This is a genomic window from Microbacterium sp. NPDC090014 (assembly GCF_044748285.1).
GTDB lineage: Bacteria > Actinomycetota > Actinomycetes > Actinomycetales > Microbacteriaceae > Microbacterium.
Genome location: NZ_JBIVFS010000001.1, coordinates 2,586,684 through 2,643,544, shown reverse-complemented (window position 1 = coordinate 2,643,544; position 56,861 = coordinate 2,586,684). Strand labels below are relative to the sequence as shown.

50 protein-coding genes and 1 tRNA gene (2 of these 51 cut by a window edge) are annotated in these 56,861 nt (G+C 68.0%); 34 read left to right on the top strand and 17 right to left on the bottom strand.

Translation table 11 applies throughout. The features are described from left to right. Positions 1–2,248, bottom strand: the 5' portion of a protein-coding gene (gene valS / locus ACIPV5_RS12655; protein ID WP_400341142.1) for a valine--tRNA ligase. 347 nt of this gene lie to the left of the window's left edge; the window shows 2,248 of its 2,595 coding nt (coding positions 1–2,248); its start codon is at positions 2,246–2,248; its stop codon lies off the left edge, out of view. A 201-nt stretch (positions 2,249–2,449) separates the two neighbouring features. Here valS and ACIPV5_RS12650 point away from each other — a divergent pair, with 201 nt between their 5' ends. From ACIPV5_RS12650 to ACIPV5_RS12635, 4 genes are all read left to right on the top strand, one after another. Beyond that, complete coding sequence (locus tag ACIPV5_RS12650; RefSeq protein WP_400341141.1) at positions 2,450–4,060, top strand: ABC transporter substrate-binding protein; 1,611 nt, start codon at positions 2,450–2,452, stop codon at positions 4,058–4,060. A 103-nt stretch (positions 4,061–4,163) separates the two neighbouring features. Then, positions 4,164–5,105: an ABC transporter permease gene (locus ACIPV5_RS12645; protein WP_056278920.1), complete on the top strand. Its 942-nt coding sequence runs from the start codon at positions 4,164–4,166 to the stop codon at positions 5,103–5,105. Then, positions 5,102–5,914 carry an ABC transporter permease gene (locus tag ACIPV5_RS12640; protein WP_400341140.1) on the top strand — a complete coding sequence of 271 codons (813 nt, stop codon included), beginning with the start codon at positions 5,102–5,104 and terminating at the stop codon, positions 5,912–5,914. The genes ACIPV5_RS12645 and ACIPV5_RS12640 overlap by 4 nt, the downstream gene beginning before the upstream one ends. Further along, positions 5,911–7,419 (top strand): ABC transporter ATP-binding protein, encoded by a 1,509-nt coding sequence (locus tag ACIPV5_RS12635; RefSeq protein ID WP_295104330.1) that lies wholly within the window; start codon positions 5,911–5,913, stop codon positions 7,417–7,419. The genes ACIPV5_RS12640 and ACIPV5_RS12635 overlap by 4 nt, the downstream gene beginning before the upstream one ends. Here ACIPV5_RS12635 and ACIPV5_RS12630 read toward each other — a convergent pair. Then, positions 7,409–8,059, bottom strand: coding sequence for a pentapeptide repeat-containing protein (locus ACIPV5_RS12630; protein WP_285363322.1), 651 nt, complete (start codon positions 8,057–8,059; stop codon positions 7,409–7,411). The genes ACIPV5_RS12635 and ACIPV5_RS12630 overlap by 11 nt on opposite strands. A 315-nt stretch (positions 8,060–8,374) precedes the next feature. Between ACIPV5_RS12630 and ACIPV5_RS12625 the strand changes: the two genes are divergently transcribed. From ACIPV5_RS12625 to ndk, 5 genes are all read left to right on the top strand, one after another. Beyond that, positions 8,375–9,184, top strand: coding sequence for an endonuclease domain-containing protein (locus ACIPV5_RS12625; protein ID WP_056278916.1), 810 nt, complete (start codon positions 8,375–8,377; stop codon positions 9,182–9,184). Between the two features lie 420 nt (positions 9,185–9,604). Next, positions 9,605–12,970 (top strand): isoleucine--tRNA ligase, encoded by a 3,366-nt coding sequence (ileS, locus tag ACIPV5_RS12620; RefSeq protein WP_400341139.1) that lies wholly within the window; start codon positions 9,605–9,607, stop codon positions 12,968–12,970. Beyond that, entirely contained in the window at positions 12,967–14,319 is a 1,353-nt protein-coding gene (locus tag ACIPV5_RS12615; protein ID WP_400341138.1) for a bifunctional folylpolyglutamate synthase/dihydrofolate synthase, read from the top strand. The genes ileS and ACIPV5_RS12615 overlap by 4 nt, the downstream gene beginning before the upstream one ends. Next, the gene (locus tag ACIPV5_RS12610) at positions 14,307–14,729 is read left to right on the top strand and encodes a DUF4233 domain-containing protein (protein WP_053096593.1); all 423 of its coding nucleotides are present in this window, start codon (positions 14,307–14,309) and stop codon (positions 14,727–14,729) included. Before ACIPV5_RS12615 ends, ACIPV5_RS12610 begins: the two co-directional genes overlap by 13 nt. Position 14,730: 1 nt before the next feature. Continuing rightward, positions 14,731–15,147, top strand: coding sequence for a nucleoside-diphosphate kinase (gene ndk, locus ACIPV5_RS12605; protein WP_029261664.1), 417 nt, complete (start codon positions 14,731–14,733; stop codon positions 15,145–15,147). Positions 15,148–15,214: 67 nt separating this feature from the next. On the opposite strand, the gene ACIPV5_RS12600 is transcribed toward ndk, so the two are convergent. Further along, positions 15,215–15,832 carry a vitamin K epoxide reductase family protein gene (locus ACIPV5_RS12600; protein ID WP_053096588.1) on the bottom strand — a complete coding sequence of 206 codons (618 nt, stop codon included), beginning with the start codon at positions 15,830–15,832 and terminating at the stop codon, positions 15,215–15,217. Between the two features lie 281 nt (positions 15,833–16,113). Here ACIPV5_RS12600 and ACIPV5_RS12595 point away from each other — a divergent pair, with 281 nt between their 5' ends. Further along, complete coding sequence (locus ACIPV5_RS12595) at positions 16,114–18,672, top strand: Rne/Rng family ribonuclease (RefSeq protein WP_400341137.1); 2,559 nt, start codon at positions 16,114–16,116, stop codon at positions 18,670–18,672. On the opposite strand, the gene ACIPV5_RS12590 is transcribed toward ACIPV5_RS12595, so the two are convergent. Further along, the gene (locus tag ACIPV5_RS12590; protein WP_053096584.1) at positions 18,637–18,903 is read right to left on the bottom strand and encodes a DUF4031 domain-containing protein; all 267 of its coding nucleotides are present in this window, start codon (positions 18,901–18,903) and stop codon (positions 18,637–18,639) included. The two genes, ACIPV5_RS12595 and ACIPV5_RS12590, sit on opposite strands and share 36 nt — an antisense overlap. A gap of 211 nt (positions 18,904–19,114) precedes the next feature. Between ACIPV5_RS12590 and rplU the strand changes: the two genes are divergently transcribed. The 11 genes from rplU (at position 19,115) to ACIPV5_RS12535 (ending at position 26,910) form a co-directional block, all read left to right on the top strand. Continuing rightward, entirely contained in the window at positions 19,115–19,423 is a 309-nt protein-coding gene (gene rplU / locus ACIPV5_RS12585; protein WP_072591411.1) for a 50S ribosomal protein L21, read from the top strand. A gap of 19 nt (positions 19,424–19,442) precedes the next feature. Then, positions 19,443–19,700, top strand: coding sequence for a 50S ribosomal protein L27 (gene rpmA, locus ACIPV5_RS12580; RefSeq protein WP_028501603.1), 258 nt, complete (start codon positions 19,443–19,445; stop codon positions 19,698–19,700). 107 nt (positions 19,701–19,807) lie between these two features. Next, positions 19,808–21,310: a GTPase ObgE gene (obgE, locus tag ACIPV5_RS12575; protein WP_053096582.1), complete on the top strand. Its 1,503-nt coding sequence runs from the start codon at positions 19,808–19,810 to the stop codon at positions 21,308–21,310. Beyond that, positions 21,307–22,092, top strand: coding sequence for a glutamate 5-kinase (proB, locus tag ACIPV5_RS12570; RefSeq protein WP_053096581.1), 786 nt, complete (start codon positions 21,307–21,309; stop codon positions 22,090–22,092). Before obgE ends, proB begins: the two co-directional genes overlap by 4 nt. A 9-nt stretch (positions 22,093–22,101) precedes the next feature. Continuing rightward, complete coding sequence (locus tag ACIPV5_RS12565) at positions 22,102–23,355, top strand: glutamate-5-semialdehyde dehydrogenase (RefSeq protein WP_400341136.1); 1,254 nt, start codon at positions 22,102–22,104, stop codon at positions 23,353–23,355. Positions 23,356–23,421: 66 nt separating this feature from the next. After that, a complete protein-coding gene (locus ACIPV5_RS12560) occupies positions 23,422–23,646 on the top strand; it encodes a hypothetical protein (RefSeq protein ID WP_053096577.1) in 225 nt (74 codons plus the stop codon). Positions 23,647–23,652: 6 nt separating this feature from the next. Beyond that, on the top strand, positions 23,653–24,255 hold the full coding sequence (nadD, locus tag ACIPV5_RS12555) for a nicotinate-nucleotide adenylyltransferase (protein ID WP_053096575.1): 603 nt from the start codon (positions 23,653–23,655) through the stop codon (positions 24,253–24,255). Next, a complete protein-coding gene (locus ACIPV5_RS12550) occupies positions 24,252–25,454 on the top strand; it encodes a hypothetical protein (protein WP_400341135.1) in 1,203 nt (400 codons plus the stop codon). Before nadD ends, ACIPV5_RS12550 begins: the two co-directional genes overlap by 4 nt. Then, on the top strand, positions 25,454–25,837 hold the full coding sequence (gene rsfS / locus ACIPV5_RS12545) for a ribosome silencing factor (protein WP_042537705.1): 384 nt from the start codon (positions 25,454–25,456) through the stop codon (positions 25,835–25,837). The genes ACIPV5_RS12550 and rsfS overlap by 1 nt, the downstream gene beginning before the upstream one ends. 1 nt (position 25,838) lies before the next feature. After that, the gene (locus ACIPV5_RS12540) at positions 25,839–26,528 is read left to right on the top strand and encodes an SDR family oxidoreductase (protein WP_400341134.1); all 690 of its coding nucleotides are present in this window, start codon (positions 25,839–25,841) and stop codon (positions 26,526–26,528) included. Positions 26,529–26,625: 97 nt separating this feature from the next. Continuing rightward, entirely contained in the window at positions 26,626–26,910 is a 285-nt protein-coding gene (locus ACIPV5_RS12535) for a hypothetical protein (RefSeq protein WP_053096570.1), read from the top strand. A 61-nt stretch (positions 26,911–26,971) separates the two neighbouring features. On the opposite strand, the gene ACIPV5_RS12530 is transcribed toward ACIPV5_RS12535, so the two are convergent. The 3 genes from ACIPV5_RS12530 to ACIPV5_RS12520 form a co-directional block, all read right to left on the bottom strand. After that, positions 26,972–27,154 carry a hypothetical protein gene (locus ACIPV5_RS12530; RefSeq protein ID WP_053099155.1) on the bottom strand — a complete coding sequence of 61 codons (183 nt, stop codon included), beginning with the start codon at positions 27,152–27,154 and terminating at the stop codon, positions 26,972–26,974. A gap of 133 nt (positions 27,155–27,287) precedes the next feature. Continuing rightward, positions 27,288–28,370 carry an AI-2E family transporter gene (locus ACIPV5_RS12525; protein WP_400341133.1) on the bottom strand — a complete coding sequence of 361 codons (1,083 nt, stop codon included), beginning with the start codon at positions 28,368–28,370 and terminating at the stop codon, positions 27,288–27,290. A gap of 261 nt (positions 28,371–28,631) precedes the next feature. Beyond that, positions 28,632–28,704 (bottom strand) — tRNA-Ala (locus ACIPV5_RS12520). Positions 28,705–28,862: 158 nt separating this feature from the next. On the opposite strand from ACIPV5_RS12520, the gene ACIPV5_RS12515 reads away from it, so the two are divergent. The 4 genes from ACIPV5_RS12515 to ACIPV5_RS12500 are packed head-to-tail and all read left to right on the top strand — an operon-like array spanning position 28,863 to position 32,264. Then, positions 28,863–29,252: a GNAT family N-acetyltransferase gene (locus ACIPV5_RS12515; RefSeq protein WP_400341275.1), complete on the top strand. Its 390-nt coding sequence runs from the start codon at positions 28,863–28,865 to the stop codon at positions 29,250–29,252. A gap of 41 nt (positions 29,253–29,293) precedes the next feature. Next, on the top strand, positions 29,294–30,358 hold the full coding sequence (locus ACIPV5_RS12510) for an NAD(P)-binding domain-containing protein (RefSeq protein WP_295105685.1): 1,065 nt from the start codon (positions 29,294–29,296) through the stop codon (positions 30,356–30,358). Between the two features lie 57 nt (positions 30,359–30,415). Further along, positions 30,416–31,072 carry an SDR family oxidoreductase gene (locus ACIPV5_RS12505; RefSeq protein WP_053096566.1) on the top strand — a complete coding sequence of 219 codons (657 nt, stop codon included), beginning with the start codon at positions 30,416–30,418 and terminating at the stop codon, positions 31,070–31,072. Positions 31,073–31,076: 4 nt separating this feature from the next. Next, on the top strand, positions 31,077–32,264 hold the full coding sequence (locus ACIPV5_RS12500) for a glycoside hydrolase family 3 N-terminal domain-containing protein (protein ID WP_400341132.1): 1,188 nt from the start codon (positions 31,077–31,079) through the stop codon (positions 32,262–32,264). A gap of 22 nt (positions 32,265–32,286) precedes the next feature. Here the strand turns inward: ACIPV5_RS12500 and ACIPV5_RS12495 are convergent, their stop codons facing one another. The 3 genes from ACIPV5_RS12495 to ACIPV5_RS12485 are packed head-to-tail and all read right to left on the bottom strand — an operon-like array spanning position 32,287 to position 34,865. Next, a complete protein-coding gene (locus tag ACIPV5_RS12495) occupies positions 32,287–33,156 on the bottom strand; it encodes a 3-methyladenine DNA glycosylase (protein WP_400341273.1) in 870 nt (289 codons plus the stop codon). A gap of 7 nt (positions 33,157–33,163) precedes the next feature. After that, positions 33,164–34,189 carry an App1 family protein gene (locus ACIPV5_RS12490; protein ID WP_056278907.1) on the bottom strand — a complete coding sequence of 342 codons (1,026 nt, stop codon included), beginning with the start codon at positions 34,187–34,189 and terminating at the stop codon, positions 33,164–33,166. A gap of 4 nt (positions 34,190–34,193) precedes the next feature. Continuing rightward, positions 34,194–34,865, bottom strand: coding sequence for a DedA family protein (locus ACIPV5_RS12485; protein WP_056278906.1), 672 nt, complete (start codon positions 34,863–34,865; stop codon positions 34,194–34,196). Between the two features lie 41 nt (positions 34,866–34,906). On the opposite strand from ACIPV5_RS12485, the gene ACIPV5_RS12480 reads away from it, so the two are divergent. The 3 genes from ACIPV5_RS12480 (at position 34,907) to ACIPV5_RS12470 (ending at position 39,555) form a co-directional block, all read left to right on the top strand. Further along, positions 34,907–36,232: an anthranilate synthase component I family protein gene (locus tag ACIPV5_RS12480; RefSeq protein ID WP_400341130.1), complete on the top strand. Its 1,326-nt coding sequence runs from the start codon at positions 34,907–34,909 to the stop codon at positions 36,230–36,232. 33 nt (positions 36,233–36,265) lie between these two features. Next, positions 36,266–38,842 carry a leucine--tRNA ligase gene (leuS, locus tag ACIPV5_RS12475; RefSeq protein ID WP_053099152.1) on the top strand — a complete coding sequence of 859 codons (2,577 nt, stop codon included), beginning with the start codon at positions 36,266–36,268 and terminating at the stop codon, positions 38,840–38,842. A 107-nt stretch (positions 38,843–38,949) separates the two neighbouring features. Beyond that, positions 38,950–39,555: a helix-hairpin-helix domain-containing protein gene (locus ACIPV5_RS12470; RefSeq protein WP_400341129.1), complete on the top strand. Its 606-nt coding sequence runs from the start codon at positions 38,950–38,952 to the stop codon at positions 39,553–39,555. Between the two features lie 48 nt (positions 39,556–39,603). Here ACIPV5_RS12470 and ACIPV5_RS12465 read toward each other — a convergent pair whose 3' ends face one another. Beyond that, positions 39,604–40,878, bottom strand: a complete 1,275-nt coding sequence (locus ACIPV5_RS12465; protein WP_400341128.1) for an FAD-dependent oxidoreductase — start codon at positions 40,876–40,878, stop codon at positions 39,604–39,606. Positions 40,879–41,238: 360 nt separating this feature from the next. Between ACIPV5_RS12465 and ACIPV5_RS12460 the strand changes: the two genes are divergently transcribed. Then, positions 41,239–43,530: a ComEC/Rec2 family competence protein gene (locus tag ACIPV5_RS12460; RefSeq protein WP_400341126.1), complete on the top strand. Its 2,292-nt coding sequence runs from the start codon at positions 41,239–41,241 to the stop codon at positions 43,528–43,530. A gap of 40 nt (positions 43,531–43,570) precedes the next feature. Further along, complete coding sequence (gene holA, locus ACIPV5_RS12455; protein ID WP_053096547.1) at positions 43,571–44,608, top strand: DNA polymerase III subunit delta; 1,038 nt, start codon at positions 43,571–43,573, stop codon at positions 44,606–44,608. Positions 44,609–44,735: 127 nt separating this feature from the next. On the opposite strand, the gene rpsT is transcribed toward holA, so the two are convergent. Next, on the bottom strand, positions 44,736–44,996 hold the full coding sequence (gene rpsT / locus ACIPV5_RS12450) for a 30S ribosomal protein S20 (RefSeq protein WP_053096545.1): 261 nt from the start codon (positions 44,994–44,996) through the stop codon (positions 44,736–44,738). A gap of 236 nt (positions 44,997–45,232) precedes the next feature. Between rpsT and ACIPV5_RS12445 the strand changes: the two genes are divergently transcribed. Continuing rightward, a complete protein-coding gene (locus tag ACIPV5_RS12445; protein WP_400341125.1) occupies positions 45,233–46,498 on the top strand; it encodes a nitrate/nitrite transporter in 1,266 nt (421 codons plus the stop codon). Here the strand turns inward: ACIPV5_RS12445 and ACIPV5_RS12440 are convergent. The 5 genes from ACIPV5_RS12440 to ACIPV5_RS12420 all read right to left on the bottom strand — a co-directional run bounded on the left by ACIPV5_RS12440 (position 46,449) and on the right by ACIPV5_RS12420 (position 52,964). Beyond that, the gene (locus tag ACIPV5_RS12440) at positions 46,449–47,216 is read right to left on the bottom strand and encodes an alpha/beta fold hydrolase (protein ID WP_400341124.1); all 768 of its coding nucleotides are present in this window, start codon (positions 47,214–47,216) and stop codon (positions 46,449–46,451) included. The two genes, ACIPV5_RS12445 and ACIPV5_RS12440, sit on opposite strands and share 50 nt — an antisense overlap. Before the next feature lie 83 nt (positions 47,217–47,299). After that, positions 47,300–49,012, bottom strand: coding sequence for an ABC transporter family substrate-binding protein (locus ACIPV5_RS12435; protein ID WP_053096539.1), 1,713 nt, complete (start codon positions 49,010–49,012; stop codon positions 47,300–47,302). 117 nt (positions 49,013–49,129) lie between these two features. Next, positions 49,130–51,061: an ABC transporter ATP-binding protein gene (locus ACIPV5_RS12430; protein WP_320488585.1), complete on the bottom strand. Its 1,932-nt coding sequence runs from the start codon at positions 51,059–51,061 to the stop codon at positions 49,130–49,132. Beyond that, positions 51,058–51,981: an ABC transporter permease gene (locus ACIPV5_RS12425; protein WP_053096534.1), complete on the bottom strand. Its 924-nt coding sequence runs from the start codon at positions 51,979–51,981 to the stop codon at positions 51,058–51,060. The genes ACIPV5_RS12430 and ACIPV5_RS12425 overlap by 4 nt, the downstream gene beginning before the upstream one ends. After that, on the bottom strand, positions 51,981–52,964 hold the full coding sequence (locus ACIPV5_RS12420) for an ABC transporter permease (RefSeq protein WP_053096532.1): 984 nt from the start codon (positions 52,962–52,964) through the stop codon (positions 51,981–51,983). The genes ACIPV5_RS12425 and ACIPV5_RS12420 overlap by 1 nt, the downstream gene beginning before the upstream one ends. Before the next feature lie 240 nt (positions 52,965–53,204). On the opposite strand from ACIPV5_RS12420, the gene lepA reads away from it, so the two are divergent. The 3 genes from lepA to hemW form a co-directional block, all read left to right on the top strand. Next, a complete protein-coding gene (gene lepA, locus ACIPV5_RS12415; RefSeq protein WP_053096530.1) occupies positions 53,205–55,058 on the top strand; it encodes a translation elongation factor 4 in 1,854 nt (617 codons plus the stop codon). A gap of 69 nt (positions 55,059–55,127) precedes the next feature. Beyond that, on the top strand, positions 55,128–55,781 hold the full coding sequence (locus tag ACIPV5_RS12410; protein WP_053096528.1) for a DUF1990 family protein: 654 nt from the start codon (positions 55,128–55,130) through the stop codon (positions 55,779–55,781). Positions 55,782–55,797: 16 nt separating this feature from the next. Beyond that, a protein-coding gene (hemW, locus tag ACIPV5_RS12405) for a radical SAM family heme chaperone HemW (protein ID WP_400341123.1) crosses the window boundary here: on the top strand, positions 55,798–56,861 show its 5' portion. Its footprint extends 154 nt past the window's final position; the window shows 1,064 of its 1,218 coding nt (coding positions 1–1,064); it begins with the start codon at positions 55,798–55,800; the stop codon falls past the right edge of the window.

Sequence of the window (56,861 nt, the reverse complement as noted above, 5' to 3'; positions counted from 1 at the left end):
CGAGAAGGCGCAGCAGCGTGGACAGCGCCAGGCGCAGTGCGAGTGCCGCGGAGGCCTGGCCCACGTCGTTCTGGTTGTAGGCGCGCTCCTTGACGAGCTCGAGGTAGTCGTCGCAGAACGTCCAGAAGAACGCCTCGGTGACCTCCAGCGCCTTGGCCTGGTCGTAGTTCTCGAACGCCTTGGTCGCCTCGGCGATCACGGCGTCGAGGCCTGTCAGCATCGAGGCGTCGAGGGCGTGCGTCACCTTGGCGCCTTCGGGCACCGGGAACGACAGCACGAACTTCGCCGCGTTGAGCACCTTGATCGACAGTCGGCGGCCGATCTTGACCTGCGTCGGGTTCTGCGGGTCGAAGGCGGCATCCATTCCCAGGCGGCTGGAGGCGGCCCAGTAGCGCACGGCATCCGATCCGTGGGTCTCGAGGATGTCCGCCGGCGTGACGACGTTGCCCTTCGACTTCGACATCTTCTTGCGGTCGGGGTCGACGATGAAGCCCGAGATCGCGGCGTTGCGCCACGGCGAGCGCCCGTCTTCGAGGGTCGAGCGCAACATGGTCGAGAAGAGCCAGGTGCGGATGATGTCCTGTCCCTGCGGGCGCAGGTCGAACGGTGCCGTGAGCTGCCACAGCTCCTCGTCGCGCTGCCATCCACCGGCGAGCTGCGGAGTGAGCGACGAGGTGGCCCAGGTGTCGAGGATGTCGGCCTCGGCCTCGAAACCACCGGCCACGCCGCGCTGATCCTCGGTGTATCCCTCCGGCACGTCGGTCGTCGGGTCGATGGGGAGACTGGCGTGATCGGGAGCGATCACGCGGTCGTAGTCGCGCTCGCCGTTCTCGTCGAGGCCGTACCAGAGCGGGATCGGCACGCCGAAGAAGCGCTGACGCGACACGAGCCAGTCTCCGGTCAGACCTCCGACCCAGTTCTCGTAGCGAACCCGCATGAAGTCCGGGTGCCACGCCAGCTGCGTGCCGCGCTCGAGCAGCTCGTCGCGCAGGTTCGCGTCGCGTGCGCCGTTGCGGATGTACCACTGGCGGGTCGAGACGATCTCGAGAGGGCGGTCACCCTTCTCGAAGAACTTCACGGCGTGGTTGAACGGCTTGCCGACGGCCGTCATGTCTCCGGTCTCCTGCAGCTTCTCGACGATGGCCTTGCGCGCGGAGAACACCGTCTTGCCCGCGAGCTCGGCGGTGTACCAGTCGATCGCGTCGGCGTCGGCGACGATCGACGGCGCCGTCGGGAGGAAACGTCCGTCGAGGCCGATCGTGGTCATGTTCGGGAGGTGGTCGCCCGCCGCCGTGCGCAGCTCGCGCCACCAGATGATGTCGGTCACATCGCCGAAGGTGCAGACCATCGCGGCGCCGGTGCCCTTGTCGGGCTGTGCGAGGTGGTGGCCGTGGATCTCGATCTCGGCGCCGAAGAAGGGCGTGCGCACCTTCGTGCCGATCAGGTGCTTGTGCGGGCCCTCGGGGTGGGTCACGATCGCGATGCACGCGGGAAGCAGCTCGGGGCGGGTGGTCTCGATCGTGATCGAGCCGGATCCGTCGGCGAACGGGAAGTCGATGGTGTGGTACGCGGCCTGCTGGTCGCGATCCTCGAGTTCGGCCTGGGCGATCGCCGAGCGGAAGTCGATGTCCCACAGCGTCGGAGCGAGCGACTGATAGGCCTCGCCGCGCTCGAGGTTGCGCAGGAATGCGAGCTGGCTCTGACGGATCGTGTCGTCGGAGATGGTGCGGTAGGTCTGCGTCCAGTCGACCGAGAGGCCGAGCTGGCGGAACAGCGCCTCGAACTGCTTCTCGTCCTCGATCGTCAGACGTTCGCAGAGCTCGATGAAGTTGCGGCGGCTGATGGGCACCTGGTCGGCAGCGCGGCTGGACTTGTTGTCGCCGCCTTCGAACGGCGGGGTGAAGTCGCTCTGGTAGGGGAGCGTCGGGTCGCACCGCACGCCGTAGTAGTTCTGCACGCGGCGCTCGGTGGGCAGTCCATTGTCGTCCCACCCCATCGGGTAGAACACGTTCTTGCCGCGCATGCGCTCGAAGCGCGCCTTGACATCGGTGTGCGTGTACGAGAAGACGTGCCCGATGTGCAGGCTTCCGGATGCGGTCGGCGGGGGAGTGTCGATCGAGTAGACGCCCTCGCGGCCGGACTCCGCGGCGCGGATGCGGTCGAACAGGTACGTGCCCCGCTCGGACCAGGTCTCACCCCACTTCGCTTCGAGACCTTCGAGTGCGGGCTTGTCGGGAATAGCGGACATGAAGGTTCTCCTCGAGCGATGTATGCGGCACTGTGTGAGCGTGCCTGAGTGTGGATTGTGTCCCACAGTCTAATCGCCCGCGGCGGTGCAGAGTTCCGGTCCTGCCGCGCAGCGCCGGGGGCGGAGAGGACGCTCTAGAATTGGATCCAGTCCAACAAACGACGCGTCCGCGTCCCTTCGCCTTCCCTCCCGAGGAACAGCATGCCCACCACCTTCCTGCGCCGCGCGATCCCGCTCGGTGCCACCGTCGCCGTGAGCGCCCTCCTGCTCAGCTCCTGCGCCGCGCCGTCCTCCGAGTCCGACGGCGGAGAGCTCGTCTGGTCGATCGAGGGCGCGAACCTCTCTGCCGGGCACATGGATCCGCAGGTGAGCCAGCTCGACGTCTCCGGCATGGTGCAGCGGGCAGTGCTCGACTCGCTGGTCTTCCAGGAGGACGACGGCTCCTTCAGTCCCTGGCTGGCGAAGGAGTGGACCGTCTCCGACGACAGCACGGAGTACACCTTCGTCCTCCGTGACGACGTGACGTTCACCGACGGCGAGGTCTTCGACGCCGAGGCGGTCAAGGCGAACTTCGACCGCATCGTCGACCCCGAGACGGAGTCGGCGCAGGCGGCGTCGATGCTCGGAGCAGACTTCTACGCGGGTACGGAGGTCGTCGACGAGCACACCGTCACGGTCAGCTTCACCCAGCCGTACGCGCCGTTCCTGCAGGCGGCCAGCACGCCGCAGCTCGGGTTCTACTCACCGGCCGTGCTGGCGGAGTCCGCCGACCAGCTGAAGGCCGGAGGGCCCGATGTCACGGTCGGCACTGGTCCGTTCGTGCTCACCGAGTACACGCCCGATCAGGAGCTGGTGTACACCCGGAACGATGACTACGCCTGGGGACCGCACGGCGAGGATGCGGCGGAGGTCGAGACGCTGCGCGTCGAGATCCAGCCGGAGGCCTCCGTGCGCACCGGCGTCGTGCAGAGCGGCGAGGCGGACCTCGCGAGCAACATCCCGCCGAACCTCGCGGGAGATCTCGGCGACGGCATCATCGTGGACTCGGTCGAGTACCCCGGCCTGCCGTACTCGCTGTACCTCAACGAGAAGTACGGTGTCTTCGCCGACGAGAAGGTGCGCCAGGCATTCGCTCGGGGCATCGACGTCGACGCCGCCGTCGAGGAGATCTTCTTCGGGCAGTTCCCACGAGCATGGAGCGTGCTCGGCTCGACGACTCCCGGGTACGACGCCTCCCTCGAGGACAGCTGGCCTTTCGATGCAGCAGCGGCGAACGCTCTCCTCGACGAGGCCGGCTGGACGGAGCGCGACAGCGACGGCATCCGCATGAAGGACGGCAAGCGTCTGTCGGCGCGGTGGATCGCATGGACCCCGGTGCCGGACGACCGGGCCGCCCTGGCGAACGCGATCCAGTCGGATCTCAAGGGGATCGGGTTCGAGGTCGTGCGCGAGGTGCTGGAGCCCGGCGCCTACAACGAGCAGTACGGTCCCAAGACCTTCGACCTGACGGACTGGGGATTCTCTGGCGTCGATCCCGACTTCCTCCGCGCGCACCTGCACACAGAGGGGTTCCAGAACGCCTCCCAGGTCACCGATCCGGAGATCGACGCTCTACTCGACCAGGCCGTCGCCTCCAGCGACCAGGACGAGCGCAACAGCATCTACACGCAGCTGCAGGAGTGGAACGCGGAGTACACGGCCATCGTCCCGCTCTACAGCCCCTCGGCGATCACCGCCGTCGGCGAGCGGGTCAGCGGTCTCGACTACGACCTGTACGGACGTCCGCTGTTCTACGACGTGAGCGTCGGCTGACCGCTGAGTCGTCGAGCACCCTTGGGCATATCGCTGCGGTATCGTTCGTGAGCGAGCGCCGCGTGCCGAAGGGTGCTCAGAGATCGTCGAGAGGGCGCCAACGGTGAAGGCAGCGCTCATCCGGATCGCCGGTCTCGCGGCATCCGTCGTGATCGTGCTCTGGGGTGCGGCGACACTCGTCTTCCTGGCGTTCCGCGTCATCCCGGGCGATCCGGTCTCGGTGATGCTCGGGCCGCAGGCTCAGGTGAGCGAGGCGGTCAAGGACGGCATCCGTGCGGAGCTCGGCCTCGATCGACCCCCGCTCGAGCAGTATCTGACCTTCATCGGTCAGCTCGCCCGGGGAGACCTGGGCGAGTCGTATCAGCTGCGGATGCCGGTGACCGAGGTCATCGGCCGTCAGCTCGGATCGACGCTGCAGCTCTCGGCGCTGGCTCTCGTGATCGCCGTGCTGCTCGCGCTCGCCGTCGCCCTGCTGGTGCGAGGCCAGGCAGGGCGAGCCGTCGCCGCGGGCATCGAACTCGTCATCCTGTCGTCGCCCGTGTTCTGGATCGGACTGATCCTGCTCAGCGTCTTCGCATTCGGACTGGGGTGGTTCCCTGTCTCGGGTGCCCGCAATCCGGCGACGATCGTGCTGCCGGCCATCACGCTCGCGCTTCCCGTGGCGGCGCTGCTCAGCCAGGTGCTGCGGGATGGACTCGTGCAGGCCGAGCGGATGCCGTTCGCCGAGACCGTGCGGGCGCGGGGTGCGAGCCCGTCCTGGTTCACGCTGCGTCACGGACTGAGACACGGTGCCGCGAATGCCGTGACCCTGGCGGCCTACCTGACCGGATCGGTGCTCGGAGGAGCGGTGCTCGTAGAGACCGTGTTCGCCAGGGCGGGCCTCGGCCGGGTCACCCTCGCGGCCATCACGAACCGCGATCTGCCGGTGATCACCGGGATCATCCTGCTCAGTGCTATCGTCTTCGTGATCGTGAACCTCGTGATCGAGCTGCTGCATCCGCTCATCGATCCTCGGCTGCGCACCGGGCGGGGAGGAAGGCGATGAAGCGCGCGCAGAGCGTGCTGCTCTGGTGCGCCGTGGCCGTGCTGCTGGTGCTCGCATTCGCTGCGGCCTTCCCCGCTGTCCTCGCCACGCACGACCCTCTTCAGACCGACGTGCGCGCATCGCTTCTGCCGCCCAGCGCCGAGCATCTGTTCGGCACCGATCAGAGCGGGCGTGACGTCTACTCGCGCGTGCTCTACGGGGCCGGGCGCTCGATCGGCATCGGCCTGCTCGCCACGGGCATCGCGCTCGCCGTGGGGCTGCTCATCGGTGCGCTCGCCGGCCTCGCCCCGCGGGGAGTCGACGCGGCACTCATGCGGGTGAACGATGTGCTCATGGCCTTCCCCGAGTTCCTGGTCGCGCTCGTGGTCGTGGCGGTGCTCGGGCCCGGACCGGTCAACATCGCGATCGCCGTGACGCTCGCCGCCGTCCCCGTCTACATCCGGCTGGCGAGGGTGCAGACCCGCACCCTTCGCAGCGCCGAGCACGTCGAGGCCGCCCGGATCCTCGGCGTCCCCCCTGTGCCCGCGTTCGTCCGGCATGTCGTGCCGGGTGTGCTCGGGTCGCTGAGCGTGCTCGCGACGATCGGCATCGGCTCGAGCATCCTCGCGGCCGCCGGACTCAGCTTCCTCGGTCTCGGCCCATCGGAGCCGACTCCCGAGTGGGGCCTCATGCTCGCCGGAGGACGCAACGTGCTCGGACAGGCCTGGTGGATCGCCGTGTTCCCCGGCATCGCGATCACCGTCACCGTGATCGCGGCGACGATCGTCGGCCGCGTGCTGCGTGCCAGAGCAGAGGGGCGGACGTCGTGACGGAAGCGCTCGAGCTGCAGGGGTTGCGCATCGACTTCGGTGAGACGCCCGTCGTCGACGGAGTGTCGCTGTCGGTGGCGCGAGGGGAGTGCGTCGCCATCGTCGGTGAGTCGGGCGCGGGCAAGTCGCTCACCGCACGGGCACTTCTCGGACTGACGCCCGCAGACGCACGGGTGCGGTTCGAACGGTTCATCATCGACGGGACGGATGTCGCGCGGTTCGGCGAGCGGCGTTGGCGGTCTCTGCGCGGCGCGGGCATCGCGCTCGTCTCGCAGGATGCCCTCGTCTCGCTCGATCCGCTGCAACGGGTGGGATCGGAGATCGCCGAACCCCTGCGTCTCCACGGCCTCAGGTCCGGACGAGCGGCGCTGCGCGAAAGAGTGCAGGAGCTGCTGCACCGCGTCTGGATGCCGGACGCCGCCCGCCGAGCGCGGCAGTACCCGCACGAGCTCTCCGGCGGACTCAGGCAGCGGGCACTGATCGCCTCGGCCATCGCTGCCGAACCCGCGATCCTCGTCGCGGACGAGCCGACCACGGCTCTCGATGCGACGGTGCAGGCGAGGATCCTCGGACTCCTCCGCGACATCGCCGACGCCGGCACCGCGATCGTGTTCATCAGCCACGACTTCGCGGCCGTCCGTCGCATCGCCGATCGCGTGCTGGTCATGCGCAACGGCGTGGTCGTCGAGTCCGGGCCCGTCGGCGAGGTTCTCGAGAAGCCGCAGCACGCGTACACCCGACAGCTGATCGCCGCGACGATGCACGAGCCGCGTGTGACCTCTACCGACGACGTGACACCCGTGCTCGTCGCCACAGGCGTCACCAGGACATACGAGGAGATCGCCGCCGTGAACGACGCGTCGTTCGCCGTGCATCAGGGACGCACACTCGGCATCGTCGGGGAATCGGGGTCGGGCAAGACGACGCTCGCCCGGATGATCGTCGGTGTCGAGCAGCCGGACGACGGCGGCCTGCGCTGGATCGGCGAGCACCGCGTGCAGCTCGTGCACCAGAATCCGCTCGGCGCATTCGATCCCCGATGGAGCATCGGGCGGTCGCTGAGGGAGGCGCTCGCCGCGGGCGGCGTGCCTCGGGCGCTGCGGGCCGCGCGGGTGTCCGAGCTTCTCGCCGAGGTCGACCTCGACCCCGTATTGGCGACCCGGCGGCCGTCCGCGCTGTCGGGTGGGCAACGACAGCGTGCCGCCATCGCTCGGGCACTGGCTGCCGAGCCCGAGGTGCTCGTGCTGGACGAGCCGGTGTCGGCTCTGGATCCGTCGGTGCGTGAGCGCGTGATCCAGCTGCTGCTGAGGCTGCAGCGCGAGCGTCGGCTGACCATGATCTTCGTGTCGCACGATCTCGATGTCGTCGGGGCGGTCGCCGACGACGTGCTGGTGATGCAGGACGGCGTCATCGTCGAACAGGGTGCAGTCACGGACGTGTTCGAATCGCCGCAGCATCCGTTCACTCAGGAGCTGCTCGACGCGAACCGGCCCGTCAGTCCCTGACCTGGATGCCGATCCCCGCCGCGAGTACCGGTGCGAGCTGCTGCACCTGGAAGCTGCTCAGGGTCGTGCCGCGGAGGCTGTTCGCGTCGAGGAACGCCGAGGCGTCGAGCCCGCGCAGGTCGACGTGCGTGGCGCGCATGCCGCGGGAGTCCACCTCGTCGCAGCGCGTGTCGGTGAAGCGCACGCGGGTGAGCTCGGCCTGGGGCATGTCGATCGTCCGGATGCTGCACGCGGTGATCTCGACGTCCGTGGCCTTCGACGCCCCCAGGTTCAGATAGTCGATCCGCACGTCGCGGAGCTCCAGCTCGTCGATGCGGGCGCTGCTCAGATCGAGCGTGCCGATGCGTCCGCCGCTGATGCGCACGCGACGGATGCCGGCATCCCGCATCTTGAGCGAGGCGATGCGGACACCCGTCATGTCGACGTCGATGAGGGTGGCTCCGGTCAGATCGACGCTGTCGGCGTCGGCCGTGATCGTGCACTGCTCGAGTGAGGCGTGGGCGAGATCGGCTGCGACCTCGAGATCGAGCTGTGCCGCGAGCAGATCGGCGCTGCGCCGAGCCGTCGCCGACTCGAACTCGAGGGGAAGGTCGGGAGGCGATACGCGGGGAGCCGCAGGGGATTCGGGGGAGCGGACCATGCTTCGAGGGTAGGGGGTGGGTGAGACACTCCTCGGTTCGGCCGCGCCTTCGTCGGTTCGGCCGCGCCTTCCTCGGCCGGATGCGCTTCACTCGGCCTATTGCGCGGAATCGGACCGAGGGAGGTGGATTCGGCCGAGCGAGAGCGGGAGCACGAGAGTGGCGAGCGAGCTACGTCTGCGGACGCCTCGACCGCTCCTGCACAGAACGCCACGAGACGCCGTTGTGCGCACAAGCCTGGAACGGGGGGGCGACGCGCACGCGATACGTCCCACACTGGCTGGGTGCGGAGAACGTCAGAGGACTTGCTTGCGACGATGACGGAGCTCGGCGGCGTCGTGCGTGTCACCGTCATCCAAGAGCGCGGATTCGCTCGGAGCCTGGTCGCGTCGGCGGTCGAAGGCGGTGTGCTGATCCGGCCGCGACGAGGATGGCTCGCGGTGCCTTCCGCCGACGGGATGCTGATCAGCGCGGCGCGCCGAGGCGTCGTGCTGACCTGCCGTACTCAAGCCGCTCGGCTCGGTCTCTGGCTGCACGACGATTCGGGCAAGCCACACGTCGCCGTCGGGCCGAACGCCGCGGGGAGGCGACGTGTCGACGCGCAGGTGCACTGGGGCAGTCCGATCGTGCCGCGTCATCCGGATGTGCTCGTCGATCCGATCGAGAATGTGCTGGCGTACATCGCTGAGTGCGAGCCTTTCGAGCGGGCGCTCGCGACCTGGGAGTCAGCGCTCAACAAGTCGCTCGTCACGATGGAAGCTCTGCGCGGATACTCGTGGAAGCCGGCGGCGCGGCTGATTCTCGAACGGGCCACTCCTTTCGCCGATGCGGGGCTGGAGACCTACCTTCGTGCGCGACTGCGGTGGTTGAGAGAGCCGATCCGCGTGCAGATCTGGATCGCGGGCCACCGCGTCGACGCTCTGATCGGCGACCGATTCGTCGTACAGATCGACGGGGCCCACCACGTCGGTGCGCAGCGATCCGAAGACATCCGGCACGATGCCGAACTGCGGCTGATGGGGTATCACGTGATGCGCGTGTCGTACACGCACGTCATGTTCGACTGGCACATCGTGCAGGACCTGATCATGCGCGCGGTCGCGCAGGGACTGCACCGCGCGGGGTGAGTGACCCGCCGTTCAGACGCTTCGCACCGTCGGACAGATCGTCTTGCCTCGGCCGAATTCCGGGAGACTGGCCGACGGAGGTGCATTCGGCCGACGGGGGCGCGGGCTCCGAAGACAGAACCGACATCGGAAGCGCGCACGGACTTCGGCCGCTCTCAGGAGGCAGGAGGCGCACGCGCCGCACCGCGCGTACAATGGGAGACAAGAGCTGTGATCCGGACATCACCGGGGAGCTCTCGGAAGAACGGTCGGCTCGCGAGGGCGGACTCAGTAGAACCGAGCGGGGCAGGCCCGTCACAGCCGCAGTGAGAGTGGCTCCGCCGTGAGGCGCGGCACGCGAGGTGGTACCGCGGTCCCCGGAACGACAAGCCGGACGGATCGTCCTCGCAGCAGCATCCGCCACGACTCCTGCGAGACGACATGACCTACCCGCGTTCCTCCTTCGGCCCCGCCGCCGACCAGGCTGCCTCCGTCGCCCCGAGCCCTCGGTTCCCTCAGATCGAGCGCGAGGTGCTCGACTTCTGGGAGACCGATCAGACCTTCCGCGCCTCGATCGAGCAGCGCGAGGGCGAAGACGAGTGGGTCTTCTACGACGGCCCGCCGTTCGCCAACGGCCTGCCGCACTACGGGCACCTGCTCACGGGCTACGCCAAGGACGTCTTCCCGCGATTCCAGACCATGATCGGCAAGAAGGTCGATCGTGTCTTCGGCTGGGACACCCACGGTCTGCCCGCCGAGCTCGAGGCCATGAAGCAGCTCGGCATCACCGAGAAGAGCCAGATCGAGGAGATGGGCATCGACGTCTTCAACGCGAAGGCGAAGGACTCGGTGCTCAAGTACACCCATGAGTGGCAGGACTACGTCACTCGTCAGGCTCGCTGGGTCGACTTCGAGCGCGGATACAAGACGCTCGACCTCGGTTACATGGAGAGCGTGCTCTGGGCGTTCAAGACCCTGTTCGACAAGGGACTCGCCTACGAGGGATACCGCGTGCTGCCGTACTGCTGGCGCGACGAGACCCCGCTGTCGGCGCACGAGCTGCGCATGGACGACGACGTGTACCAGAACCGTCAGGACCCGTCGGTCACCGTCACGTTCCCGCTGACCGGTGCGAAGGCTGAGGCCCTCGGTCTCACCGCCGTGCGGGCACTCGCCTGGACGACCACCCCCTGGACCCTCCCCACCAACCTCGCGCTCGCCGTCGGCCCCGACATCGAGTACGTGGTGCTGCCCGCCGGTCCCGGAGGAGCTGCCGACGTGCACCAGGTCGCGGGAACGACGGATGCCGCCGTCGAGGCCTCGGCCCACCGCTACCTTCTGGCGCGTGAGCTGCTCGGCGGCTACGTCAAGGAGCTCGGATACGAGAGCCTCGACGAGGCGCTCGCCGCGGTCGACGCGACGGTGCGCGGAGCCGAGCTCGAGGGCGTCACCTACGACCGGCTCTTCGACTACTACGCCGACGCCGAGACCTACGGCACGGAGAACGCCTGGCGCATCCTCGTCGACGACTACGTCACGGTCAGCGACGGCACCGGCATCGTCCACCAGGCTCCTGCCTACGGTGAGGACGACCAGCGGGTGGCCGGTGCTGCCGGCATCCCGACGATCCTGTCGCTCGACGATGGCGGACGATTCCTGCCGAACGTCACCGACGTCGCCGGGCAGCTGTGGATGGACGCGAACACGCCGCTCATCCGCCTGCTGCGCACCGAGGGGCGCCTCCTGCGCGAGCAGAGCTACGTGCACTCTTATCCGCACTGCTGGCGGTGCCGGAATCCCCTGATCTACAAGGCCGTGTCGAGCTGGTTCATCCGCGTCACCGACATCAAAGACGACCTGCTCGCGAACAACGAGCAGATCACCTGGGTGCCCGAGAACGTGAAGCACGGCCAGTTCGGCAAGTGGCTCGAAGGCGCGCGCGACTGGTCGATCAGCCGCAACCGCTACTGGGGCTCGCCGATCCCGATCTGGAAGAGCGACGACCCCGAGTACCCGCGCGTCGACGCCTACGGCTCGCTCGAGGAGATGGAGCGCGACTTCGGCACGCTCCCGCGCAACCCCGAGGGCGAGATCGACCTGCACCGTCCGTACATCGACGACCTCACCCGTCCGAACCCCGATGACCCGACCGGCCGGAGCACGATGCGCCGCATCGAGGACGTCTTCGACGTGTGGTTCGACTCCGGCTCGATGCCGTACGCGCAGGTGCACTATCCGTTCGAGAACCAGGAGTGGTTCGACACGCATGCGCCCGCCGACTTCATCGTCGAGTACATCGGGCAGACGCGTGGCTGGTTCTACGTCATGCATGTGCTCTCGACGGCGCTGTTCGATCGACCGGCGTTCACGGGCGTCAGCTGCCACGGCATCGTCCTGGGCAACGACGGCTACAAGATGTCGAAGTCGCTGCGCAACTATCCGGACGTCTCCGAGGTGCTCGACCGCGACGGCTCCGACGCGATGCGCTGGTTCCTCATGTCGAGCTCGGTGCTGCGCGGCGGCAACCTCGCAGTGACCGAAGAGGGCATCCGCTCGGGCGTGCGCGAGTTCCTGCTCCCGCTGTGGAACTCGTGGTACTTCTTCGCGACGTACGCCAACGCGGCGAAGCCCGGCGGATACGAGGCGACCTGGCGCACTGATTCGACCGACGTCCTCGACCGCTACATCCTCGCTCGTCTCGGCGACCTGGTGCGCGAGGTGCGTGCGGACCTCGAGGGTCTCGACTCCACGACCGCGTCCGCGCGTCTGCGCGACTTCGCCGAGGTGCTCACCAACTGGTACATCCGTCGCTCGCGCGACCGGTTCTGGGAGGGGTCGAGCACAGACGCCTTCGACACGCTCTACACGGTGCTCGAGACGCTGACCCGGGTCGGCGCGCCTCTCGTGCCGCTCATCAGCGAGCGCGTGTGGCAGGGGCTCACGGGCGGACGCAGCGTGCACCTGCAGGACTGGCCGGATGACACCGCGTTCCCCGCGGCGGACGAGATCCGCGACGCGATGGATGCCGTTCGCGAGCTGTCGAGCGTCGGCAACGCCCTGCGCAAGAAGGAGAAGCTCCGTGTGCGGCTGCCACTCGCACGCCTCACGGTGGTGTCACCTCTGGCGGCCACGCTCGGCCAGTTCGAGGACATCCTGCGCGAGGAGCTCAACGTCAAGTCGGTCGAGCTCGTCCAGCAGTCGGACACGACCGCCGGCGGATACGGGATCAGCCACCGGCTGAGCGTGAACGCCCGTGCGGCGGGTCCGCGTCTGGGCAAGAACGTGCAGACGGTGATCAAGGCCGCGAAGTCCGGCGACTGGTCGGAGGTCGACGGCGTCGTGACCGCGGGCGGCATCGTGCTCGAGCCGAGCGAGTACGACCTCGTGCTCGAGACCACCGGCCGCCCCGAGGGGGAGGCGCTCGCGATCGTGCCGAGCGGCGGATTCGTCTTGCTCGACACGACGACGACTCCTGAGCTCGAAGCCGAGGGACTGGCGAGAGACGCCATCCGCGTCGTGCAGGAGGCCCGCAAGAATGCGGACCTCGATGTGAGCGACCGCATCGTTCTGGCACTGAACGTGGGCCCGGCCGATGCCGAGGCGCTGCAGGCGCATGCGGACCTGATCGCGGGGGAGACCCTGGCCATCGCGTTCGCGGTGCAGGCGACCGACGACATGGACACCCTCGTGCAGGAGGTCGCCAGCCCCGGCGACGGCGTCTTCCGCAGTGGTGCGACCGCCCTGGGCGCCGACAAGCGTCCGATCATCGTCACGATCGACGTCACGACGAAGGAGCCCGCCGCATGAGCGCACGCGACAAGGCCGATGCCGTCTACGACAAGCTGCTGAGTCGTGCGGGGGAGGGCTGGGTGCAGCCGCGCAAGGAGCGCACAGCGCGCATCCTCGCGTATCTCGACGATCCGCAGCGCACGTATCGCGTCGTCCACATCACGGGTACGAACGGCAAGACCTCGACCGCTCGCATGATCGAGACCCTGCTGCGCGCGCACGGGCTGCGCACGGGCCTCTTCACCAGTCCGCACCTCGAGCGCTTCACCGAGCGCATCGTGATCGATGGAGAGCCGATCGAGGATGCCGCCGTCGTCGACGCCTGGAACGAGATCGAACCGTTCGTCGAGATCGTCGACGCCGAACTCGAGGCAGCGGGTGAGGAGCCGCTCACGTTCTTCGAGCTGCTCACCGTGCTCGCCTTCGTGGCGGTGGCGGATGCCCCGGTCGACGTGCTCGTCCTCGAAGTGGGAATGGGCGGCGAGTGGGACTCGACCAACACGGCCGACGGTGATGTGGCGGTGTTCGCGCCCATCGACATCGACCACGCCGATCGTCTCGGCGGCACGATCGCCGAGATCGCGACCGTGAAGGCGGGAATCATCAAGGAGGGCGCTGCCGTCGTGTCGGCCCAGCAGCCCGCGGAGGCCGCCGAGGTGCTGCGCCGTGTCGCTGCCGAGAAGAACGCCACGATCGCCTTCGAAGGGGAGGAGTTCGGACTCGCCGAGCAGAAGCTCGCCGTCGGCGGACAGCTGCTGACCATCCGCGGTCTCGCCGGAGCGTATGTCGAGGAGTACCTGCCCCAGTACGGAGCGCACCAGGGACACAACGCGGCTCTCGCGGTCGCAGCCGTGGAGTCGCTCATCGGCGGGGCGCAGCAGCCGATCGCCGCCGACATCATCTCGGAGGGCCTGCAGGGCTCGACCTCGCCGGGGCGACTTCAGCTGTTGGGCGTCGCTCCCACGGTGATCGTGGATGCTGCGCACAACCCGCACGGCGCAGCCGCGCTCGTGCAGGCGATGGATGACAGCTTCGACTTCGACGAGTGGGGTGTGGTGCTCGGCGTGCTCGCGGACAAGGATGCCGCCGGTATCGTCTCGAAGCTCGCACCCGCGGCGGCCCATGTGTTCGCCACGGCGCCCGAGTCCGACCGTGCGAGCGACGCGGATCTCATCGCCGATCTCGTCGAGTCGACGGGACAGCGCGCGACGGTGCACCCGACGCTCGCCGAGGCAGCGGACGCCGCGCGCGAGTGGGCGGCGTCATCGGATCGCCGGGCCGTCGTGATCGCCGGCTCGGTCGTGCTCGCCGGCGAGGCGATCGCTCTCGCCGAGGAAGAGGACTGGAAGTCGGGATGGCGCGCGTGACCGCTGCATCCCGCCCGGCCCGTCCGCCGCGTCCCCCACGCACTCTGGTGCAGAAGCTGGCGCCGATCGTGCTCGGTTTCGAGTCCATCGTCGTCTTCCTCGCGGGGCTCACGGTCTTCGGTCTGAAGACGCTGCCCGCGGGCATCCCGCAATGGTGGGGGATCGTCGGCGGTGCCGTCGTCGGGCTCGCCTGCCTCGCCCTCGCCGGCATGATCACGAAGCCGTGGGCGATCACGGCGGGCTGGGTCCTGCAGGTCGTCATCGCTCTGGCGGCTATCCTGGTCCCCGCGATCCTGCTCGTCGTCGTGGTTTTCGGCGGCATGTGGGGGTATGCGACGATCATGGGGGCCCGATTGGACGCACGACGTCCCGACGGGCCCACGACTGAGACTCAGACAGAGAGTGAATGACATGGCCACCGAAGAAACCCTCGTCCTCGTCAAGCCCGATGGTGTCGCCCGCGGCCTCACCGGCACGATCCTGGCGCGCATCGAAGCGAAGGGCTACGCCCTCGTCGACATCCGCCTGGTCGAGCCCGACCGCGACCTGCTCGCCGAGCACTACGCGGAGCATGAGGGCAAGCCCTTCTACGAGCCGCTCCTGGAGTTCATGCTCTCGGGCCCGTCGGTCGCCATCCGCCTCGCCGGCAACCGTGTGATCGAGGGCTTCCGCTCGCTCGCCGGCACGACCGACCCCACCACCGCCGCGCCCGGCACGATCCGTGGCGACTTCGGCCGCGACTGGGGTCTCAAAGTGCAGCAGAACCTCGTGCACGGCTCGGACAGCCCCGAGTCGGCCGCACGCGAGCTTGGCATCTGGTTCGACTGACCGACCCGCACATGACGAAGCCCGCCGCACGAGATCGTGCGGCGGGCTTCGTCATGTCCAGGCGGGGTCAGAAGATGATGCGCGCCATCTCGCCGAGGAAGTCCAGGCCCTGCAGCTGCGCCATCATGATGATGACCGCGTAGGCCAGGATGGTGGCCAGCGGAACCCAGACCATCAGCTTGTCGGCGCGTTCCCGGGTCTTCTCGTTGCGTGTGAAGGTGCCGTTGCGGGTCAGATGCAGCATCGTCGCGAAGAAGGTCGGGATGGTCACTGCCCACGTCACCATGCACCACGGGCACAGAACCCCGAGGTTCGCGGCGTAAAGGCTCTGGCCGATGAGCCAGCAGACGAGTCCGAAGGCGAAGGTGATCCCCGCGCCGAAGGCTGCCCAGAACCACCGCGGGAACCTCGCCCCGGCGAGGATCGCGACGCCGATCACCAACGGGGCCATCCACCCGGTCAGTCCGAGCAGCGGGTTGGGGAAGCCGAAGATCTCACCCTGCCAGGACCCGAGGTTCTTGCTGCACTGGATGAAGGGGCTCACATCGCAGGCGAGCGCATCGGTCGGGTTCTCCAGAAGCACGAACTTCTCGACCGTCAGCTGGAAGGCGGCGAACCAGCCGATGACGCTCGCGATGATCAACCACACGGCATAGACGACGGGGCGGGTGCGCTGCTCGCTCATGTGTGGATTCTCTCAGCGATCGCTATGTATCGGGCGTGAGCGCGCCGGAGAAAACGACCCGGAGTCGCGAGGATGCCGCGAACCGGGGCACTTGGTGCGATAATGGCCTGTGATGCATCGCTCGACCCCGTCGTGGCGCGCATCGACGCAGACTTCGGGGCCGTATGCCCCTCGTGATCAGAGCCATGGGCCGGTCGCACACCGAATGAGTTCGCGACACCTGCGGGTGTCGCATGAGAGTTAGCGGAACACGAAGTGTCCGCGCGAGGAGCAAGCCAGAGATGGCCGATGAGAACAATGACTACGACGCCCCTACCCTCGACTTCACTGCGGATGCTGACGCGCCCGCAGAGGTAGTCGCCGACGCTCCGGAGGCTGTCGCATCCGACGCTCCGGACGACGGCGAGGGTTCGACGAGCGAGACCGCCTCGGCCGAGGAGACTCCTGCGGAGGAGACTCGTGCGGAGGATGCTCCTGCTGAGGATGCTCCTGCTAAAGAGGCTCCCGTCGAGGATGCCCCAGCTGAGGATGCCCCAGCTGAGGATGCCGCTGCTGCGGAGGCTCCGTCGCAGGACGCGCCCGACGCCGCTGCAGAGCAGCCCGACGCCGCTGCAGAGCAGCCCGCTGTCGAAGCCGCACCCGAGCAGCCCGCTGCCGAGAAGCCCGCTGCCGAGACCGCACCCGAAAAGCCGGAGGAGCCCAAGCCCCTCACCGCCGTCTCGCTGGGGCTGCTCCCCGAGGTCTTCGTCTCGCAGGTCTCGACCCAGCTGCACTTCTACGCACCCGAGGTCCTGCCGCTTCCTGCGCGCACGGGTCGCGAGCGTGTGTTCGACCGCATCGCCGACCGCGAGCAGGACGAGCCGGCCGGTCGTCGCGGCCGCCGTCGTCGCGGCGGTTCGGACGACCTCGACACTCGCGATCAGCGTGAGCCGCGGGAGCAGCGCGATGAACCGCGCCAGCCCCGTCAGCGCGTCGTGGAGTACATCACCGAGCCGAAGGCCATCAAGGGCTCCACGCGCCTGGAGGCGAAGAAGCAGCGCCGCCGCGACGGACGTGACGCAGGTCGTCGTCGCCCGGTCGTGACCGAGGCGGAGTTCCTCGCGCGTCGCGAGTCGGTCGACCGCAAGATGGTCGTCCGCTCCAAGAACGGCCGCACGCAGATCGGCGTCCTCGAAGACGGCGTGCTCGTCGAGCACTACGTCGCTCGCAACCAGGACGCATCGCTGATCGGCAACGTCTACCTCGGTCGCGTGCAGAACGTGCTGCCGAGCATGGAGGCGGCGTTCGTCGACATCGGCCGCGGCCGCAACGCCGTGCTGTACTCCGGTGAGGTCGACTGGGACGGCGTCGAGACCGGCAACCAGCCGCGCCGCATCGAGCTCGCGCTGAAGGCGGGCGACCGCGTCCTCGTGCAGGTCACCAAGGATCCGGTGGGCCACAAGGGCGCGCGTCTGACCAGCCAGATCTCGCTCCCGGGCCGCTACCTCGTGTACGTGCCGGGCGGATCGATGAACGGCATCAGCCGCAAGCTTCCCGACAACGAGCGCACGCGCCTGAAGCGCATCCTCAAGGAGGTCCTGCCCGAATCCTCCGGCGTGATCGTCCGCACGGCGGCCGAAGGCGCCACCGAGGACCAGCTCACGCGTGACGTCCAGCGGCTCACCAGTCAGTGGGAGCACATCCGCAAGCAGGTCGAGAACCAGCAGGCACCCGCACTGCTGCACGCCGAGCCCGACCTCCTCGTCAAGATCGTCCGCGACGTCTTCAACGAGGACTTCACGAAGATGCTCATCCAGGGCGAGGACGCGCAGCGCACGATCCGCGCCTACCTCGAGAGCGTCGCACCCGACCTCCTCGAGCGCGTCGAGTCGTATGAGGACGAGACCGACCCGTTCGACGCTTTCCGGATCACGGAGCAGATCGAGAAGGCGCTCGACCGCAAGGTGTGGCTGCCCTCGGGTGGTTCGCTGGTCATCGACCGCACCGAGGCGATGACCGTCGTCGACGTGAACACCGGCAAGTTCGTCGGCTCGGGCGGAAACCTCGAGGAGACCGTCACCAAGAACAACCTCGAGGCGGCCGAGGAGATCGTTCGCCAGCTGAGGCTGCGTGACATCGGCGGCATCATCGTCGTCGACTTCATCGACATGGTGCTCGAGTCGAATCGCGACCTGGTTCTGCGTCGCCTGATCGAGTGCCTCAGCCGGGACCGGACGAAGCACCAGGTCGCCGAGGTCACCTCGCTCGGCCTCGTGCAGATGACCCGCAAGAAGCTGGGCCTCGGCCTGCTCGAGACGTTCAGCGAGGCGTGCGACGTATGCGCCGGCCGCGGCGTCATCGTCCACCACGACCCCGTCGTCAAGCACCGCTCCAGCAGCAACGGGAACGGCAACGGCAACGGGAACGGCAGCTCTCAGTCCAACCGTCGCCAGCGCGGCGGCAACGGTCAGTCGCAGAGCGCTGCTCCGGCCGCGGTGACGACGCACAGCATCCCCGAGGGAGCGAAGTCGGCACTCGCGCAGATCGCAGCCTCGACGCGCACTCCGAATGCCGACGAGCCGGCAGAGGCCGTCGCTCCCGTGGCTGAGCCGACGGAAGCGACCGCACCGCAGGAGCGCGCCAAGAAGCCTCGCAAGAAGCGTGGATCCGACCGCAAGTCGTCGCCGAAGTCCCCGGCGGAGGCGCTGCTCGATTCGGTGCTCGATGCTCTTCCCGAGCCGAAGGCGCCCGGTCAGGGTCGCGGTCGTCGCCGCGTCTCGACGGCTGCCCTCACAGGCACGCCCGTCTCGGTGAACTCCGAGCCGTCAGCGCCGGTCGCGAGCGGGGATTCGGAGTCCTGAGGCGATCAGCCGCCTGACCAGCTCCTTGCCGCCGACATGCTGTGCGCCGGCGGCGAGGAGCCGGGGGATGATCTCTTCCGGAACGTCGTAGTGGTCGAGATCGAACGCGCGCGCGGGCACGTCATGCGCCCTCGCGAAGTCGTGCAGCTCCTGCAGGGTGTCATCGCTGACGAGATGAGCCCACAGGCGCCCGTGCGCAGGCCACAGGGGGTCATCGACGAGAACGGTCATCCCTTCAGCCTATGACCGGACACACCGGGCGGCACGTTTTGCCACAGTGTCCCGCATCCGGTAAAGTAGTCCCTTGGTGCGTATGCCGCGTCGTCCTGGACGGTCGGAGCGGAGAGTCTTGCGTTCGTGCCCGTCGCCCCGCGATGCATGCAAGCAACAGTCTTCCCGTGAGATCTCGGAGCCGCGAGCTCCCCAACGAAACAGGTATGAAGTGGTTTACGCAGTAGTGCGCGCCGGTGGGCGGCAGGAGAAGGTCGAGGTCGGCACGATCGTTCAGCTCGACCGTGTCAAGGCTGCACAGGGCGAGAAGATCGAGCTGGCCGCAGTGCTGCTCGTCGACGGCGCCTCGGTGACCACCGACGCTGATTCGCTGGCGAAGGTCAAGGTCACGGCAGAGGTCATCGGCAACCTCCGCGGCCCGAAGATCATCATCCAGAAGTACAAGAACAAGACCGGCTACAAGAAGCGTCAGGGCCACCGCCAGGAGCTCACGCGCGTCAAGATCACCGGCATCAAGTAAAGACCGAGGAGACCAGGACATGGCACATAAAAAGGGCGCAAGCTCCACCCGTAACGGTCGTGACTCCAACGCTCAGCGACTTGGCGTCAAGCGCTTCGGTGGACAGCAGGTTCTCGCCGGCGAGATCATCGTCCGCCAGCGCGGCACGCACTTCCACCCCGGCGTGAACGTCGGCCGTGGTGGCGACGACACTCTGTTCGCTCTGGCCGCCGGTGCGGTCCAGTTCGGCGCGAAGGGCGGCCGCAAGGTCGTCAACATCGTCGCCGCTGCTGAGTGATCACAGCACGACACTAGTCATCCGATTCGGGGCGGGCTTCGGCCCGTCCCGAATCTGCGTTTCCGGCCGAGTCCACATCTCAGGCCGCATCAATTGAGGAGAGAGACATGGTCAGCTTCGTCGACACCGTGACGCTGCATCTGCGCGCGGGCAAGGGCGGCAACGGCTGTGTCTCGGTGCACCGCGAGAAGTTCAAGCCGCTCGGCGGCCCCGACGGCGGCAACGGCGGTGATGGCGGCGACGTCGTGCTCGTCGCCGACACGCAGACGGGAACGCTCCTCTCGTACCACCACTCTCCGCATCGCAGCTCCGGAAACGGCGGCCCCGGAATGGGCGACCACCGTGCGGGGTTCATGGGCGAGGATCTCGAGCTTCCCGTTCCCGTCGGCACCGTGGTGAAGAACCCGGCCGGCGAGGTGCTCATCGACATGATCGAGCCCGGTGAGCGCTACGTCGTCGCCAAGGGCGGGCATGGCGGACTCGGCAACGCCGCACTCGCCACCCCGAAGCGCAAGGCTCCCGGGTTCGCGCTGCTCGGGACCCCCGGGTACGAGGGCGATGTCATCCTCGAGCTCAAGACCGTGGCAGACGTCGCTCTGGTCGGCTACCCCTCGGCGGGCAAGTCCAGCCTGATCGGCGCGATCTCGGCCGCACGCCCCAAGATCGCCGACTACCCCTTCACCACGCTGCACCCCAATCTCGGTGTCGTGCAGGCAGGGGACTCGCGATACACGGTCGCTGACGTCCCCGGACTCATCGAAGGAGCGAGCGAGGGACGCGGTCTTGGACTGGAGTTCCTCCGTCACGTCGAGCGCTGCACCGCACTGCTGCACGTGCTCGACTGCGCAACGCTCGAGCCCGGTCGCGACCCGATCTCCGACCTCGATGTCATCCTGGGGGAGCTCGCCGCATACGAGGTTCCCGAGGGGCAGACCCCTCTGCTCGAGCGCCCGCAGCTCATCGCCCTGAACAAGATCGACGTGCCGGAGGCCCGCGACCTCGCAGACCTCGTGCGCCCCGACCTCGAGGCTCGCGGATTCCGTGTCTTCGACATCTCCACGATCTCGCACGAGGGTCTGCGCCCGCTGACCTACGCGCTCGGCGAGATCGTCGACCAGCACCGTGCCGAGCTCGCCGCGACCGAGGTCCCGCGTGAGCGCGTCATCCTTCGCCCGCGTGGCCCGAAGAAGGGCTTCGAGATCCGCGTCGAGGGCGGCAGCTACGGCAACGTCTACCGCATCCTGGGCGAGAAGCCGGTGCGCTGGGTCCAGCAGACCGATTTCCAGAACGAAGAGGCGGTGGGCTACCTCGCCGACCGTCTCGAGAAGCTGGGCGTCGAGGACGAGCTCTTCCGCCTCGGTGCCGTGCAGGGGTCGACGGTCGTCATCGGCGAGGGCGACAGCATCGTCTTCGACTGGGAGCCCACCATGACGTCTGCGGCCGAGCTGATGACCGCACCCCGTGGCACCGACCCGCGTCTCGCCCCCAACGGGCGTCGCACCACCTCCGAGCGTCGTGAGAACTACTACGAGCGCATGGATGCCAAGGCCGAGGCTCGCGCCGAGGTCGAGGCTCAGCGGCTCGCGGCCTACCGCGAGGACGGGGAGTGACCGCCCGCACGAGGGCGGATCTCGCCACAGCCTCACGGATCGTCGTCAAGGTCGGGTCCTCCTCGATCAGCGGGGAGTCCTCCTGGCGCATCCCCGTTCTGGTGGAGGCACTGGCGGCAGCGCACGCGCGCGGGGCCGAGGTGATCCTCGTCTCCTCCGGAGCGATCGCCACGGGCATCCCGTTCCTGCGTCTCGATGCTCGCCCCACGGACCTGGCCACTCAGCAGGCCGCAGCCGCCGTCGGACAGAACATCCTCGTGTACCGCTACCAGGAGTCGCTGCGTCCTTTCGACATCGTCGCGGGACAGGTGCTGCTCACGACCGGTGATCTCGAGAATCCGACCTCGCGCAGCAACGCGCGACGGGCGATGGAGCGACTTCTCGGTCTTCGCATCCTGCCGATCGTGAACGAGAACGACACGGTCGCGACGCAGGAGATCCGATTCGGCGACAACGACCGCCTCGGCGCGCTCGTGGCGCAGCTGATCGAGGCGGATGCGCTCGTGCTGCTCAGCGACATCGAGTCGCTGTACACCAAGCCGCCGTCCGACCCGACCGCTGAGCCCATCGACGTCGTCGCCCCGGACGCCGATCTCTCAGGCCTCGAGTTCGGCTCGACGGTCGTCAACAGTGTCGGCACCGGGGGAGCGGCGACGAAGGTGTCCGCCGCCCGACTGGCGGCCGCGTCCGGGATCGGTGTGCTCGTGACCAGCGCCGACCTCGTCGACAAGGCCCTCGCGGGCGCCGACATAGGGACCTGGTTCGAGCCCGCGCTCTCCTAGACTGGGCGGATGACCGACCAGACCCCGCAGGTGCGCCTCGAGCGCGCCAAAGAGGCGTCCCGCGCCACGGCCAGACTGACCAGCGACGACAAGTCCCGCGCGCTCGTAGCCATCGCGGTGGCTCTCGAGGGGAATGCGGCCGCGATCATCGAGGCCAACGGCCGAGACATCGAGCGCGGTCGATCTGACGGCATCGGCGAGTCGCTCATCGACCGACTGCGCCTCGATGAGAAGCGCGTCGCCTCCCTCGCTGCTGCGGTCCGTCAGGTCGCGGCTCTTCCCGACCCTGTCGGTCGTGTCGTCGGAGGGCACCGGATGCCGAACGGCGTCGCTCTCGAGCAGGTGCGGGTGCCGTTCGGGGTAGTCGGGGCGATCTACGAGGCGCGCCCCAATGTCACGGTCGACATCGCGGCGCTCGCGCTGCGCTCGGGGAACGCCGTGGTCCTGCGCGGTGGCAGCGCCGCACGAGACTCCAACGCGGTGCTCGTCGAGATCATGCGCCAGGCACTCGAGGAGGCAGGCGTCACCGCGGATGCGGTGCAGACCGTCGACGACTTCGGTCGCGACGGCGCCACCGCCCTCATGCACGGACGGGGTTACATCGACGTGCTGGTGCCTCGCGGCAGTGCGGGGCTGATCGAGACCGTCGTGACCGAGGCGACCGTGCCCGTGATCGAGACCGGCGCCGGCAACGTGCACATCGTCCTCGACGAGAGCGCCCCCGACGACTGGGCGCAGGACATCGTCGTGAACGCGAAGGTGCAGCGCCCCAGCGTCTGCAATGCGGTCGAGACGGTCCTCGTGCTCCGTCAGGCCGCGCCACGGCTCGTCCCGCTGGTCGCGAGTGCGCTGCAGAGTGAGGGCGTGGCCATTCACGGCGACGACATGGTGGTCGGCCTCGTCTCGAACGTGATCCCCGCGACCGAGGAGGACTGGGCGACGGAGTATCTGAGCCTCGACATCGCGATCAAGGTCGTCGACACGCTCGATGACGCTCTCGACCACATCCGTCGCTACAGCACGGGCCACACGGAGTCGATCATCACGACGGATTCGCGCAACGCGGAACGGTTCCTGGCCGAGGTCGACTCGGCGGTCGTGATGGTGAACACCTCCACGCGGTTCACCGACGGCGGGGAGTTCGGGTTCGGTGCCGAGGTCGGGATCTCGACGCAGAAGCTGCACGCGAGGGGCCCGATGGGGCTTTCCGAGCTGACCAGCACGAAATGGCTGGCGCGTGGGGCAGGGCAGACGCGCGGCTGAGGGCTAGACTAGGGGGCGCTGTGGCTCTTCGTGAGCCACGCCCGCCAGCCACGAAACGGAGTCAGGATGAACCTCGTCGCACAGATCGCGATGGTCGCTGCCGAAACCGAGCACCACGGCAATGTCCAGCTCGAGACGCTGATCTTCGGCGTCATCGCGATCATCGTCTTCGCCTTCCTCGGCCTGGTCACGCTGTCATACAAGAACGTCGCCAACCGTCACTCCGCCAAGGCTGACGCCTGGGCCGCGAGGCACGGCAAGGACGGCCACGAGGCAGGGCACGGCCACTAGGCCCATATGAACGACACGACCTCGCGTCCGGCGCGCATCGGTGTGATGGGCGGCACGTTCGACCCCATCCACCACGGGCACCTGGTCGCTGCGAGCGAGGTCGCGCACTCCTTCGATCTCGACGAGGTCGTCTTCGTGCCCACCGGACACCCGTGGCAGAAGTCGGATGTCACCCCCAGTGAGCACCGCTACCTGATGACCGTGATCGCGACGGCGTCCAACCCGCAGTTCACGGTGAGCAGAGTCGATATCGACCGTGAAGGGCCGACGTACACGATCGACACCCTCCGCGACCTGAAGGAGAAGCGGCCCGACGCTGAGCTGTTCTTCATCACGGGTGCCGATGCCGTGGCGCAAATTCTCAGTTGGAGGGACCATGATGAACTGTGGGAGTTGGCCCACTTCGTCGCGGTCTCACGTCCAGGACACGTCCTGAGCACTGACGGCCTCCCGAGCGACAACGTCAGCCAACTGGAGGTGCCGGCGCTGTCCATCTCGTCGACGGCCTGCCGGGCGCGGGTCCGTGACGACGAGCCGGTCTGGTACCTCGTCCCCGACGGAGTCGTTCAATACATCGCGAAGCATCATCTGTATCGGAGCAAGGCATGAGTACATCGGATCGGCAGGAACAGGGTCCGCTGACGCGAAAGCAGTTGCGTGAGATCCGGTTGACCGGCTCCACACCGGTCATCTCAGCGGAGGAGGCTGCGGCTGCCGCCGCGGTCGCGACTCCGCCCGCCGCAACGCCTCCCGAGGAGCAGGACGCCGCCGAGACCGAACCCGCTGCACCGTCGGCACCGGCCGACCGCGGCGAGACCGAGCCGGGGAACACGCCGCTGACGCGTCGCCAGGTTCGCGAGCGCGAACGCTCCATGACCGGATCCGTTCCCGTCGGCGACGCTGACGAGTCCGACGCGCCGGACAGTGCGGATGATGCGGACTCGACCGAAGAGGTTCCGCCCGTCGAGGTCCCCGCGGCCGAGGCCCCCGACTCCGACGTCCACGACTCCGATGTCCACGACTCCGATGTCGTTGACGACGATGACCACGACTCCGATGTCGTTGACGACGATGACCAGGAAGACGACGACTCGGCTGCGGCGGATCTGCCCGCACCGGTCAGCGCCTCGACGAACCTCGACACGACGGACGACGACCGCGAGCCGGTCACCTCCGGCGCGGGCGACACGAGTGCCGCCGTCGCGGAGCTCGGAATCGATGCAGAAACGACCGACGAGGTCGACGCAGGCGACGTTCTGGCGGATGTGGACGACGCTGACGACGACATCGCGGACGGGGAGCGCCCCGTGGTCAACTCCGCCTTCGGTCAGGATCTGCTCAGCGACGACGCGGAGACACGGAAGCCCTTCTCGCCGTCGTTCGACGAGCTGCTGACCGTCGGCGACTCGACCGGTTCCCAGCATCTCGCTCCGAACACCCTCATCTTCAACCCCTCCCCGGGAGAGGGGTCGCTCTCAGGCCCCGTCGCCTCCACAGGGGAGATCCTCGTGACCGGTTCCTACGAACTTCCCAAGGGACTCGGTTCACAGGGCCACGCGCACGGCACCACGGACGGCAAGGACGTGGACGCCGTGCTCATCGACGGCGAACTGCCCCCGGCATCCTCGCCCACGCCGATCGCCGCCAGCGCGGCCGTCAGCACCATCAAGCCCGCCGGCGAGGTCATCCGCCCGCCCGCCCCCGAAAAGGGCAACAAACTCATGCTCATCCTCGCGATCGTGGCGGGTGGTCTCGCGCTCGCGCTGGGCGTGTCCCTGATCGTCGCCTTCACCACGAATGTGTTCTGATGCAGTCACCTGAAACCGCCGAAGAGATGCTCCAGCTCGCGGCCGACGCCGCCGTCTCGAAGGGCGGTGAGGATCTCGTCGCGCTCAACGTCTCGGAGCCTCTGCCGCTCGTCGACATCTTCCTGCTCGTCACCGGAAACAGCGAGCGCAACGTCGCCGCCATCGCCGATGAGATCGAGGACAAGCTCATCGAAGCCGGTCACAAGCGGGTCCGCCGCGAAGGTCGCGCGGAGGCCCGATGGGTTCTCCTCGACTTCGGCGATCTGATCGTCCACGTCTTCCACCAGGAAGAGCGCGTCTACTACGGCCTCGAGCGTCTCTGGAAGGACTGCCCCGTCGTGCCGTTCGAGCTCGCAGACTCCGCCGCAGCAGACCGCGACTGACGTGACCGTCCACCTGATCACCGGTGCCGGATCCGGCATCGGCTCGGTCGTCGCGCGCCGCCTCCTCGATCGGGGCGATCAGGTCGTGGTGCTCGCCCGCGATGCCGGGCGCGCCAAGGAGATCACCGCGGCGCTGCCAGGAGCCTCGGCCGTCGTCGGCGACCTCGCGCAACCCGGCAGGCTGTCGTGGGCACTGTCGAAGCAGGCGCTTCCCGAGCGCATCGACTCGCTGGTGCACGCGGCGGGCGTCGTCGACCTCGGACCCGTGGCCGACCTTCCGGCGAATCTCTGGGAGCGCCAGCTCGCGGTCAACCTCGTGGGGCCTGCCGAGCTCACCCGTCTGCTCCTCCCTGTGCTGCGCGTCTCTCGCGCTCGGATCGTGTTCGTCAACTCCGGTGCGGGGTTGCACGCGCACGCCGGCTGGTCGGCGTATGCCGCCTCGAAGCACGGGCTCAAGGCTCTCGCCGACGCATTGCGGGCCGAGGAGAGCGAGCATGGTGTGCGGGTCACATCGATCTACCCCGGACGCACCGCGACCCCCATGCAGGAGCGAGTGCACCAGCAGGAAGGGCGGGACTACGATCCGGAGCGGTTCATCACGGCGGATTCCGTCGCGACGACGATCCTCACCGCGCTCGACCTGCCGGACGACGCCGCTCTCACCGATCTGACCATCCGCCCTCGGGCGTGACCCCCTGAAGTCTCTCGTCTCAGCTGTCAAGCCCCTGTGACCTTTCGGTCGGAGCGGGGATGATCTTGAGTGGGGAGAGAGTCTTGGAGGGAATCACATGTCCGGAGATCCAGATCCTAGATACGTGCTGCATCGCGTCACACCGTCGGAGTGGGTGATCAACGACCGACGATACGAGACGAACGATCCGCGGCACGTGGTGGCATGCGTCTACGAGTACGCGGACACCGAGGTCGAGGTCGTGTGGCTTCGCGACCTGCCTCTGGCAGTGCGGTACACGACCGCTTACGAAGTTCTCGAAGAGGTGACGCGAGTGCAGGATTCGAGCCGGGCGACGAGGCCCATCGCGATCCCGCACCTGCCCCCTCTTCTCGCGACCTGAACAGGCTGCGCGGCAGGACCCGGGGAGGGGCCTGCCGCGCAGGGGCGTGCTGGGCGAGGACTCAGGAGTCCTCGCCCAGCGGCTTCTCCGACGCCAGGCGGTCGGCCGCGGCGCCGTCGACCTGGTCGGCATCCGCATCCGTGTCGAGAACGGGCTCGCCGTCGACGTCGCGGTGAGGCACGCCGTCGATCTCTCCTTCGTCATCCGGGCGGGGGACCAGCGGCGGTATCGGGTTGTTGGTCATCATCGACTCCTCTCGTGAGATGTGCGCGCCACGATAGGTCGGGCGTGCACAGACAGGGAGTGGGTTGACGACCGAGGTCCGGAGGAGTATCCGGCGGTGCGACGATTCTGCGGCACTCGATGGGTCGGCGGCGTCACACCATTTCGGGGCGCTTCTTGCGGAACGGCTTCGCGGGGGTGTGCGGGCCGTCCCACACCGTGATGATGCCCCAGGCGACAGCGGCGATCGGCACCGAGAGCACCGCGCCGACGATGCCGCCGAGGATGGTGCCCGTGGTCAGGGCGAGGAGGATCACGAGAGCGTGGAGCTTGAGGGAGCGGGCCATCACGACCGGCTGAAGGAAGTTGCCCTCGAGCTGATTCACGAGCACGACGATGCCGACGACGATGAGGGCTGCCACCGGGCCGTGCGTGACGAGCGCCACGAGAGCCGCGAGGATCCCGGCGGCGGTTGCGCCGACCAGGGGGATGAACGCCGTCAGGAAGACGATCACGGCGAGGGGGAGTGCAAGAGGGATCTGCAGGATCGCCAAGCCGATGCCGATGCCGAGAGCATCGGCGGCGGCGACGATCGACGTGCCGCGGATGTAGCCTCCGAAGACATCGACGGTCTTGTCGCCGATGCGGCGCGCACGCTCATAGCTGTTCCCGGTGAAGGGACGGAGCAGGAACTCCCAGATGCGCGGTCCGTCCTTGAGGAAGAAGAACAGCACGACGATCATCAGCGCGAGGCCGGTGAAGAAGCTCGCAGTGGCCGAGACCCCCGCGAGAGCTCCGCGTCCGAACGAGGCGCTGGTCAGGAAGTCGCCGACTCCTGCCCACACCTCGTCGAGATCGATCGATGCGATGTCGAAAGGCAGGGTGTCGAGCCAGGCCGTCACCTGCGTCACGCCGTCGGTGGCCGACTCGATCAGATCGTCCCACTGGGAACGGACCGTCAGCACGATCACCCAGACGATGCCGCCGAGGATCGCGAGGATGCCGATCAGCGCGATCCAGGTGGCGAGGATCGACGGCACTCCGCGACGCCGCATGAACGCGACGAGCGGGTGGATGGCCGAGGCGAGGATCAGCGCGATCGTCACGGGGATGAACACGAGAGAGAGCTGCGTGATCACCAGCACGCCGATGGCGACCAGGGCGAGCACCGAGAGGGTCTGCAGACTCCGTGTGGCGGCGAGGCCGAATCCCCGCGACCACAGTCGCGTCTCCGTCATCGGGGTCGACGCGTCTGACAGAGACGATGACATGGTCTCCGGTCGTCGGAACAGTCCCAGCACGTGCGTCCTCCACCTCGTCGAAGACCGTCTCGGTGACGAAGACGGCCTGGCCTTTCTATCCGGCGCAGCGGACGATGGCAAGTCCCTGGCGCTCTGCCATGGGCGGCCCTTCGCCGATGACGAGGGCGCCCGCGCGCGCCGGTGTGTCGGATGAACGAGAAGAAGGCCCCGCGATCTCTCGCGGGGCCTTCTATCGGGTGGACCTGGGGGGACTCGAACCCCCGACCCCCTGCATGCCATGCAGGTGCGCTACCAGCTGCGCCACAGGCCCAGAACTGCTTCCTCACTGCTCGAAGCAACTTGAACAGAGTACTACACGGATCGCGCGCAACACCAATCGGCGCGGGGCCCCCGGGCGCGTCGCATTAGGCTGACCGCATGACGACGATCACCGCCACCGTAGAGGCCGACTTCGATGAATAGTCCGGTCTGTGGCGCGGGTATCTGACCTTTTACGGCACGGAGCTCCCTGACGAGATCACGACCGAGTCGTTTCGGCGGATCGTCGAGGGGCGGGATCTGCACGGAGCGGTCGCGCGCGACGGCGACGGGCGCGCGATCGGCATCGTGCACTGGCTCACGCACCCGGCGACGTGGAGCACATCGCCCTACTGCTACCTCGAAGACCTCTATGTCGACGGCGAGTCCCGAGGCTCCGGGGTGGGGCGGCTGCTGATCGCCCACGTGCGTGACTGGGCTGTCGAGAACGGGTGCGAGAAGGTCTACTGGCTGACGCAGGAGACCAACATGACAGCCCGCGCGCTCTACGACAACGTGGCGACGCACACCGGGTACACGCACTACCAGATCGCCCTCTGACGCCCCGGAACAACCGCGTGATCGCGGGTGTTGTCATCATCGTGAGCATCCTGGACAGCGTCGTGATCGGCGCCGGTCAGGCCGGTCTGTCGGCCTCCTTTCATCTGACCCGTCTGGGCATCGGTCATGTCGTGCTCGACTCGGACTCCGAGCCCGGAGGCGCATGGCGGCACCGGTGGGATGCTCTGACGATGCGCGACGTGCACGGAGTGGCGGAGCTGCCGGGGGATTCTCCACCGCCGCGAGACGGGCAGCGCGCCAATATGGCCGTGCCGGCATACTTCGCGGCGTATGAGCGCGCTCATCGCCTGCCGGTGATCCGGCCCGTGGGAGTCGACCGGGTGGTCGACGAGGACGGCCTCCTGGTCGTGCGCGCGGGGGAACAGGAATGGCGCAGTCGGACGCTCGTCAACGCGACCGGGACGTGGACTCATCCGTTCCTGCCGCACTACCCGGGGATGGAGACGTTCCTCGGCGAGCAGCTGCACACGGTCGACTATCCGGGACCAGAGCACTTCGTGGGCAAGCGCGTCCTCGTCGTCGGCGGGGGCGCGTCGGCTGTCCAGTTCCTCGGAGCTCTGGCGCCGATCACCGACACACTCTGGGTGACGCGGCGTGAGCCGGTGTGGCGCAGCGACGACTTCACGCCCGAAGCAGGAGCAGCCGCTGTCGCGCTCGTCGAGCGACGGGTCGCCCAGGGGCTGCCTCCCGAGAGCGTGGTGAGCGTCACAGGGCTCATGCTGCGGCCGCAGGAACGGGAGGCGGAGAGGCTCGGCGCCTACGCTGCTCGCCGCCCGATGTTCTCGCGCATCGAGCCGGACGGCGTCCGCTGGGCCGACGGCACCTTCGAGCGGGTCGACGTCATCCTCTGGGCGACGGGGTTCCGCCCGGCGATCGCGCACCTCGCGCCGCTGCACCTCCGCAGCGCGGCCGGGGGCATCCAGCTCGACCGCGGCGGGCGGGGGACGACCGCGGTGCAGGACCCGCGGATCCAGCTCGTCGGCTACGGTCCGTCGGCGAGCACGATCGGTGCGAACAGGGCGGGACGCTCAGCGGCGAAGGGCGTCCAGCGGGCGCTGGCCGTCGCATCCGTCCGGAGCCCCTGAGCGATCTCGGCCCAATCGTCCCGAGCTGAGGTCGGCGAGGGCGCGTAGGGTGAAGACATGTCGCGAATCATCGTCTTCGGCGGCCACGGCCGCATCGCACTGCTTCTCGCTCCTCTTCTCGTCGAGCGGGGTGACGAGGTCACCTCGGTCATCCGCAATCCCGACCACGTCTCGGAGGTCGAGGCGACAGGGGCGCATGCGCTCGTCGCCGACGTCGAGACCCTCGACACGTCTGAACTCGCGGAGATCATCCGCGGTCACGATGCCGTCGTCTGGTCGGCCGGGGCCGGTGGGGGTTCCGCGGATCGCACGTACGCCGTCGATCGTGACGCGGCGATCCGCACCATGGATGCCGCAGAGGCGGCGGGCGTCATGCGCTATGTCATGGTCTCGTGGATCGGTTCGAAGGCCGATCACGGAGTGGCTGAGGACGACGGGTTCTTCGCCTACGCGGATGCGAAGTGGGCGGCGGACGAGCACCTGCGATCGACGGACCTCGACGGCACGATCCTCGGCCCCGGCACGCTCACGTTCGATGAGCCGACGGGCCGTATCCTGCTCGACCCGGACGGCAAGGGCGAGGTCGCGCGCGCCGATGTGGCGGCTGTGATCGCGGAATCTCTCGGCAACCCCTCGACGTTCGGTCGCACCATCCGATTCGGAAACGGCACGGCCGACTCCGGCGTGCCCATCGCCGACGCTCTCACCACCTGACCTCATGCTGCGACGTCGCTTCGGAGCGGTCAGTGCCGCGGCGTTCGTCGCCCTCGCGACGGCGGCCGCACCGGCCTCTGCCGCGGCTGTCGGCTCGGTGCAGGGCGGTCTCGCCCATGCGCAGATTTCCTCACCAGCAATCGGCGAGCACGCCGAGGCTCTCGTCGCCGAGATGACGACGGTCGAGCAGGCGGCGAGCGTCGTGATGGGGCACATCCCGACGACGGATGCCGGAGCGCTCCGCGCCTACATGCAGCAGGGCCTCGGCGGTTTCATCCTGATGGGAGCGAACATCCCGGCGACCTACGACGAGCTCCAGACCCTCACGTCTGCTCTCACGGTCGACCCCGCGCTGCCTCCGCTCGTGGCGGTCGATCAGGAGGGCGGGATCGTGTCGCGCCTCGTCGGCGATGGTTTCCCCGCCTCGACCGTCTTGAAATCGCAGCCGGTCTCCGACACGTCGTCGGCCTTCTCCGCCCGCGCGGCGCTGGTGGCGAGAGCGGGGATCACCGTGAACTTCGGCACGGTCGCAGACGTGACGTCCGACCCGTCGTCATTCATCTACGGCAGGGCACTCGGCACCGACTCCCAGACGGCCGCCGAGCGAGTCGCTGCCGCCACCACGGCGCAAGAGCAGATCATCGCCTCCACGCTGAAGCACTTCCCCGGTCATGGGGCGGCGCCGGGCGACTCCCACAGTGCTGTCCCTGCCACAGCCGAGACCATCGATGAGTGGCGTTCCACGGACGCGGTGCCCTTCGTTGCAGGTATCGAGGCCGGTGCCTCTCTGCTGATGTTCGGCCACCTGGCCTACACCTCGATCGATCCTGCTCCCGCGTCTCTGTCGGCGCGCTGGCACGAGATCGCCCGTGAACAACTGGGATTCGACGGCGTGATCGTGACCGATGACCTCGGGATGCTGCAGTCCTCGGGGATACCCGAGTACGCCGACCCCGTGACGAACGCCGTGTCGGCGGTCGTCGCCGGGAGCGACCTCGTGCTGATGATCGCCGGTTCGACTCCCGACACCGCCGGCCAGATCGTCCGCGGGCTCGCGGATGCGGTCGATGCGGGGGTGCTGCCCGCCGATCGGCTCGCCGACGCGGCCACCCGCGTGATGACGTTGCGCCTGCAGTCGACGTCGGCGACCACCGACTGGGCACCGTGCCCGGAGTGCGAGCCGGCGGACTGATCGCTCAGCCCGCTCACGCCGGTCAGCCCGCGAGCGTGACGGCGGTGGTGGAGCCGAGCCAGGCATGCAGCAGCTCGCCGCGCAGATGCCCACCGCGCTCTGCGAACACGCGCTGCCGGCGGACGTACTCCGCCTTGCCCTCGGTCGTCTCGATCGGTACGGGCTCGACACCCCACGGTGCCAGGTCGTACGGCGCGGCCTGCATGTCGAGAAGGCGGATGTCTCTTGCGAGCTCGAAGGTGTCGAGCAGAAGTTCGCCGGGCACGAGGGGGCCCAGCTTGACCGCCCATTTGTACAGGTCCATGCCGGCATGAAGGCATCCGGGCTGCTCGAACAGGGGCTGCTCGTCGCGGGTCAGCTCCGTGCGGTTGCGAGGCACGGCCGCGGGTGTGAAGAACCGGAAGGCATCGAAGTGGGTGCATCTGAGGTCATGGCTCTCGACGACCAGATCCGTTGCGTCCTGCCCAAGACGCAGGGGCACCGCGTGTCTGTGCTCGTCTGCTCGATAGACCATCGCCCACTCATGCAGTCCGAAGCATCCGAACTGCCCGGGTCGAGAGGCGGTGCGACGCAGCATCCGCTCGATGAGGCCGGCGAGGTCTGCCTTCTCGCGCGCGAAGGCAGCGGCATCCGGCACCGCACCGGCTTCGGTCGCGCCGGGGGAGTACCACCGCCAGGTCAGCCGCTCGTCGGCCTCCTCGAGCTCGACCCCGGCGCCGGGGTGCCACCGACGCAGCTGCGCGGGCTTGTAGCTGTAATAGGTGAACAGGAAGTCCCATACCGGGTGCTTCTCGCCCCGCGCGGCTCGTTCCCGATGCTCAGCCGTGAGGGCGTCGGCTCTCGTCTGGTGCGCTCGTTCGCGTTCCAGCCAGTCGGTCCGCGCCAGCGTCATGGTCACCTCAACGGAGGATGCCGGCTTTGCCGAGCAGGTCACGGAGCCCCGCGCCGTCCTCGGCACTGACCCAGGGGGCGACGTCGTCGGAGTGCGGCTCGTGGCCCGCGCGACCACCGGCGAGCACGGCCTCGGCCGGGAGCAGCCGACGGATGGCGACGCCGGCGACGGAGTCGGGGTGCTCATCCATAAACTCGGAGTAGATCGCCTCGTCGTGCTGGCCGTCGTCGCCGATCAGCAACCATTTCACGTGCGGGAACTCCGTGGCCAGGCGACGCAGGTTGGTGAGCTTGTGCTCGCGTCCGCTGCGGAACCATCGGTCGTGGGTGGGGCCCCAGTCGGTGAGGAGCATGGAGCCTGCGGGGAACAGGTGGCGCCCGAGGAACCGGCGGAGAGTCGGGGCGACGTTCCAGGCTCCGGTCGAGAGGTAGACCATGGGAGCACCGGGATATTCGCGGAGCACCTGATCGAGCAGCACGGCCATGCCCGGCACGGGGATGCGCGCGTGCTCGTCGACGACGAAAGAGTTCCAGGCGGCGATGAAAGGTCGGGGGAGGGCGGTGACCATCACGGTGTCGTCGACGTCGGAGACGACCCCGAAGTGGGTCGACTCGGCCACGATGAACGCGGTCGTCTCGACCGGGTCCTGACCCTCGACGGAGAACGTGAAGGTCTGCCATCCTGGCTCGAGCTCGGCGTGCACGACCGAGTCGATCACACCGCCCCGGTCGGCGACGACATAGTGCACCGAATCGCCGATCTGCACGGCGACCTTCGCGAAGCTCACGGGGATGCCGACGAAGCTCCGCCAGCCGCGGACGCTGGCCGGCTCGCCGTCCTTCGTGCTCCGTGCGGGAGGGACGATGAGAACGCGACCGACGACACGCACCCAGCCGGGCCCGCCGTAACCGGGGAACGGGAGGATGGTCGCGGTGCGGCCGCGACGGCGCGCTCGCCCCTCGCGCCACACGTGGAGGCGGTGTTCGAGGCGCGCGAACCAGTGGATCCGGGGCGCCGGAGGTGACGAAGCCATTGCTTCAGTCTTTCACGTCGGTCGAGTCCTTCGCGTCGGAGATGTCGAGATGGCGCGCCTCGAGGCGCGAGATCACCTTCTTGCCCACGAACACGGCGACGAGGAAAAGGGCGATGATGCCGACGAAGATGTATCCGGCGTAGTGCACCCGGTCGGCGAGCTCATCGAAGCTGCCGGCGGCGAGCGAGGTGATGCTCACGTAGGCCGTCGCCCAGAGCAGGCAGGCCGGCGCCGTCCACGCGAGGAATCGGCGGTAGGAGTAATGGCTCATCCCCACGGTCAGCGGCACGAGGGAGTGCAGCACCGGCAGGAACCGCGAGAGGAAGATGGCGATGCCGCCGCGGCGGGCGAGGTAACGCTCCGCCCGCACCCAGTTCTCCTCGCCGACGCGTCGGCCGACCCAGGAGGCACGGATGTGCGGGCCGACCCACCGCCCGAGCCAGAAGCCGATGCTCTCGCCGATCAGCGCGCCGACGACGACCGAGACGACCATCGCCACGGCCTGAGGGAGGCTGGTGATGCCGATGGACGCGACGAGTACGACAGTGTCACCGGGGAATACGAGCCCGATCAAGACGCTCGTCTCCAGCATCACGGCGAGCCCCGCGACGAGGGTGCGAGTGATCGGGTCGATGGACCGCATGAAGTCGATCAGCCACGGCACCAAGTCGTCCACCCCTTGAGAATACGGGAGTGCACGCCGCCTAGGCTGAGAACGTGCCCGAACCTCTGAGCGCCCGCGTCCTGCCCGATCGGGTGACGCCTGACGCGCTCTTCCTCGCCCTCGAACGGTCGTGCGCCGACCTGTTCTGGCTCGACGCCGGGGCGGACGCGACGGAGGGATGGAGCTTCGTCGGGACGGGCGATCCGGCGTCGTTCCCCGGTGAAGTGCGGATGGATGCCCGCACGGCCGCCGCGCATCCCGGTCCTCCGCTGCGGGGCGGGTGGGTCGGCTGGTACGACTACGAGACCGGCGCCCGAGCAGCGGGAGCACCCGTATCGGAAGCCGCTGACGAGCCCGGCGACGCCTGGTTGCGGGTCTCCCGGCTGGCGGCGTTCGATCATGCGACCGGCACCGTATGGGTTGCCGCAGCCCATGCCGATCTCGACGAGTGGAGCGCCGTCGTCGCTCGTGTCACCCCCTCCGCCGTGCCGCGCGGGGAGACGGTGTTCAGTGCGCCCTCGTCCGTACGCAGCGAGGCGCGACACACTCCGACGGAGTACGCAGGACTCATCGAGCGCTGCCGCGAGCTCATCAGAGCGGGGATCGCCTACCAGCTCTGTCTCACCACCCGGTTCACCGTTCCGGGGGAGCACGACGGAGTCGCGGTGTACCGACGCCTCCGTGCCGCAACTCCGGCGCACCATGGCGGCTTCATCCGGATCGGCGGCCGCTCCTTGCTCAGTGCGAGCCCCGAGCAGTTCCTCCACGCTGAAGGCGGCGTCATCCGCACGCGGCCGATCAAGGGGACGCGGCCCCGCGGCGCAGACGCCGCGCACGATGCCGAGCTCGCCGCCGAGCTCGCGGCGGACCCGAAAGAACGGGCTGAGAACGTCATGATCGTCGATCTGATGCGCAACGATCTGTCGAGGGTGTGCCGACCCGGGTCGATCCGGGTCGAGGCGCTGTGGGCCGTGGAGACGTATCCGGCGGTGCACCAGCTCGTCAGTACCGTCAGCGGCACGGCGGCCGCGGGCACGACGGCGAGCGAACTTCTCGCAGCGACCTTCCCGGGAGGCAGCATGACAGGCGCGCCGAAGCTCTCGGCGATGACGCGCCTGCATGAGCTGGAGGGAGGGCCTCGCGGTATCTACGCCGGGTGCTTCGGTTACATCGGCGATGAGGGGTCGCTCGACCTCGCGATGGTCATCCGCAGCATCGTGATCGACGGTACGGGCGCTGTGGTCGGCGCAGGCGGGGGGATCACCTGGCGATCGGTCGCCGCCTCGGAGGTCGCCGAGGTCGCGACGAAGGCTCGGGCGCCGCTCGCTGCGCTGGGAGTGGAAATGCCCGCGGCCTGGGCTTCCGATATCCTGAACTGATCCCCTTTTCCCTTCAGATTGGTCGTGCGTTCGTTGTCTGAGAACCTGTCCACCTCTCCCGTCGCCGAGGAGACCTCCTCGGCGCACGCTATCCAGGCCAAGTGGCAGAAGTACTGGGCGGAGAACGAGACGTTCCTCACCGGCGGCGACGATGACAAGCGGCCCCGCCGCTACGTGCTGGCGATGTTCCCCTACCCCTCCGGCGACCTGCACATGGGGCACGCGGAGAACTACCTGTATTCGGACATCGTGGCCCGGTTCTGGCGCCACCGCGGGCACAACGTGCTCAACCCGATCGGCTGGGACTCCTTCGGGCTGCCTGCGGAGAACGCGGCGATCCGTCAGGGTGCGGATCCCCGCGAGTGGACCTACCAGAACATCGCTCAGCAGAAGCAGGCGTTCCAGAACTACGGCGTCTCGTTCGACTGGTCGCGAGTGCTGCACACCTCCGACCCCGAGTACTACCGCTGGAACCAGTGGCTGTTCCTGAAGCTGCACGAGCGCGGTCTTGCGTACCGCAAGAAGAGCGCGGTCAACTGGTGCCCGAACGACCAGACCGTGCTCGCGAACGAGCAGGTCGTCGACGGCCGTTGCGATCGCTGCGGTGCCGAGGTCGTGAAGAAGAAGCTGACTCAGTGGTACTTCAAGATCACGGACTACGCCGACCGGCTGCTCGATGATCTGAACCAGCTCGAGGGCTTCTGGCCGCACAAGGTGCTGCAGATGCAGCGCAACTGGATCGGACGCTCGATCGGCGCCGACGTCGACTTCCGCATCGAGGGGCGCGACGAGCCCGTCACCGTGTTCTCGACGCGTCCTGACACCCTGCACGGAGCGACGTTCTTCGTCGTGGCCCCCGACTCCGACCTGGCGTCGGAGCTCGCAGCGGATGCTCCGGCCGACGTGCGTGAGCGTTTCCAGAAGTACCTGGCCGATGTGCAGAAGACCACCGACGTCGACCGACAGGCCACCGATCGCCCGAAGACCGGGGTCTTCCTCGAGCGGTACGCGATCAACCCGGTCAACGGCGAGAAGCTGCCGGTCTGGGCGGCGGACTACGTGCTGGCCGATTACGGTCACGGAGCGGTCATGGCCGTGCCGGCGCACGACCAGCGAGACCTGGACTTCGCCCGCGCCTTCGACCTGCCCGTGAAGGTCGTCGTCGACACGACGGCGCCGGTCACCGGTGCGATGCCGGTCATCGAGGTCGATGAAGAGGGCGTGCCGATCGACACCGGCGCGGCGCTCGACGAGCAGAACCCCGCCTCCACCGGCATCGCTCTGACGGGAGAGGGCCGGATGATCAACTCCGGACCGCTCAACGGTCTGTCGAAGCGCAATGCGATCGCCCGTGCGATCGAGCAGCTCGAGGCGTCCGGCACCGGGCGCGCCGCCAAGAACTACCGTCTGCGGGACTGGCTGATCTCGCGTCAGCGCTTCTGGGGCACGCCGATCCCGATGCTGCACGCGGAGGACGGCCGGATCATCCCCGTGCCCGAGGAGCAGCTGCCGGTGAAGCTGCCCAGCGTCGAGGGGCTCGACCTCAAGCCCAAGGGATCGTCGCCGCTCGGCGCCGCTGAGAGCTGGGTCCGCACGGTGGATGCCGCCAGCGGTGACCCCGTTCTGCGGGATCCGGACACGATGGACACGTTCGTCGACAGCTCGTGGTACTTCCTGCGATTCCTGTCGCCGAACAGCGACACGGTCGCGTTCGACCCGGCTCAGGCCGCCCGCTGGTCGCCGGTCGACTCCTACATCGGCGGCGTCGAGCACGCCATCCTGCACCTGCTGTACGCGCGATTCATCACCAAGGTGCTGTTCGACATGGGGCTGATCGACTTCACCGAGCCCTTCTCGAACCTCATCAACCAGGGCATGGTCCTGCTCGACGGCGCCAAGATGTCGAAGAGCAAGGGCAACCTGGTGCTCTTCGAAGAGGAGCTCGACGCCTACGGCGCCGATGCGCTACGCGTGGGTCTCGCGTTCGCCGGACCGGTCGAAGACGACAAGGACTGGGCCGACGTCTCGACGACCGGTGCGCAGAAGTTCCTGGCCCGCGCGTTGCGCATCGCCCACGAGGTGTCCTCTCCTGTCGACGTCGTGTTCGCGGGCGGAGATGCGGCGCTGCGTCGAGCCACGCACAAGCTGCTGGCAGATGCTCCTGGGCTCGTCGAGCAGACGAAGTTCAACGTCCTGGTCGCGCGCCTGATGGAGCTGGTCAACGTCACCCGCAAGACGATCGACGGTGCCGCAGGCGCCGCTGATCCGGCGGTGCGTGAGGCGGCCGAGACCGTCGCCGTGATGCTCGATCTGATCGCCCCGCACACCGCGGAGGAGATGTGGGAGATCCTCGGACACGAGCCGTCCGTCGGGCTCGTCACCTGGCGCTCCGCCGACCCGGCGCTGCTCGTCGAGGACACCGTGACCGCCGTCGTGCAGGTGGGCGGCAAGGTCCGCGCTCAGCTCGAGGTGCCCGCGCGCATCGGCGAGGCCGAGCTCGAATCGCTCGCCCGTGCCGACGAGCGGGTCATTCGCTCGATCGGCGACCGCGAGATCGTCAAGGTCGTCGTGCGCGCCCCGAAGATCGTCAGCATCGTCGTGAAGGGCTGACCGACCGCGTAGCCAGCCGCTCTGCACATCCGGCCGCCCACGGGGGTTCTCCCCGACGGGCGGCCGGATGCATGAGAGGCGTCCGTTCGCTGGCATAGCGTTGCGGAATGCCCGAATCCGCCGCTTCCTCACCGGCGCCGCGCCGGTTGCGGCTGGGGGTCGGCGCCGCCGTCGTGCTGGCGCTCGTCGTGCTGTCCGCGGCCGTCGGACTCGGACTGATGCGGGGGCAGGCCGTGCCGACCGAATCGGTGCCGTTGGCCACCGAGGCCGCCGAGAGCGGCGGATCGACGGGAGAGCTCTACGTGCACGTGCTGGGCGCGGTCGAGCATCCGGGACTCTATGTCCTCGATCTCGACTCCCGGCTGGTCGATGCGGTGGCGGCGGCCGGCGGGACCACTGACGATGCCGACCTGACCGCGGTCAATCTCGCCCGCGTGCTCTCGGACGGCGAACAGATCAGCGTGCCGGTCGTGGGTGCCGCAGCCGCGGAGGGGCCGCCGGGAGCAGGCGCGCCCGCGGACGATCTGGTGGATCTCAACACCGCAGATCAGGCGGCGCTCGAGACTCTGCCGCGCATCGGCCCCGCCCTGGCCGAGCGGATCATCGCCTGGCGTGACGAGAACGGTCGGTTCACATCGGTCGATGACCTGCTGTCGGTCCCCGGCATCGGAGAGAAGCTGCTCGCCGGCATCCGCGACGGTGCGCGGGTGTGATGCGCGGTCTGCGGGCGCTGTCTCTCTCTCGCCTGAGTCAGAGCGTCGTCAGCTGTGCAGCGACGTGCCGCTTCTCGAAGCCCCCGAGTCGGTCAGGACGGCACGTGCGGCATGCTCGCCGGAAGCGAGGGCGCCTTGGATCGACGCGGTGTCTCTGTGATCCCCGGCTGCATACAGCCGCTCGGCGTAGCGCGGCGATCGCGGTGGGCCGAGCGGTGCCGGTTGGGCAGGCAACGCGTCGAGGATGTCGTCGCGCCGGATCAGCTGCCACGCGCTGATGTCCGTACCCCAGACCTCTTCGAGGTGGCGGCGCACGTCGAACTCGTCGGCGGGTGCGCCGCCACGCGGCAGCAGGCAGGTCGCGGCGATGAGGTGACGTCCGGCCGGCGCATACGAGGGCACGGTGTGCGTCATCACGACGGTGTTCACGACGGGGCCTCTACCTCGGCCGTCGACGGTGAGCAGTGCGGATCCGCTGGGAGGTTCAGTGGCGGCGAACCACCACGTCTGCAGACCTCTCGTGACCGGACGGGCGAGACCGGTGAGCTCGCTGACGGCTTCGGCGCCGACTGCGACCACCGCCCGAGCCGCTCGCACGGAGTCGCCGTCGCTCAGCCCCACCGTGATCTCCTCTCCTCCTGCTGAGATGCCTCCCGCGCGCGCCCCGAAACGGATGTCAGTACCCGCCGCGCGCGCGTGCGCGGCGAGCTGCTCGGGGACAGCGGCGATCCCCTGTGTGGGAAGCCCGGGTCGGCCGAGCGCGAAGTAGCGTACGAGCAGTCGCGCGAAGGCGTTCGACGTCTCGCCGCCTCTCTCCGCCAGAACCCCGGCGAGAAACGGCTCGAGTACAGCGGTGCGAAGCGGGCCACGAAGCCCCGCGGCATCCCATCCCTCGCGCATGGTGGCATCGTTCCGAGCCAGATGCGAGAGCGGACTCACCAGTGCCGGCGCGGCCCAGCGTGCCAGCGCGACGGCATCCCGACCGCTCACCAGGCCGCTGCGCAGAGACGTGACGATCGACAGCGGATGCCGAAGCGGATGCCGCAGCTCGGCCACCCCGTCCGTCGTGCGCACCCGCACGCCCACAGGGAAGCTCCCGAGCGCGAGTGCGTCGAGATCGACGCTGCGCCGAAGTGCCGGGTAGGCCGGGTTGAGGACCTGGAACCCGCGGTCCAGCCGGAAGCCGTCGATGATGTCGGTGCGCTGGCGTCCGCCGACCGCATCCGCGGCCTCGAGGACGACGACGTCGAGTCCGTGAGCGGAGAGCAGTCCCGCGCAGCGGAGCCCTGCGAGGCCGGCGCCGATCACGATCACGTCATGCATTCGCGATGACCTCTCCTCGGCGCGTCAGAAAGTCTCGCACCAGAGTCAGGCGAATGGGCTGGTGCTCTGCGGTGTCGCGTACGTCGACCATTCCCCGAGTATGCCTGAGTCGCTCGGTGTGGTGGAGACTGTCGGCTGTCGGAACGACCCGCGGTCGGTGAATCGAAGTGCCAGCGGTCCACACTCAGAGATCATCGCTTCGCATTCGGCGCTCCTGCACGCCGCGTCGGCATCGTTGTGTTGTCCACCGACCGGGGGGCGGGTGCGCTGCGAGGTGGTCGCACGCCCCTACGTTGTCCTGATGCACCGGCTGCCGATGAGATGCGACCCGCGGGTTCGACCGCGCGATGACGCGCGGGTATGAGCCGGGATCTGCGTCTGCTGCCGATCGCAGGCGGAGTGTGGGTGGTCGCCCTGGTCTGCGTGTTCGTGCCTCCAGCTGCGCAGTGGTGCCTTCTCGGTGGCGTGCTGGGGGCGGCGGCGTCGCTGTTGTGGATGCTGCGGCGGTCGTCCGCCGCGGCGTCCATGGCCGGGGTGGTGCTCGTGATGCTCGCCGCGATCGCCGCTGTCTCCGTCACTGTTCTTGCCGCGACACCGGCGCGCGAGGGCGCCGCGTCGTGGGACGGACGTGTGGTCGAGGTGACGGGGGAGGTCAGCACCTCGGCGTCGGTCGGTCGGGATGGGCGCCTGTGGATGGAGGTGCAGCTCACGCGCATCGGGTCGCCGGGGTCGGTGCGGGCGGCGTCGGCTCCGGTGCGGGTCGGCATCGATCCGGCCGAGGGGTTCGATCTCGGCGCCACAGTCCGGGTGAAGGGAGAGGCGGCGGCGACGGATCCGGGGGAGAGGGCAGCGCTCGTCGTGTTCGCGAGCGAGGCGTCGGTCGAGGAGCCGGCATCCGGGGTCTTCGCGGTCGCGGCCGGATTGCGCAGCGCTTTCATCGACCGGGCGCAGCGACTTCCCGAGCCCGGAGCGGGTCTGCTTCCCGGACTCGCAGTCGGCGACACCCGCGCGGTGTCGACCGAGCTGAACGATGACATGCGCACCAGCGGTCTCAGCCACCTGACGGCGGTCTCCGGAGCGAACTGCGCCATCGTCGTCGGGGCGGTGTTCTGGTTGGCTGCGCTGTGCGGCGCCGGACGGGGGACTCGAGTCGTCGCGGCCGCTCTCGGTCTCGCGGGCTTCGTCGTCCTCGTGACGCCGGAACCCAGCGTGGTCAGGGCGGCGGTCATGGCGGGTGTCGCGATGCTGTCACTGCTTCTCGGGCGGCCGAGCGCGGGTGCGGGGATGCTGGCGCTCAGCGCGAGCGGCATCCTGATCGCCGACCCGTGGCTGGCCTCGACTGCGGGATTCGCGCTCTCGGTCTCCGCATCGGGTGCGCTGATCCTGCTCTCGCCGTCGCTCACCCGCGGACTCGCGCGATTCATGCCGCAACCTCTCGCTCTCGCGATCGCCGTGCCGACGTCCGCACAGCTCGTGTGCGGCCCCGTCATCGCCCTCTTCGCAGAGCAGCAGTCTCTCGTGGGGCTCGTGGCGAACCTGCTGGCTGCGCCCGCGGCGCCGATCGCCACTGTCATCGGCCTCCTCGCGTGTCTCGCCGCTCCGGTGGGCGTTCTCGCCGACCTTCTGGCGGCGTCGGCATGGCTGCCCGCCGCGTGGATCGCGCAAACGGCCAGCATCACGGCCAGGCTGCCGTTCGCTCAGATCGCCATGGTGCCCGGCATCGCCAGCGCCGTGCTGGTCGGCGTCGTGAGCGCGGCGATCGGGGTGATTCTCGCCGATGGGTACCGCGCGGTGCCGGTCGTCAGGGGTGTCGCAGCGGCCGTGCTGGCAGTCGCGCTCGCCCTGGGCGGTGCGCATGTGGTGCTCAACGGTCCGCTGGCGAGCGCGACCACTCCCGACGAATGGTCGGTCGCCGCCTGTGATGTGGGCCAGGGAGACGCACTCGTCGTGCGCTCCGAGGGGGCGATCGCACTGATCGATACCGGGCCGGAACCGGAGCCGCTCGCCTCGTGTCTGCGCGAACTCGGTGTCGAACGCGTGGATCTGCTCGTGCTCACGCACTTCGATCTGGATCACGTCGGCGGGGTCGAGGCTGTTCAGGGGAGAGTCGAGGCGGTGCTGCATGGGCCACCGGGGGAGAGCGGTGACGAGCGGATGCTGCAGCACCTCGCCGACGGCGGTGCGACGGTCGGTCAGGCGGCAGCGGGCATGCGGGGTGACCTGGGCGCGGCGTCCTGGCAGGTGCTGTGGCCGCAGCGTGGGTCGGAGGCGTTCCCGCCGGGCAACGACCAGAGCGTGGTTCTGGAGATAGGTGGCGGCGGCGTACCCCGCTCGCTTTTCCTGGGCGACCTGTCGGGGGAGGCGCAGTGGATGCTGGAACGCACCGCGCATCTCCGAGGCGGCTACGCGGTGGTCAAAGTCGCCCATCACGGCAGCGCCGACCAGGACTTCCCGCTCTATCAGGACCTGCACCCGAGTGTCGCGCTGTTCAGCGTAGGCGTCGACAACGACTACGGGCATCCGCGAGCGGAGACTCTGGCATCGCTCGAAGCTGCCGGTGCGCGAGTGCTGCGGACCGACCAGCAGGGCCGTCTCCTCGTGGGCCTCGCGGGGGACGAGCTTCAGCTGTGGGCCGAGAAGCAGCCACCCTGACGACGGGGTCGACGTCTGTGGCCCCCGGTAGTCTGGAGGCATGGCTGCTTCTCGTACTCCTTCCCGCGGTGGGACCAAGGCAGCCAAGGTCCCGCAGGTGTCGTGGCGCGATCCGCGTCCGGCGCCGGTGGTGCTCGTGTTCGGCCCGGAGGAGGTCTGCGCAGAGCGCGCGATCGCCGGAGTCCGCGACTACCTCCGCACGGAAGACCCCGCGCTCGAGGTGACCGATGTCCGCGCTGATGACTACGCGCCCGGGACTCTCCTCGCGCTGACCTCGCCGTCGTTGTTCGGGGAACCCCGGCTGGTGCGCGTGTCGGGGGTGGAGAAGTGCTCGGATGCCTTCTTGCAGGAGGCTGTGTCCTACCTCGACCACCCGCAGGAGGGTGCGACAGTGATCCTGCGCCACACCGGGGCCAGCGTCCGCGGCAAGAAGCTGCTCGATGCGGTGCGCGCCGGGACGGGCGACGGCATCGAGATCCCGTGCCCGGCCATCAAGCGCGACGGCGACCGCGTCGACTTCGCTGCCGGCGAGTTCTCTGCGGCGAAGAAGCGGATCGCCCCGCCTGCGTTGCGCGCTCTGGTCTCGGCCTTCGCCGATGATCTCACCGAGCTCGCGGCGGCATGCCAGCAGCTGATCGGCGACGTCGAGGGCGATGTCACCGAAGAAGTCGTCACCAAGTACTACGGCGGGCGGGTCGAAGTCTCTGCCTTCGTCGTCGCTGACACGGCGATCGCCGGACGCTATGGCGAGGCTCTCGTGGCCCTGCGCCATGCCCTCGCCTCCGGCGCCGACCCCGTGCCGATGGTCGCGGCGTTCGCCATGAAGCTGCGCACCATGGCGCGCGTCGCCGGAAACCGCGAGCCGAGCCGTCAGCTCGCGCAGCGACTGGGAATGAAGGACTGGCAGGTCGACCGTGCGCGACGCGACCTCGCCGGATGGAACGAGCGTTCGCTGGGAATGGCCATCCAGGCGACGGCGCGCGCCGATGCCGAAGTCAAGGGTGCCGCCCGCGACCCGATCTTCGCTCTCGAGCGGATGCTCACCGTCATCGCCACCCGCCAGCCGTTCGGCGAGTGAGCGCGGTCTGACGCGCGGCAGCTGCCTCGTCCGTCGAGATCGCTGGCACACACGGTTCCGAGCACGCGAAAGAGCCCGCCCCGCGAACGGGACGGGCTCTTGTCACACCGTCAGGCGTGGAATCGACTCAGAGAGCGGAGACCTGCTTGGCGATGGAGGACTTGCGGTTCGCAGCCTGGTTCTGGTGGATGACACCCTTGCTGACGGCCTTGTCGAGCTTGCGGGAGGCAGCCTTCAGAGCAGCCTCGGCTGCAGCCTTGTCACCGGAGACGACAGCGGCGCGGGTCGCGCGGATGTGCGTCTTCAGCTCGCTCTTCACCGCCTTGTTGCGCTCGTGAGCCTTGTCGTTGGTCTTGTTGCGCTTGATCTGCGACTTGATGTTTGCCACGTGTGGACGCTTTCTGTACGGAGTTGTTAGGAAATGCCGGCAGAAGAAGAGGGCTTCCACTCGGCGGTCGTGAGGGAAGAACCCACACGCAAGCCAAGAACCAACTCTACCAGCATCCGGGCGGTTCACCCTAAACGAGCGAGGTGTCCTCGTCACTGATGCGGTGTCGGTGCGTGTGGGTGCACAATCATCAGTATCCCGACACTCGCGTCGCGACCCCGACGTCAAGGAGCGACATGAGCCCCGCCCTCCCATCCGGATCGCCGGTGTCCGCTCTGCGGAGAGTCGGACCGCCGTGGATGACCGTCTTCACGCTCGCCTGGCTGGCGATCTGGACGGTGCAGCTCACTCCGGTCCAGTTGCTCCTCCCCTTGCAGTTGAACACGTCTGAGAAGGACTGGATACCCGGCGTCATCTCGTCCGGGCTGGTGCTCGGCATCGGCGGTCTTGCAGGGATCGTCGCGGGCCCGCTGGCCGGGGCGCTGTCGGATCGCGCGGCCGTCGGACGGCGGCGTCGGCGACCATGGGCGATCGGTGGCGTGCTCGTCACCGCGCTGTTCCTCGTGGTGACCGGTTTCAGTGAGGGGCCCTGGGCCGTGGGAGGAGCCTGGGTCGGGGTGTCGATCGGCGTCGCGGTGTCGTCGGCCGCCTTCACCGCACTGATAGCGGACCAGCTTCCTCCGACGCAGCGTGGCGCCGCGTCCGCCGCCGTGGGCTCCAGTCAGGCGGTGGGCATCGTGCTCGGCGTCGGGCTCGTGGTGCTCCTCGGGCTCGGCATCCGTGAGGGGTACCTGATGCTCGCCGGGATCATCGCGACGGTGGGAATCGGTGCAGCGCTGCTTCTGCCCGATCCGCCCGCGGCCGTCGACGCGACTCCGGTGACGCGTGATCGTCATCTGCTGGCATCGCTGCGCGATCGGGATTTCGCCTGGATGCTGTCGGGCCGGCTCGTGACCAACATCGGCAACGCACTCGGCACTGCACTGTTCCTCTTCTTCCTGCTCCATGGTCTGCACCAGGAGACGACGGTGGCGCAGGACAACCTGCTGCTCCTGATCGTCGTCTACACGCTGTTCGTGGTGCTCGCATCGGTGTTCACCGGTGTGCTCTCCGATCGCACGGGCAACCGGCGTTCCCTCACGATCCTGGCGACCCTGGTGCAGGCGGCCTCCGGCGTCGTGATCGCCGTCGTGCCGACCTTCGAGGCGACGATGGTCGCCGCCGCGCTCATGGGGCTCGGCTACGGCGCGTTCTCGACCGTCGGACTCGCCTTCGCCGCCGACCTGCTGCCCGGCGAGAGGGACCACGCCCGTGACCTCGGCATCGTCTACGTCACGGCGGCACTCGGCCAGCTGATCGGCCCGGTGCTCGGGGCGGGGCTCGTCGCGCTCGTCGGGGGATTCTGGCTGGTGTTCGCAGCAGCCGCCGTGCTGTCGCTCGTGGGCGGTGCGCTCACGGCTCTGGCGAGGCAGCCGGCGCGGGATCCGCGGCCTCACCCGTAGCCTCGGATTCGATGGTCGCGACGGCCAACCGCAGGACGGCGTTGAAGATCTGCGGACGCATCGCCGTGACGAGGTGCGTGGTGCGCGGCACGACGATGAGCTCTGCGTGAGGCGCGAGCCGTCGGAAGAGGGCTTCGTTGACTCGCAGCTGATCCCACTGTCCGTTCACGAACCACAGAGGCACGCGGATGCGGGCGACCGCTGTCGCGAGATCGAGCGTGGCGAGATTTCGCAGTGCCGTGTCCTGGGTGTCCAGCGCATAGCCGCCGGCGGCGAAATCGGAGCGCGTCTCTTCGGGGATCGTCGCTTCGAGGATGCGTTTCGTGATCCACATCCCGCGATCGGGCAGCCGATCGACGGCGCGCGCGATCGCGCGATACGCCGCGAGACCGGCGCCTCGGGGGAGCGACGTGCACGACGCGGCGACGAGCCCCGCGACCCTCGGTGCCTCCGCTCCGCCGACGTAGGCGAGTGTCAGCAGGCCGCCCATCGAGTGCCCGACGAGCAGCACGGGACCTCGCGTCGCTGCGTCGCGCACCGCGACGTCGATGGTGTGGAGCGCCTCGTGCAGGGTGAAGTCCTCCTCCATCCGGGTGCCATGCCCGGGAAGGTCGACAGCGACGGCCCCGATGCCCTGCTCCTCGAGGAAGGCGAGTTGCGACCGCCACATCGTCGCGGACGTACGGATGCCGTGCACGAAGACGATCTGGACGCTCACGCGTTCAGCATAGAGAAAAGCGGGGCCGGTGGATGGACCACCGACCCCGCTGCGAAGCTCTGACGAGTCAGGCTCCGAATGGATTACTTCTCGTATCCCACGTTCTCCACCGGCGTGATGCCGAAGAGGTCGAGACCCACGTAGGGCTCGGGCGTGAGGTTGGCGAGGCCTTCCTTGACGGTCCAGATCTCCGGGCCGTTGAGGACCGGGATGATGCCCCAGGTCTTCGCGAAGATCTCGGACTCCATCTCCATGGCCTTCTTGGTCTGCTCGACCGGGTCGGAGATCGTCTCGAGCTCCTCGTGGATCATCGTGTCGATCTCCTCGGTGCCGGTGCCCGACAGGTTCAGGCCGCTGTCCGAGCAGTACAGCTGGCAGAACCAGGCGGCACCGAACGGGTCGGACGACGTGAAGTTGAGGAAGAAGATGTCACCGTTCTGCGTGGTGTAGTCCTCGGCGAAGTCGGCGGACGGGCGGGTGTCGATCGTCACCTCGACGCCGACCTCCTTCAGCTGCGCCTGAACGGCGAGCGAACGCGCGCGCGCGGTCTCGGTGTCGGAGTGCACGGGGAAGACGAGCGACAGGCGCTGGCCGTCCTTCTCGCGGATGCCGTCGGCACCGGCGACCCAGCCGGCCTCATCGAGGAGCTTGTTGGCACCCTCGGTGTCGCCGTCCTTGCGGCCGGCCTCCTCCAGCGCGTTGACATAGTCAGGCTGGAACGAGAAGAGGGTCAGGGACCCGGCGGGCTCCTCGGTGTAGTTCAGGCCGTTGAAGACGATGTCCTTGACCTGCTCGATGCTGATCGCCTCGAACACGGCCTTGCGGACCTCGAGGTCGGACAGCACCGGGTTGGTCGAGTTCAGCGTGAAGATCGCGTTCGCGGTCGCCTGACCCTTGTAGGTCTTGACGCCTTCGAGACCCTCGACCTGTGCGAGCAACTCGGCGCTGCCGGTCTCGGCCATGTCGACCTCGCCGTTGCGCAGTGCGTTGACCGCCGCGGTCGGCTCCATCTGGATGAAGGAGACCTTGTCGAGCAGCGGGGCGTTGCCCCACCACTTCTCGTTCGGGACGAGCGTGACGACGCCGCCGGTCTTGTCGAAGTTGTCGACCGTGTAGGGGCCTGCGGCCCATTCCGGGTGCCAGTCGCCGAGGAACGCCGTGTTGAACAGCTCAGGCGTGTTGACGGCCGGGTGCAGCAGCTGCGAGTAGACCATCTCGGGCCAGGCGAACTCGCCCTTGAAGGTCACGATGACGTCGCGGTCGTTCTCGCCGGCCTCGACGGACTCGATCTCCTTCCAGCCGTCGGTCGCGTTGGGCTGGTACTCCTCGTTCTCGCCGCTCTGGGCTTCCCAGGTGGCCTTGAACGCGGTGACGTCGATGGGCGTGCCGTCGTTCCAGACAGCCTTCTCGTTGACCTTGAAGTGCAGGACGGTCTTGCCGTCTTCGACACCGAAGGAGTAGTCGTCGAGGTATGCGTCGTTCTTCTTGACGGTGCCGTCAGGATCCATCAGCAGGATCTGGGGGCGGAACCACGTTCCGATCTGGGTGACGCGGGCGTCACCGTCGCTGTGGAAGTAGTTCAGCTGCTCGGCGATGTTCGAGACGGGGATGCGGAGTTCGCCGCCCTCTGCGAGGTTCTCGCGGGGCTGCGGGTTGTAGTCCGCGCCCTCGACCGTCTGAGCTTCGCCTTCACCGCTGTTGCCGCCGCCGTTGCCTGCCGGTGCGCACCCGCTCATGACGAGGGCGAAGGCGGCGCCGAGAGCAGCGATGCCCATCAGCTTCTGATGCCGTTTCATGGTACTCCTTAGTGCCTGTCGGCCTTACTTGGGATAGGGGCAGACTAACCCCGCAACTCTCGGGCGAAACCCCAGTGACACGGAACCGTTATCGGACTGTGCACATCGGTACACAGGTCAGCTGACGGCGACGGCCTCTGCGTCGAAACCCTCGACGGGAAGGATGATCCGCTCGCGCGTGCGCTCGATGTCGGGGTCGGGGATCGGGATCGCCGAGAGCAGCGCCTTCGTGTAGGGGTGCTGCGGATCGTCGAACACCTGATCGACGTCTCCGTGCTCGACGAACGAGCCCTTGTACATCACCGCGACCCGGTCGGCGATGTGGCGTACGACGGCGAGGTCGTGCGCCACGAACAGGTAGGACAGCCCGAGCTTGGCCTTCAGCTCGTCGAGCAGGTTGATCACGCCGGCCTGGATCGAGACGTCGAGAGCCGAGACGGGCTCGTCGAGCACCACGATCTTCGGGTTGGTCGACAGCGCTCGTGCGATGCCGATGCGCTGACGCTGACCGCCCGAGAACGCCTGGGGGAACCGGTCGCTGTGCGCCGGGTCGAGACCCACGAGCCCCATGAGCTCCTCGACGCGATCGAACACGTCGTCCTTGCTCATGCCGATCGCGAGCATCGGCTCGGCGATGATGTCCCAGACCGTCATGCGAGGGTCGAGCGCCCCCATCGGGTCCTGGAAGACGATCTGAAGATCACGACGGAGCTTTCGCTCCTCCGCTCGGTTCTTGATGTCAGCGACGCTCGTGCCGCCGATGCGGATGTCGCCGTCCTCCTGGGCGACGAGATCCATGATCTGGAGGAGCGTCGTCGTCTTCCCGCTGCCCGACTCGCCGACGATCGCGAGGGTCTCGCCCTGGCGGATGTCGAAGCTGATCCCCTTGACGGCGTGCACCTCGCCGACCTTGCGCTTGAAGAGCGCACCCTTCATGAGGGGGAAGGTCTTGTTGAGGTTGACCGCCTCGAGGGTGATGGGACGATCCTCGCGGGGCACCTTCGCCAGCCCGCTCTCGGGGATCTCCGGGACGGGGAAGACGGGGAGCCCGCCGATGCGTCCGTCGTCGTCGATGTCGTTCGCGCGGATGCAGGCGACGGAGTGGTCGGAGTGACCCTCGGTGGAGATGGGGAGCAGATCGGGCTCGCGCTGCAGGCAGGCGTCGATCGCGATGGGGCATCGCGCCGCGAACGGGCACGCATCCGGCAGATTGATCAGGAGCGGGGGGTTGCCCTTGATCGGGATCAGCGGCACCTTCTCGGTCTTGTCGACCCGCGGGATGGCACCCAGAAGGCCGATCGAGTACGGCATCCGGGTGCGGTAGAACAGCTCGCGCACCGGGGCCTGCTCGACGGGCTTGCCGGCGTACATCACCAGCACGTCGTCGGCGGTCTTGGCGACCACCCCCATGTCGTGCGTGATGATGATCATCGCGGCGCCGGTCTCCTGCTGCGCCTTCTCCATGAGCTCGAGGATCTGCGCCTGGATGGTGACGTCCAGCGCGGTCGTCGGCTCGTCCGCGATGATGAGCTTGGGATTGTTGGCCATCGCGATCGCGATCACGACACGCTGACGCATGCCGCCGGAGAACTCGTGCGGGAAGGCCTTCATGCGGCGCTCCGCCTCGGGGATCCCGACGAGCTTCAGCAGCTCGACGGAGCGATCCCAGGCGTCCTTCTTCGACAGCCGACGATGCACCGTGAGAGCCTCGATCAGCTGGTCGCCGATCGTGAACACGGGCGTGAGCGAGGTCAGCGGGTCCTGGAAGACCATGGCCATCCCGTTGCCGCGGATCACCGAGAGCTGCTTGTCGGACTTGCCGAGCAGTTCCTGGCCGTCATAGATGATCGACCCGGTGACCTTGGCGTTGTCGTCGAGCAGGCCCATGATCGCGAGCGAGGTGACGGACTTGCCCGAGCCGGATTCGCCGACGATGCCGAGGGTGCGACCCTCTTCGAGGTCGAACGAGACGCCGCGCACGGCATCGACTCGACCGGCTTCCGACGGGAAGCTGACCTTGAGGTCTCGGACGGAAAGGACAGTACTCATGCGCGACCTCCAGCCGCAGAGGTCGGATCCAGGGCGTCGCGCAGACCGTCGGCGATGAGAGCCATCGAGACGGTGAGCAGGGTGAGCGCCGCTGCAGGGAAGTAGAAGAGCCACGGTGCGCTCACCAGAGTGCTGGAGCCGTAGCCGATCAGGGCGCCGAGCGAGACGTCGGGCAGCTTCACACCGAAGCCGAGGAACGAGAGCGCGGTCTCGGTGAGGACGGCCGACACGACGCCGAGCGTGAAGTTGATCACCAGCAGCGACCCGATGTTCGGGAGCATGTGACGCAGGACGATCCGCATCCCCGAGAGCCCGGCGTAGCGAGCGGCATGCACGTACTCGCGCTCGCGGATCGACAGCGACAGGGTCCAGATGATCCGGGCAGGGAAGAACCAGCCGACGACGAAGATCATGACGAGCGAGATCACAAGCCAGTTCCCGCCGGCGTCGTTCGAGATCATCGCGAGGATCAGGAAGTTCGGGACCACCATCATGAAGTGGATGATCGCGAGCATGATCCGCTCGTACCGGCCGCCGAAGTAGGCGGCGGTGGCACCGATGAGTGCCGAGACGACCGTGGTGCCGATGGCAACGAGGGCAGCGATCATCATGGAGCGCTGAAGACCGACGGCGACCTGGGCGAAGTTGTCGTTGCCCGAACCGTTCGTCCCGAACCAGTGCTCGGCCGAGGGAGCCTGGCGCAGCGCGAGGAAGTCGAGGTCGGTGTGCGAGTACGGCGCGATGAGCGGTCCCACGATCGCGAACACCACCAGAAGCGCGAGAATGACGACGCCGATCAAGGCACCGCGGTTGCGCAGGAACCGACGCGTGTACAGCGTCAGCATCGAGGTGCGCTTGCGGTTCTTCGGCTTCTCCGGCTCGGCGATCTCGGGGGACACCCCGATGGCTTCCAGGGACATCAGCTCACCCGCACTCTCGGATCGAGGACGACCACGGCGACGTCAGCGAGGATCGCGCCGATCGCCGTCATCAGGGCGCCGAACGCCGCGACTGCGACCACGCCGTGAATGTCGTTGTTGTTCAGGGTCTGGATGAAGTACCGACCCATTCCGTTCCAGTTGAAGATCGTCTCGGTCAGCACCGCTCCGGTGAAGACCGCGGGGATCGTGAACGCGACCTGCGTCGTGACGGGGATCAGCGACGTCCGCAGCGCGTGCTTGCGGATGGCCTGCTGCTTGGTGAGTCCCTTGGCACGGGCGGTGCGAACGTAATCCGCCTTGATGTTGTCGAGCAGCAGCGAGCGCTGCAGGAAGTGGATGGACGCGTAGCCCGTGAGCACCAGGCCGAGTGTGGGGAGCGTCAGGTGTTGGAGGACGTCTATGAGGACGGGGAAGAATCCCTCGACCCCCTGACTGGAGGATCCGACGACGTAGAAGACGGTCGTGCCGACCGCGTTGTTGAAGTTGATCGCGAGCAGAACCAGAGCGAATCCCGCAACGACCGTGGGGATGTTCATCGTGATGATGCTCGTGCCCTGACCGATGCGGTCGGCCAGTTTGTACTGACGGGATGCCGTGTAGACACCGAGGGCGATGCCCAGGATGGTCGTGATGATCGTCGCCCCGAGCACGAGCTCGGCGCTGATCCAGACCCGGTATGCGACCTGCTCGTTGACGGACTCGCCTGTGGGGCCGACTCCCCAGTCCCAGCGGAAGAGGATGCTGGAGAACCAGGTCCACCATCGTTCGATCAGGGGGACCGATTCGCTGAGGTTGCGAGGCTTCAGCAGCGCATCGATCTGATCGGGCGAAAGCGGAGGTCGACGTCCGACGTAGTTGTTCTCGGGATCGAGATACAGCCACGCGAGGAAGTAGGTGATGTTCGTCGCGATGACGATCATCAGCACCCATCCCAGCAGGCGGCGCAACAGATACTTGATCAAGGTGATGATTCTTTCTCTTTTACAGACGCGCGCGGGATCCGCCGACGCAACGCTGAGCCGGGAAGACAGTCAATCACCATCAGCCGATCTGCGCGACACGACGCCTGCACTTGGTCTGTGACGGAGTCTTATCGCTCACGGGATCCGGTGTCACGGATGGCTCCCGGGCAACCTCGGCAGAATATCACCGGATCGCACGAAGCGGGCATAAGCCTCACCTCACCGTAGAATCGTCAGGACATGTCACCACGCGCTCTCACTCCGCTTCAGCCTGCCGCGACGCCTTCGGCGCAGATCCGCAACTTCTGCATCATCGCGCACATCGACCACGGCAAGTCGACCCTCGCCGACCGCATGCTCCAGATCACCGGCGTGGTCTCGGATCGCGACATGCGCGCGCAGTACCTCGACCGCATGGACATCGAGCGTGAGCGCGGCATCACCATCAAGAGCCAGGCCGTGCGGATGCCGTGGGAGATCGACGGCGAGACCTTCGCGCTCAACATGATCGACACCCCGGGGCACGTCGACTTCACCTACGAGGTGTCCCGGTCTCTCGCCGCCTGCGAGGGCGCGATCCTGCTCGTCGATGCCGCCCAGGGCATCGAGGCCCAGACTCTGGCGAACCTCTACCTCGCGCTCGAGAACGACCTGCACATCATCCCGGTGCTGAACAAGATCGACCTGCCGGCGGCCGACCCCGACAAGTACGCCAAGGAGCTGGCATCGCTCATCGGCGGCAAGCCCGAGGACGTGCTCCGTGTCTCGGGCAAGACCGGTGTCGGCGTCGAGGAGCTGCTCGACCGACTGGTCAAGGAGATCCCCGCACCCGTCGGAGACGCCGATGCTCCGGCCCGCGCCATGATCTTCGACTCCGTCTACGACGCCTACCGCGGGGTCGTCACCTACGTCCGCATGGTGGACGGCAGCCTGTCGCCCCGCGAGCGCATTCAGATGATGTCGACGGGTGCCAACCACGAAGCGCTCGAGGTAGGCGTGTCGAGCCCCGAACCGGTGCCGTCCAAGGGGCTCGGCGTCGGCGAGGTCGGCTACCTCATCACCGGTGTGAAGGACGTCCGTCTGTCGAAGGTCGGTGACACGATCACGACGGCACGCAGGCCCTCGACCCAGGCTCTGCCGGGCTACACCGACCCGAAACCCATGGTCTTCTCTGGCATCTACCCGATCGACGGCAGCGACTACGCGGAGCTCCGGGAGGCGCTCGACAAGCTCAAGCTCTCCGACGCCTCGCTGCAGTACGAGCCTGAGACCTCCGTCGCCCTCGGTTTCGGCTTCCGCTGCGGGTTCCTTGGACTCCTGCATCTCGAGATCATCACCGAGCGTCTCGAGCGAGAATTCGGCCTCGACCTCATCACCACCGCACCCAGCGTGATCTACGAGGTGCTCACGAGCGACACGGGCGAGACCGTGACGGTGACGAACCCGAGCGAGTACCCCGACGGTCGCATCGGCTCGGTGTCGGAGCCGATGGTGAAGACCGCGATCCTGCTGCCCAAGGACTACGTGGGCACGGTCATGGAGCTCTGCCAGTCGCGTCGCGGAGCACTGCTGGGCATGGAGTACTTCTCCGAGGAGCGCGTGGAGCTCCGCTACATGATGCCGCTCGGCGAGATCGTGTTCGACTTCTTCGACCAGCTCAAGTCCAAGACCCAGGGCTATGCCTCGCTCGACTACGAACCCGCCGGACAGCAGGAGGCGGACCTGGTCAAGGTCGACATCCTGCTGCAGGGTGACAAGGTCGACGCGTTCAGCTCGATCGTGCACCGCGACAAGGCCTACGCCTACGGCACGCTGATGACGGAGCGACTGCGCAAGCTGATCCCTCGCCAGAACTTCGAGGTGCCGATCCAGGCCGCCATCGGCGCCAGGATCATCGCCCGCGAGACGATCAGGGCGCTGCGCAAGGACGTGCTCGCCAAATGCTACGGCGGTGACATCAGCCGCAAGCGCAAGCTCCTCGAGAAGCAGAAAGAGGGCAAGAAGCGCATGAAGATGGTCGGTCGTGTCGAGGTGCCGCAGGAGGCGTTCATCGCAGCGCTCTCCGGCGACGTCGAGGGCAAGGACAAGAAGTAGGACCTTCGGGCCGGGCTGTTCCCGGCGTGGAGGGTGATCGTCCAGGGAACGGGAAGTAGGCTGGAACGCATGCGGCGCGGGACTTTCCGAGACGACACGGTTGACTATGCGGCCGTGGGTGCGACCCACGCGCCCGATCTGATGCAGTACCCGCCGGAGCGCAGCATCCCGGCGGAGAACTCCTGGCGGATCGGCAGCGGTCATGACCGCTTCCAGTCCGCGGGCGAAGCGCTGCTGACCTGGACCGCGCAGCGCGCGGCGGGCCTCAGCATCGAGGATGTGCGTCCCGCGCCCGGCCCCGCCTACGCCGGTGTCAGCTTCGACGCCGAGGGCACTCCGATCGCACCGAGCAAGAACGACGTCGAACAGCGCTTCGACGCGGAAGGCACACCGTTCGCCGGCCCGGGCATGACGCTGCGCCTGCATGGGCGGGTTGCCGGCATGCGGGCGGATGCGGAGTTGCGCGTGATCTCCGTGACCGAGGAGAAGCGCCGGATCGGATTCGTGCTGGGCACGGTCGGAGGCTCGGTGGTCCGCGGTGAGGAGTCCTTCGACATCGACTGGCGCGAGGACAACGACGAGGTGTGGTTCTCCGTCCGTGCCTTCGACGCGCCGAACTCCCTGCTCTACCGCGTCGTCCCGCCGCTGGTGAAGCGCCGTCGCCGCGAGTTGTTCGCACGCTATCTGCGAGCGATCTCGCCGCTGTACGCGACTCCGGTCTGATGGTCGCACCTCTCTGATGGCCGGTCCGCTCCCACTCGGCGATCCGGCACCGGCAGACGGACATCTGCCCTCCGATCTGCCGATCGATTCCTCCGTGCCCTTCTCCGCATACCTGCACGTCCCCTTCTGCCGGGTGCGGTGCGGCTACTGCGACTTCAACACCTACACCTCGGGAGAGCTCCGCGGCGCGAAGCAGGAGGACTACGCCTCGACGCTCATCACCGAGATCGACCTCGCGCGGCGTGTGCTCGCGGATGCCGGTGCGCTGCGCCCGATGGACACCGTGTTCTTCGGCGGCGGCACGCCGACGCTGCTGCCGCCGGGCGACCTGGCGCGGATGCTCGGGGCGGCGACCGATGCGTTCGGCCTCGTCGACGGCGCCGAGGTCACGGTCGAGGCGAACCCCGACACGGTGACACCCGAGGTCGCGCGGACCCTCGCGGATGCCGGCGTCACGCGGCTGTCGATCGGCATGCAGTCGGCAGTGCCGCATGTGCTCGCCGCTCTCGACCGCACTCATCGCCCCGAGAATGTGACGACAGCGGTCGCCGCGGCGAAGGACGCTGGCCTCGCCGTGAGCGTGGACCTCATCTACGGCGCCCCCGGTGAGTCGATCGGTGATTGGGAGGCGTCGCTCGATGTGGCGCTCGCACTCGAGTCGGACCACATCTCGGCGTACGCGCTGATCATCGAGGACGGCACGAAGCTCGCGCGGCAGATCCGCCGAGGCGAGGTGCCGGCGCCGGACGATGACCTGCAGGCCGACATGTACGAGCTCGCCGATGCGCGTCTCGCAGCGGCGGGCTTCGACTGGTACGAGATCAGCAACTGGTCGCGCTCGCCCGAGCAGCGTTCGCGGCACAATCTCGCCTACTGGCGGGGGAGCGACTGGTGGGGGTTCGGTCCCGGCGCGCACAGTCACGTCGCCGGCCTGCGGTGGTGGAACGTCAAGCATCCGGCCGCGTATGCACAGCGGCTCGCCGCAGCGGAGTCTCCCGCCGCCGGCACGGAGCGGCCGGACGAGCAGTCGGCGACGCTCGAGCGCATCCTGCTGCTGAGTCGCATCCGCGAGGGCATCGC

What these genes read in the sequence shown, in the direction of transcription:
- ACIPV5_RS12650 (WP_400341141.1), top strand. Translation starts at nt 2,450, where the DNA reads ATGCCCACCACCTTCCTGCGCCGCGCGATCCCGCTCGGTGCCACCGTC.
- ACIPV5_RS12410 (WP_053096528.1), top strand. Translation starts at nt 55,128, where the DNA reads ATGCGGCGCGGGACTTTCCGAGACGACACGGTTGACTATGCGGCCGTG.
- ACIPV5_RS12535 (WP_053096570.1), top strand. Translation starts at nt 26,626, where the DNA reads ATGTCCGGAGATCCAGATCCTAGATACGTGCTGCATCGCGTCACACCG.
- ACIPV5_RS12625 (WP_056278916.1), top strand. Translation starts at nt 8,375, where the DNA reads ATGACGGAGCTCGGCGGCGTCGTGCGTGTCACCGTCATCCAAGAGCGC.
- rpmA (WP_028501603.1), top strand. Translation starts at nt 19,443, where the DNA reads ATGGCACATAAAAAGGGCGCAAGCTCCACCCGTAACGGTCGTGACTCC.
- ACIPV5_RS12505 (WP_053096566.1), top strand. Translation starts at nt 30,416, where the DNA reads ATGTCGCGAATCATCGTCTTCGGCGGCCACGGCCGCATCGCACTGCTT.
- ileS (WP_400341139.1), top strand. Translation starts at nt 9,605, where the DNA reads ATGACCTACCCGCGTTCCTCCTTCGGCCCCGCCGCCGACCAGGCTGCC.
- ACIPV5_RS12560 (WP_053096577.1), top strand. Translation starts at nt 23,422, where the DNA reads ATGAACCTCGTCGCACAGATCGCGATGGTCGCTGCCGAAACCGAGCAC.
- ACIPV5_RS12490 (WP_056278907.1), bottom strand. Translation starts at nt 34,189, where the DNA reads ATGGCTTCGTCACCTCCGGCGCCCCGGATCCACTGGTTCGCGCGCCTC.
- ACIPV5_RS12600 (WP_053096588.1), bottom strand. Translation starts at nt 15,832, where the DNA reads ATGAGCGAGCAGCGCACCCGCCCCGTCGTCTATGCCGTGTGGTTGATC.
- ACIPV5_RS12500 (WP_400341132.1), top strand. Translation starts at nt 31,077, where the DNA reads ATGCTGCGACGTCGCTTCGGAGCGGTCAGTGCCGCGGCGTTCGTCGCC.
- rsfS (WP_042537705.1), top strand. Translation starts at nt 25,454, where the DNA reads ATGCAGTCACCTGAAACCGCCGAAGAGATGCTCCAGCTCGCGGCCGAC.
- ACIPV5_RS12610 (WP_053096593.1), top strand. Translation starts at nt 14,307, where the DNA reads ATGGCGCGCGTGACCGCTGCATCCCGCCCGGCCCGTCCGCCGCGTCCC.
- ndk (WP_029261664.1), top strand. Translation starts at nt 14,731, where the DNA reads ATGGCCACCGAAGAAACCCTCGTCCTCGTCAAGCCCGATGGTGTCGCC.
- ACIPV5_RS12530 (WP_053099155.1), bottom strand. Translation starts at nt 27,154, where the DNA reads ATGACCAACAACCCGATACCGCCGCTGGTCCCCCGCCCGGATGACGAA.
- ACIPV5_RS12435 (WP_053096539.1), bottom strand. Translation starts at nt 49,012, where the DNA reads ATGAAACGGCATCAGAAGCTGATGGGCATCGCTGCTCTCGGCGCCGCC.
- ACIPV5_RS12565 (WP_400341136.1), top strand. Translation starts at nt 22,102, where the DNA reads ATGACCGACCAGACCCCGCAGGTGCGCCTCGAGCGCGCCAAAGAGGCG.
- obgE (WP_053096582.1), top strand. Translation starts at nt 19,808, where the DNA reads ATGGTCAGCTTCGTCGACACCGTGACGCTGCATCTGCGCGCGGGCAAG.
- ACIPV5_RS12630 (WP_285363322.1), bottom strand. Translation starts at nt 8,059, where the DNA reads ATGGTCCGCTCCCCCGAATCCCCTGCGGCTCCCCGCGTATCGCCTCCC.
- ACIPV5_RS12615 (WP_400341138.1), top strand. Translation starts at nt 12,967, where the DNA reads ATGAGCGCACGCGACAAGGCCGATGCCGTCTACGACAAGCTGCTGAGT.
- ACIPV5_RS12595 (WP_400341137.1), top strand. Translation starts at nt 16,114, where the DNA reads ATGGCCGATGAGAACAATGACTACGACGCCCCTACCCTCGACTTCACT.
- ACIPV5_RS12470 (WP_400341129.1), top strand. Translation starts at nt 38,950, where the DNA reads ATGCCCGAATCCGCCGCTTCCTCACCGGCGCCGCGCCGGTTGCGGCTG.
- ACIPV5_RS12495 (WP_400341273.1), bottom strand. Translation starts at nt 33,156, where the DNA reads ATGACGCTGGCGCGGACCGACTGGCTGGAACGCGAACGAGCGCACCAG.
- ACIPV5_RS12640 (WP_400341140.1), top strand. Translation starts at nt 5,102, where the DNA reads ATGAAGCGCGCGCAGAGCGTGCTGCTCTGGTGCGCCGTGGCCGTGCTG.
- ACIPV5_RS12590 (WP_053096584.1), bottom strand. Translation starts at nt 18,903, where the DNA reads ATGACCGTTCTCGTCGATGACCCCCTGTGGCCTGCGCACGGGCGCCTG.
- ACIPV5_RS12550 (WP_400341135.1), top strand. Translation starts at nt 24,252, where the DNA reads ATGAGTACATCGGATCGGCAGGAACAGGGTCCGCTGACGCGAAAGCAG.
- ACIPV5_RS12445 (WP_400341125.1), top strand. Translation starts at nt 45,233, where the DNA reads ATGAGCCCCGCCCTCCCATCCGGATCGCCGGTGTCCGCTCTGCGGAGA.
- ACIPV5_RS12430 (WP_320488585.1), bottom strand. Translation starts at nt 51,061, where the DNA reads ATGAGTACTGTCCTTTCCGTCCGAGACCTCAAGGTCAGCTTCCCGTCG.
- ACIPV5_RS12465 (WP_400341128.1), bottom strand. Translation starts at nt 40,878, where the DNA reads ATGCATGACGTGATCGTGATCGGCGCCGGCCTCGCAGGGCTCCGCTGC.
- holA (WP_053096547.1), top strand. Translation starts at nt 43,571, where the DNA reads ATGGCTGCTTCTCGTACTCCTTCCCGCGGTGGGACCAAGGCAGCCAAG.
- ACIPV5_RS12525 (WP_400341133.1), bottom strand. Translation starts at nt 28,370, where the DNA reads ATGACGGAGACGCGACTGTGGTCGCGGGGATTCGGCCTCGCCGCCACA.
- ACIPV5_RS12425 (WP_053096534.1), bottom strand. Translation starts at nt 51,981, where the DNA reads ATGTCCCTGGAAGCCATCGGGGTGTCCCCCGAGATCGCCGAGCCGGAG.
- lepA (WP_053096530.1), top strand. Translation starts at nt 53,205, where the DNA reads ATGTCACCACGCGCTCTCACTCCGCTTCAGCCTGCCGCGACGCCTTCG.
- ACIPV5_RS12460 (WP_400341126.1), top strand. Translation starts at nt 41,239, where the DNA reads ATGAGCCGGGATCTGCGTCTGCTGCCGATCGCAGGCGGAGTGTGGGTG.
- nadD (WP_053096575.1), top strand. Translation starts at nt 23,653, where the DNA reads ATGAACGACACGACCTCGCGTCCGGCGCGCATCGGTGTGATGGGCGGC.